Genomic DNA, 57,671 nt, shown 5'->3' with positions numbered 1-57,671 from the left:
CCGAAACAACCGAACCGAACACCACATCCCGCCGGCCCGTCGCCCGCCCCAGCACCACCCCCCACGCCGCCTCCAGCAGCGTGTTCACCGTCACCCCCAACTCCCGCGCCCGCACCCCCAGCCCACCCGACAACCCCGCCGACGCCTCCACCACCACCCGCCGCGGCAACCGCGGCACCCGCGCCGCCTCCACCCCCACCAACCGCGTCGCCCCGTCCAGCCCCGCAAGCTCCCGCCGCCACGCCCCCGCGCCGCCCGGACATCCTGACGCCCCAGCCACCCCAGAAACTCCCGGAACGGCGTCACCCGCCCCAACACCGCACCCGCATACAACGCGAACAGCTCACGCGCCACAATCGGCGTCGACCACCCGTCCAACAACAAGTGATGACTCGTCAACAGCAGACAATGCCGCTCCCGCCCCAGCCGCACCACCATCAACCGCAGCAACGGACCAGACGCCGGATCGAACCGCCGCCCGTACTCGCGCCGCCCCAACCGCTCCAACTCCACCCGGGCCGCATCCTCACCCAGCCCGCCCAGATCCACCACCGACCACGGCACACACACCTCAGCCGGCACCACCTGCACCGGCTGACCGTCCGACACCTGCGAAAACGACACCCCCAGATTCGGATGCCGCACCACCAACGCCTGCACCGCACCCCGCAACCGCTCCACATCCAACGGCCCCGCAACATCAAACACCTGCTGCACCATGTACACATCAGGACCATCCACGTCATACAACGCGTGAAACAGCATCCCCTCCTGCATGGGTGTCAGTCGAAGGACGTCGACGATGCTGCCGCGGGTCATTACCGGGTCCTCCACAGGTCTTCGAGCTGTTCGACGTCGTGCTGACTCAGGTCGTCCACCGAGAAGTCGGAGGGGCTGTGGCCGCCGGCCTCCGGCCGCAGGGCGTGCCGGACGATCCCCTGGAGGGCCACCGTCCAACGGCCGGCGAGGTCGGTGAGAGCCTCCCGGGTCCACAGTCGTCGCGCGCCGGACCAGGTGGCGGTCAGGCGGGGGCCCGCCTGGCCGTCGTGCACCACGATGTGGAGCTCGAGGCCGTGCGCGACGGGGAACCGGGGGTCGGCGGCCGTCACCATGACCGCCTCGGGTGCCATGTCCCAGCCCTGCGCGTCGCCCAACGGGGCGCCGGGAGCGGCGAAGCGGCCGAGGTAGTTGAACCCGATCTGCGGTGTGCCGAGGCGGGCGAGCACCTCGCGGCATCCCGGGGCGAGATGGCGCAGCAGGCCGAACCCGATACCTCCGTCGGGCGCGGCCGCCGCCTGCTCCTTGACCCGCTTGAGCGCGGCTCCCAGGCGCGGGGCGCCCGAGGTGACCGCCTGCCCGCCGACGCGGCCCGGATCGACCCTGACGGGGTGGATGGTGGTGAACCAGCCCAGTGTGCGGGAGAGGTCGGCGCCCTGGACGACGTCTTCGCGGCCGTGGCCCTCGACGTCCACGAGGACGCCCCCGGCCGTCTCGAGTCCGTTGTCGCGGCGCCAGGCGGTGACGGCGAGGCCGAGCGCCGTGAGCAGGGCGTCCTCGACTCCGCAGTGGAAGACGGCGGGGACCTCTGTCAGCAGGGGGCCCGTGGTGTCCTCCGGGAGGGTGCCGACGACGTCGACGGCGTCGTTCACGAAGTCGAGCCGGGAGTCGGCCGGTTCCGCGGTGAGCAGCGGGTCGGGTGCGGAGAGGACGTCGATCCAGTCGGGCAGTTCGGCCAGCCGGTCCGGCCGTGTGGCCTGCTCGGTGAGCCGTTCGGACCAGCGTCGCAGCGAGGTGCCGACGGGCGGCAGCACCGGTGTGCGGCCTTCCGCCGCCTGGGTGTGGGCCGAGATCAGGTCGTCGGTGAGGATGCGCCAGGAGACGCCGTCGACCGCCAGGTGGTGGACGACGAGCAGCAGCCGTCCGGCGGATTCCGGTCCGGCGTCGAACCAGACGACGCGGGCGATCCGCCCGGCGTACGGGTCGAGTTCCGCCGCCGCGTCCTCGACCTCGGCGCGGGCCCGCTCGGCGAGATCGGCGGTGCCGAGACCGGTGGCGTCGATGCGCCGGACCGTGTCGTCGACGGGGGCCTTGCCGGGCGGCCGGACTTCCAGACTCCAGGTTCCGTCCTGGTCCACCAGCCGGATGCGCAGGGAGTCGTGGGTGTCGGTCACCGCGCGTACGGCGGTGAGGAGTGCCTCGTAGGAGAGGCCGGCCGGGCAGGACAGCAGCAGGGACTGGGCGAACCGGCCAACGGGTGCGTCGCGTTCACGCAGCCAGCTGACGATCGGCGTGGCCGGCACCGTCCCGGTGCCGATGTCCTCGCCGTCACGGCCCGTGCCGTCGTCCGGCGCGTCGGCGGTCCGAGCGAGGCCCCCGGCCGTCCGGTGCGCGAAGACGTCCCGGACGGTGAAGGTCACTCCTTCGCCGCGGGCGCTGCTCACCAGACGGATCGCGGAGATGCTGTCACCGCCGAGAGCGAAGAAGTCGTCGTCGGCGCCGACCCCGCCCCGCCCGAGCACCCGGGCCATCAGGTCGCAGAGCAGCCGCTCGACCGGTCCGTCGGGGGCGCGTCCGGCGGTCCGGTCGGTGGCGTCGGGCAGTGCGGCCCGGTCGAGCTTGCCGTGCGCGGTGACCGGCAGAGCGGCGAGGAAGACGATGTCGTGGGGCACCAGGTACTCCGGGACGACTTCTTGCGCGAAGGCGCGCAGCGCGTCCCTGGTGGGCCGTTCTCCCTCCCCGGCCACGACGTAGGCCACCAGTCGCGGCTCCCCCGCGTCCTCGCGGCGCACTTCGGCCACGGCCTGGGTGATGGCGGGGTGCCGCAGCAGAGCCGCCTCCACCTGGCCGGGCTCCACGCGGAAGCCGCGCAGTTTGACCTGGCGGTCGGTACGTCCCCGGTATTCCAGTACTCCGTCGGTGCTCCAGCGGGCGAGGTCGCCGGTGCGGTACATCCGCTCCCCCACCGGGCCGAACGGATCGGCGACGAACCGCTCCGCCGTCAGCGCGGGCCGGCCGAGGTAGCCCCGTGCGACTCCGGCTCCGGCGAGGTACAGCTCGCCCGTGGCGCCCGGCGGCAGTGGTTGCAGCCCGCTGTCCAGGACGTAGGAGCGCATGCCGTCGAGCGGTCGGCCGATGGGTACGGCGCGGGCGTCCGGCGCGAGGTCCGACACCGGATGACTGGTGGCGAAGGTGGTGGTCTCGGTGGGTCCGTAGCCGTTGACGACCACCGTGCCGGGGCAGGCGGCCAGCACGCGCCGGACCATCGGCGCCGCGATCTCCTCGCCTCCGGCCCACACCTGGCGCACTCCGGTGAAGCAGTCGGGTCGGTACTCGGCGACGACGGCGAACAGCGCGGCGGTGAGCCACAGCGCGCTCGGCCGGTGGCGGGCGATCAGGTCGGCGTACTCCTCGGCGTCCATCTCGTGCGGCGGCGCGACGATCAGCCTGCCGCCCCGCAGGAGCGGTGCCCACACCTCGAACGTCGACGCGTCGAAGGCCGCGGGCGAGTGGACGAGGACGTCGGCGCAGACTCCGTCGCCGAAGCGGGAGTCGGTCGCGAGGGCCACGATGTCGTGGTGGGTCACCACGATGCCCTTGGGCCGACCCTGCGAGCCAGAGGTGTACATGACATAGGCGGCGGAGTGCGGGTACGGGCCAGCCGGGTGGTCCGGGCCTTCCCCGTCGTCCAGGTCGTCGAGCGGCACCAGGTCGGCCGCGGTCTCGGGGAGCCGGCCGGTGTCGGCGGAACCCGACGTCAGGACGACCGTCGGCCGGGTCTCGTCGAGCATCGAGGCGACCTGGGCGGTGGGGTAACGGCGGTCGATCGGCACGTAGGCCGCGCCCGCCTTCAGTACCGCGAGCTGCGCGACGACGAAGTCGGGTGAGCGGGGCAGTGCCACGGCGACGGTGTCACCGGTGCGGACTCCGCGCCGGGTCAGGGCGCCGGCCCACCGGTCGGATCGTGCGTCGAGTTCGGCGTAGGTCAGTTCGTGCCCCGGTCCGCTCACCGCGACGGCGCCGGGGGTGGCGGCGGCCTGCCCGGCGAAGAGGCCGGTGACGGTGGCGCCGGACGGCGGGACGGCGGCGGTCTGCCGGTCGAGCAGCCGGGAGCGCTCCTCGGCCGAGAGCAGGCCGAAGCGGTCGACGGGCCCCGCGGGGTCGGCCACGGCCTCGGAGAGCAGCCGCACGAACCGGTCGAACAGGGCACGCACCGTGTCCGGGTCGAACAGATCGGAGGCGTACTCGACGTAGCCGTCGAGTCCGGCCGGGGCCCCGTCGCCGCCCCGCCGCTCGACGAGGCTGAAGAAGAGGTCGAACTTCGCGGTCCCCGTCCGGCCCAGCTCGGTGGAGACGGTCAGGCCCGGCAGGGAGAACTCACCGGCGGGCGGGGTGTCCTGAAGGCCCAGCATCACCTGGAACAGCGGGTGGCGGGCCAGTGAGCGTTCGGGGGCCAGGACGTCCGTGAGGTACTCGAAGGGCACGTCCTGGTGGGCGTAGGCGGTCAGGGCCGTCTCCCGGACCCGCTGCACCAGTTCGGTGAACGTGGGCCTGCCCGACACGTCGGTGCGCAGGACGAGGGTGTTCACGAAGACGCCGACCACGTCGTCCAGGGCCTCGTCGAGGCGGCCCGCCACGGGGCTGCCCACGGCGATGTCGTCGCCCGCGCCGAGGCGGGACAGCAGGGCCGCGAGTCCGGCGTGCAGGACCATGAACAGGCTGGCGCCCGAGGCGCGGCCCAGGTCGACGAGCCGGCGGTGCAGGTCCGCGTCGAGACGGACCGCGAGGTGGTCGCCGGCGTAGGAGGCGACGGCCGTCCGGGGCCGGTCCGTGGGCAGCTCGGTCTGCTCGGGCAGGCCCGCCAGCTGCTTGCGCCAGTAGGCGACCTGGCTGTCCAGGAGGCCGCTTCCGGCTCCGTCCGCGGCGAGCAGGTCGTTCTGCCAGAGCGTGTAGTCGCAGTACCGCACCGGTACCGGATCGAACCGGGGGGCGCGGCCGGTGACCCGGGCGGCGTAGGCGCGTTCGAGGTCGCGTGCGACCAGCGGTGTCGACATCGCGTCGCAGGCGCAGTGGTGCAGGACGAGCGAGAGGACGTGCTCGTCGTCGCCGGTCGTGAACAGGTCGGCGCGCAGGGGCGGTTCGACGGCGAGATCGAAGACGCGGCGGGCGCAGGCGACGAGTCGTCCGTCCAGCTCCGCCTCGTTCACGGGTGTGGCCCGCAGGGTGGGCGCGGTGGGCGGCAGCACCTGCTGGAGGAGGCGGCCGTCGACGTACGGCAGGACGGTCCGCAGGCTTTCGTGGCGCGCGCTCACGTCGCCGAGTGCCGCGCTCAGGGCCGCGACGTCGAGGGGTCCGCCGATCCGCAGGACGGAGGGGACGTTGTAGGCGGCGCCGGGACCTTCCATCTGCTGGAGGAACCACATGCGGCGCTGCGCGCGGGATGCCTCGAGAACGGCCGGGCGTTCCCGCCTGACCAGGGCCGGCCGGGCCGCACCGGCGTTGTCCAGGGCGGCCACCACGGCTCGCGGTGTCGGGTCGTCGAACAGGTCGCGCAGGTCCAGTTCGGCGGAGAAGGTCGACCGAATACGGGTGAGCAGTGCGGTGGCCAGGACGGAGTGGCCGCCCAGGTCGAAGAAGTCGTCGTCGGGGCCGACCTCGGGTTCGTCGAGTACGAGCGCGAAGAGCGCGCGCATCACGTCCAGCCGCGAGGCGGGCTCACCGGCGGGCGGCCGCGGCGCTCTCGTCGCCGTGGTCAGCGCGGTCCGGTCGAGCTTGCCGTTGGCGGTCAGCGGCAGGGTGTCGGTCCGGACGATCCTGCTGGGCACCATGTACTCGGGGAGGCGGGCGCGGAGGGCCTCCCTGGTCTTCTCCGGCTCGGGGTCGGCCCCCTCCTCGGCGACCACGTAGGCGACCAGCCGCCGGTCGTCCTCCCGTTCCTCGGTGACGGCGACCGCGGCGAGCGCCACGCCGGGGCACTCGGCGAGCGCGGACTCGACCTCCCCGGGTTCGATGCGAAAGCCGCGGACCTTCACCTGGTCGTCCGAGCGTCCGACGAAGGAGAGGCTGCCCGACGGGTCGCGGCGGGCCAGGTCGCCGGTCCGGTACATGCGCTCGCCGGGGCGTCCCTGCGGGTCGGCGACGAACCGCTGCCCGGTGAGCCCCGGCCGGCCCAGGTAGCCGCGGGCCAGGCCGGGGCCGCGGACGTACATCTCGCCGATCGCTCCGACCGGTACCGGCCGGAGCCGTTCGTCCAGGAGGTGCACCGTCAGGTCGCGCAGCGGGACGCCGATCACGCTGTCCGGGCCGTGTTCGGGTTTCAGCTCGACGTGTGTCACGTGGACCGTGGTCTCGGTGATGCCGTACATGTTCACCAGCGCCGGGCCGCCGGGCGTGTGCCGGCGGCGCCAGTCGGCGAGGCGGGCGGGCTGCAGCGCCTCGCCGCCGAACACGACGAGGCGCAGCCCCAGCCGGCGGCCCGTGTCGGGGAGTTCCTGGTCGGCGGCGATGAGCTGGTAGAACGCCGAGGGCGTCTGGCTGAGCACGGTCACCTGTTCGTCGGCGAGCAGGTTCAGGAGGCGGCGGGGCGCCCGGGTCGCCTCGAACGGCACGACGACGAGTCGGCCGCCGTGCAGCAGCGCGCCCCAGATCTCCCACACGGAGAAGTCGAACGCGGCGGAGTGGAACAGGGTCCATACGTCGTCGGGGCCGATTCCGAGCCGTCCGCGGGTGGTGGCGAAGAGGCGGGCGACGTTCTCGTGGGTGGTGACCACGCCCTTCGGCCGGCCCGTCGACCCGGAGGTGTAGGTGACGTACGCGGGGCAGCCCGGGTCGAGCGGCCGATGCCGTTCCTCGGCCCGCAGCGGCTGACGGGAGTGGTCGGCGGCCTCGGCGAGGTACTCGGGGGTGTCGATGCTCAGGTACTCGTGGCCTGCGGGGACGTCCGCCGCCGAGGAGGTGACCAGCAGCCTGGGTGCCGCGTCGCGGAGCATGTACTCGATGCGGGCGGACGGGTAGTCCGGGTCGAGGGCGAGGTAGGCGGCACCGGACTTGAGCACGCCGAGCAGGGCGACGACGAGTTCGGCGGTGCGGGGCAGCGCCACCGCGACGACGTCCTCGGGCCCTGTCCCCCGTGCCATGAGCACGCGGGCGAACTGGTTGGCGCGCTCGTCGAGTTCCCGGTAGGACCAGGTGGCGCCGTCCGCCGTGAGCGCGGGCGCGTCCGGGGTGTCGGCGACCCGGGCCGCGAACAGCTCGGGCAGGGTGTCGGTGCCCGGTCCGGCGGTGTCCCGCTCCGTGACGGACACCGGGGCGGTGCGGCCGACGCGGTCCACCGGCTGGTCCGGGCCGGCGGCGACCAAGGACTCCAGCATCGCGGTGAACGCGTCGCGGTGGCCGGCCAGTCCCAGGTCGCCTCGGCCGTTGACGTCGATCTGCAGGCCGTCGCCGTCCTGGCGGTCCCAGATCATGAACAGCAGGTTGCCCACCAGGCCGGAGGACAGGTTGCGCATGGTGCCGCGGGCGTCGCCGAACCGCAGGTCGTACGGGTGCGACATGACGTTGACGACCGGCAGCAGGGACGTGGCCGCGTCCATGCCGAGATCGCGTTGGAGGTCCGCCCCGCGGTATCGCTGGTGTGCGACGGCCTCGGCCATCTGCGCGGCCACATGCTCCAGGAGCGCGGCGACGGTCAGGTCCGGTGCGATGGTCAGGCGCAGTGGCAGGACGTTGGCCAGGGTGGCGGGCGTCTGCCGGGCCAGGCGGCTCGCGCGAGCGGTGAGCGGGAAGGCGAGGAGGACCTTCTCCTCACCGGTCAGGCGCTGGACGTGGAGTGCCGCGGCTGCGGTGACCACTACCGGCCAGGGCACGCGGACGGCGCGCGCGGTCGCGCGGACGGCGTCCAGCCCTGCCTCGGACAGCCGGCTCGTCACGCTGCGGAACTCCGTGGCCGTCCCGCGGGCGCGACCGATCAGCGGGGAGGGGGCGGGCCGCCCGCCCAGCTGTGCCAGCCAGAAGTCGCGATCGTGCCGGAAGCCCTGGGAGTCGCGGTACGCGGTGTCCTCGTCGGCGAGTTCGCGCAGCGTGCCGAACCGGTTCGGTCCGGGAGCGTGCCCCTCGCGGAGTGCCGTGTACACCTCGGCCACCCTGCGCGAGACGAGGTAGGAGCCGTAGGCGTCCATGGCGATGTGGTGGTAGTTCTGATACCACAGGTGCCGTTCGGGCCCCAGACGCAGCAGCGCGAAGTCGAACAGCGGGCCGTCGGCCAGATCGGACGGGGTGGCGAGTTCCCGCCGCATCCACGCGTCGGCCTCGTCCTTCGGGTCGTCCGCCTCGGAGAGGTCGACGGTGCGCAGCGCCCAGGGCCGGCTCGCGTCGACGGTCTGTCCGACACCGCCGCCGTTCTCGTGGAACCGGCTGTGCACGGTGTCGAGATCGGCGACGACCGACCGCAACGCCTGCTCGAAGGTCCGCGTGTCGAACTCGCCCTGCACATCGACGTACTCGCCGACCTGATACACCGAATTTCCGGCACCCAGCCTTTGTTCGGCGAACCAGATCTCACGCTGTGCTGCCAGCAGGGGCAGCCTTGTGTCGGCGTTCAACAAGATCGACGACCTCCGAGATTTCCTACTGGAAGCGCGGAACCACCCCGGCACCGAATCGGCTGGCAAGCAAAAGCCGTACGGTCGGGCTTCAGAATGAATACGCGATATCGAGCCCATTCGCTTCGGCCGAACGTAACGGCGGGCGGGACACCGGACAAGCCCGGGGAACGCGCGGCGGAATGGGTCGCGGGCGACCGCGATCGGGACCGAGAGGCAGGTCATGTGCGGTACAACTGCCGCTTGCGGTGTCCCGCCGGCGGGACAGGACGACGCTCTTGCGAGTCGGCGTCCGCGTCGACAATCATTCGGGTGCCCGGTTAGGTTTTGGATCCGCCGGACATCGAACGCATCCGGGACGTCGACACTCCGCTCCTCCGTCATCGCATTGACCGACGTGCCCCGCAACCGTCCACCAGTAATTCGAGGACGCCTCCGGAGAGAATTAAGTATGACACTTGAAACCACGCAGTGGCAGCTCTCGGAAACCGAGCTCGACTTCTTCCACGAAAACGGCTACATCGGGCCGATCACGGTTTACACGCCGGAGGAGATGGACGCGCTGTGGCGCCGTGCCAGGCGCGAGATCCTCGACCGCTCGAAGGCCGCCTACCCGGTCGACGAGGCGATGTCGGGGGCGACGAACATCGCGAACTACGACCGTCACCTGGACGTCGACCTGCTCCTCCAGCACGTGTGCAACCGGAAGATCACCGAACGCGTGGCGTCCATCCTCGGGCCCAACGTCCTGTGCTGGCGCACCGAGTTCTTCCCGAAGTACCCCGGGGACGAGGGGACCGACTGGCACCAGGCGGACACGTTCGCGAACGCCAGCGGCAAGCCGCAGATCCTGTGGCCCGGTGAGACGGAGAGCGAGTTCGGCAAGGGCACCATCACGGTGTGGACGGGATTCACCGACGCCACCCGGGAGAACGGCTGCCTCCAGGTCATCCCCGGCTCGCACCGTCGTATGAACTACGACGAGACCAAGCGGATGACGTACGACACGGCGCAGATCAACGCGCACGTCAAGGACGGCGTTCCGCGTGGCTTCTTCGGGTACGACTACCGGCAGCTCCAGATCGACCCGGACTGGAAGCCGGCGGAGGAGGACGCCTTCGACCTGGTGATGGAGCGCGGCCAGTGCATCATCTTCTGGTCGACGCTGATGCACGCTTCGCGTCCCAACACCACGGCGAAGAGTCACCGGATGGGCTTCGCGACCCGCTACGTCCCGTCGAGCGTGCGGGTCTACCCGGACACCGACCGGGTGGAGGAGTACGGCGGGAGCATCCCTCTCGACAAGTGGGGCGCGGTTCTGGTCCACGGCGAGGACGACAGCGGCCACAACAAGATCCTGCGGGAGTCGCTGCACGGCACCCCGATCTCCGATTTCCTGCGCTGAACCGGACCCCGACCGCCCGAGGCCGGCCGGAGGGACCCCCCGCGGGTGCCTCCACGGCCGGTCCTGTGCTGCGCACCACGCCTGGAGGAGCACTCCCCTATGACCGTCACCCCAAGCGCCGTGACCCTTCCGATCGTCATGGGCGGTCCCGAGTTCGCCGCCGACCCGCCCGCCCACTACGCCTGGCTGCGGGAGCATGCGCCGGTGGGGCGGGTCACGCTGGATTTCGGCGCGTTCGCGCAGGACATCTGGGTGGTCTCGCGGTACGCGGACTGCAAGGCGATGCTCACCGATCCGCGTCTGCTGCGGTCTCCCTACGGTCCTCCGCCGGGCGCGGACGTCCCGGAGCACATGCGTCTGGTCAGTTCCGCCACCCTGGACATGAAGGACGGGGACGAGCACCGACGGCTGCGCACCCTGGTGGCCGCGCCCTTCACGCCGAAGCGGATCGAGCGTCTGGGCGCACAGGTCCGGGTGCTGGCCGAACAGCGGCTCGACGCCCTCCGGGAGGCCGGCGGGCAGGGCCCGGTCGATCTGCGCCAGGAGTTCGCGCTGCCGGTCACCTACACGGTCATCGCGGACCTGGTGGGCGTCGGCGTCGAGGACCGTGCCCGGTTCCAGCAGGGGGTCACGGCGCTGATGAGCGGGTTCAGCGGCTCCCAGGAGGACTGGGAGGCGCAGATCCGCGATCTTGTCGCCGTCACCCGCGACCTGGTGGCCCGCAAGCGCGCCGAGCCCGGGGACGACCTCGTCACCGGACTGATCGAGGCGGAGGAAGCCGGCGACCGGCTGGACGACACGGAGCTGGTCGCCATGGTGTTCAGCCTGGTGACGGCCGGTTACGAGACCACGTACAACCTGATCACCAACGCGGTGGCCACCCTTCTCGACCATCCGGACCAGCTGGGCCTGCTGCGTGCGGCCCCGGACGACACGGCGCTGTGGCGGTCCGCGCTGGAGGAGGTGGCGCGCTTCGTGCCGCCCATCACCGGCACGCGGCCCGCCACGGCGGTGGAGGACATCGAGTGGCACGGGCAGACCGTGCCGGCCGGGGCGTCGGTGATTCCGCTGCTCGCCGCGGCCAACCGGGACCCGGAGGTCTTCACGGAGCCCGACCGTTTCGACATCACCCGCTCCCCCAACCCGCACCTCGGCTTCGGCCACGGCGTGCACTTCTGCCTGGGCGCCAACCTGGCCCGGATGGAGGCCCGGGTGGCACTGCAGGTGCTGTTCGAGCGTCACCCCGGTCTCACGCTCGCGGTCGACCGCGGTGACCTCGCCCTGGAGGAGATGCCGTTGTGGACCCGCTACCGCGAACTGCCGGTCGTCCTCGGATGACCCGCGCGCGCAGACGTCCCACTCCCCCGCCCGTCCAGACCCCGAGGAAACGGTGAGAGGACCATGCCCGACCGCATCGCTGTCGTCACCGGAGGCACCAAGGGAATCGGGGTGGCGCTCAGTCGGCGCCTGGCCCGCCTCGGACACCACGTCGTCGCGGTGTACCGCGCCGACAAGGCCGCCGCGGACCTGCTGAGCGACGAGCTCGGAGACCGGGTCGAGACGGTCCGGCTCGACGTGGCCGACCCCGACGCGGTGGCCGCCTTCGCCGAGCGTGTGCTCGCCGCGCACGGCGCACCCCGGGTGCTCGTCAACAACGCGGGCCGCAACCTCGACGGGCCGTTCCTGGAGATGTCGGACTCCGACTGGCAGCAGGTTCTCGACGCCAATCTGTCCGGTCCGTTCTACCTGACGAAGGCGTTCGCGCCGGCCATGCTCGAACTGGAGGGCGGCGCCAGTGTCGTCAACGTGGGGGCGACGACCGCCATCCGGCCCCGGCTCGACGGCGTCAACTACTGCGCGAGCAAGGCGGGGCTGATGCATCTCACCAAGTGCCTCGCCCTGGAGCTGGCTCCGGCCGTCCGGGTCAACTCCCTGATCCCGGGGATGATCGACACGGAGGAGATGCGCACCCGGTTCCGGGTCGCCGATCCGACGGCGCGCGCCGATCTCCTCGCCGAGATCCCGCAGCGGCGGATCGGTACGCCGGAGGAGATGGCGGACGCCCTGGAGTTCCTGGTGGGCGAGGGGGCCCGTTACGTCACGGGCCAGAAACTCATCGTCGACGGCGGCCAGTTCATGTGGTAGCAGTCATCGTCCTGTTCGAGAGAGAAGAGCCCTGAATGTTCGCACGCCTCGACCGGTATGCCGATTTCCTCAAGATCAGGTATCGCTCGGACTTCCTGAAATCCGGTGAGTACTCGGTCGCCGAGATCACTCCCGATCTCAGGAAGCGCATCGAGAGTGGTCAGTTCCATCGCATCGTCTTCTCCGGGATGGGCTGCTCCGCGATCGTCTCCGATGTCATCGGGACGTTCCTCAACGCGGTGGGCGCGGGCGTGGAGGTGCTGGTCTTCAACGACTACGACTTCCCCTACCTCGTCCCCCAGTCGGTGGTCGACGACGAGGGGACCCTGTTCGTCATCAGCTCCTACAGCGGGCACTCCGAGGAGCCGGTGCGGGTCTTCCACGCGCTGGCGGGGCGCTACCACCGCACGCTGCTGCTGACCTCCGGCGGCCGCCTCGGCGAGCTGGGCCGGGAGGCGGGGGTGTCGGTGGCGCGTTGGGAGCTGAGCGAGCCGGACCGGGAGTACCCGCTCTTCCACGTCGGCCAGTACTTCGCGATCCTGCTGGACATGTTCCCGCGGCTGGGGCTGATCAAGGACGATCACCGTGCGGAGGTCGCGGCTCTCGCAGCCGACCTGGGCACGGACTTCACCCCGGCGCTGGAGGAGGCGGCGCGGACCACCGCGCGGAACTCCAAGGACGCCAACATCATCATGCTGTCGTCGCCGAAGTGGTACATGAGCCTTCTCAAGCTCGCCAAGATGCACTTCAACGAGATGGCGATGGTGCCGGCGACCCGGAACTTCTTCCACGAGTTCTGCCACAGCGAGGTCGCGACCCTGTCCGATCCGGAGCGCAGGCACAGCGTCCTGCTGTTCCGCGACAGCGAGGACGACGCGTACACGCGGCAGAAGATGGACAACCTCGTCCGGCTCCTGAGGCAGGACATCCCGCAGAACCGGAACGTGTCGGTGACCGAGATCGCCCTCGACCAGCCGACGTTCATGCGCAAGTACTTCACGGCGCTGGAGTTCGTCCAGCACACCGCGCTGCACCTGGGCAGGATGTACGACACCAGGTCGCGCGATCTGATCTCCGAGGCCGCCGGCAACCCGTGGTACCACACGAGCCGGATCCGCGCCGAGGCCGCCATGGCGAAGAGCCCGAACTGACGGACGGCGAACGAGGCCGGACGGGCACCGCGGCAAACGGTCCGCGGTGCCCGTCCGGCCTCGCGTCAGGCCCCCTCGGCCACCGGTGCTCCGGGCAGCCCGTGCTGCCGGACGGTGGCCTCGACCCCGTCCAGCAGGACTGCCAGGCCGGCGTCGAACGCTTCCGTGGCCTCCCGCTCCAGGTAGGGCTGGTCCGGGTCGGCCGGCGCCCCCGCCTCCGACTCCGCGGACAGGCGGACCACCATGGGGAAGCGCTCGGCGAAGTCGGGCACGATCTCGGTGAAGGCGGCGGAACGCGCCGACCACCAGTCCTCGTCGGTCACCCCGGTCGCGGCGGCCGCCTGCCGGGAGTCGACGACCGTCTGGGCGGCGCCGCGGATGTAGTTGATCAGGGTGCCGACGACCCGCCGCAGCACGCCGGCGCTCAGCCCTGTGGTGAAGAGGATGCGCAGCACCGTCTCCAGCATGGTGTTCTCGTTCGGGCCGAGGACCGGGCGTGCCTGCGAGACCTGGAGGGTCCAGGGGTGGCGCAGACAGAACGCCCAGTAGTCGTGCATCCAGGCCGCCAGGGCGGACCGCCAGCCGGCTCCGAGGTCGTAGTCGGTGGGGAGTTCGGCGAGGGACCGGTCGTACATGAGGTCGACCAGTTCGTCCTTGCTGGGCACATACGTGTAGAGGGCCATTCCGGTGCGCCCCACACGCCTGCCGACCTCGCGCATGGAGACGGCGGAGATCCCGGAGGCGTCGGCGACGGCGATGCCGGCGTCGACGATCCCGTCCACGGTCAGTCCGGGCCGTGGGCCCGGGCCGGTGCGAGGGGCGGCGGCGCCGGGGGTGCGCCACAACAGGGCCAAGGAACGACGGAAATCTCCCTGCCCGGCGAAAACCATCACCACATCCCCTTGACTTGTACGGAACCGAACGGCGATGACCTTACCGTACGGCTTCCCGGCGGTCCGACCTCGTGCGGGCCGATGAATTCCACAGCGGCCCCGCGGCGATCTTTACTGCATGGACGCTTTACGGCGTTCCGCGACAGCGGATCCGGATTCTTTGCGGGCCATTCGACGTAGCACCACGGGGGCCAGCAGAAATCCGATGGCCGTCCATGCGCCCAGTACGCAGAACGTCTCGACGTACCGCCAGGAATCGCCGATCTCCACCGCGGCGAACGCGTCCGGCAGCAATGCGGCGCGCATGCCGAGTCCCAGCCAGTAGACGGGGAAGACCTGCGCGATCCATTGGAGCCATTCCGGTGCCTCGGTCATCGGGAAGAAGATGCCCGAGATCCCGAAGAGGGCGAGAAGGGGGAACATGACCACGCTGATGTTGCGGGGGCTGGTGAGCACGGATCCCAGGACGGCGCCGATCGGCATCGTGGCGAGCATCCCGAGCGCGAGGACCCAGACCAGCGTGAACCAGGAGCCGAAGCTGTCCAGGCTCACCCCGTCGAACAGCAGCACGCCGGGCACCAGCAGCAGGGCGGTCGTGATCAGGGTCGTCGCGGCCGAGTGGACGATCTTGCTGATCAGATAGGCGATCATGCCGTTCGGAGCGGCCTTGGCCCGCAGGAGGGTGCCGTCCTCGCGTTCCATCAGCAGGTTGAAGGCCACGGCCTGGAACCCGTTGAAGGCGAGGATCATCCCCAGCAGTCCGGCGAGGGTGGTCGAGCCGAGCGAGAAGCCCGTGCCGCCGATGTCCGAACCGCGCCTGAGGAGGGCGACGACCAGCAGGACGACCGGGATGAACAGCATGCCGACGACGTCCTGGGCGTTGGCGAGCGACTGGCGGGTCTCGATCCGGCCCGCCGTCAGTCCGCTGCGTACCGCGGTGGCGGTGGCGGTCACGCTCATGAGGACACCTCCGCGATCGGCTGCGTTCCCGTCCGGGGTCCGCCGAGCACGGCGATCCCGGCGTCGTCCCGGCCCGTCTCGGCGGCGTGCACCATGGCCAGGTAGGTGTCCTGCAGGGTGGCGCGGCGGACCTCCAGCTTGTCGATCGCGGCGCCGTGCCGCTCGAACAGGTCGCGGACGAAGCGGGTCGGCGTCCGCGTCGACGTCGTGAACGGTTCGTTCTCCTGGACCCAGCGCACCTCGGCGCTGTTCTCCACCTGCCGGATCAGCTCCTGCGGCGTGGCGTCGGCCACGATCCGCCCCTTGGCCAGGATCACGATGCGGTCCGCCAGCTTCTCGGCCTCGTCGAGGTCGTGGGTGGTCAGCAGGATCGTGGTGCCCTCCGTCCCGGCGAGCCGGCGCACCAGCCCGTGGAAGTCCTGGCGTGCCTCGGGGTCGAAGCCCACGGTCGGTTCGTCGAGGAACAGCACCTCGGGCCGGCCGACGATGCCGATGGCCACGTCCAGTCGGCGCCGCTGACCGCCGGACAGCTGCCCGACGAGGCGGCCTGCCTGGTCGGTGAGCCCGACGACGTCGAGGAGTTCGTCCACGTCGCGCGGACGCGCGTACCGCTCGGTGGAGTACGGCGCGTACAAGGAGCCGTAGTGGGCCAGGAAGGCCCGCACCGGCCACTTCGCGTGGTCCCGCCAGGACTGGAGCACCACGCCCAGCCGGGCCCGCCATGCCTCGTCGCCCAGGGCGGGATCGGTCCCGAGGACGCGCACGTCGCCGGCCGAGCGCATGCGGAAGCCCTCGAGGATCTCGATGGTCGTCGACTTCCCGGCGCCGTTGGGGCCGAGCAGCGCGACCACCTCGCCCCGGGCGACCTCGAAGTTCACCCCGTGGAGCACGGTCGTGGAGCCGTAGGTCATGCGCAGATCCGAGATCTCGATGGCGGGTCGGTCCGCCCGGTCCGTCTGCTCCGCACTCACGTCGCTCCCCCTTTCCTCTATCTCATTACAGCGTAAAACGTTAGCACGCGAAGCTCCCCGGCACCGACGGCACGCCGCGGTCCGGGGAGCGGGAGGAGAGGGGTCGGCCGCTTCAGCGGGCCATGCGGTCGGGGAAGCGTTCGAGCAGGTACGCGTGGATCTCGTTGACGGAGTTCAGCAGCGGCAGTTCGTCGAACCGCGGGTCCAGGCGTATGCCGTGGCGGTCCTCCAGACATGCCTGGAGGGTGACCATGGTGAAGGAGTCCATGACGAACTCCCCGTCGTCACCGATGTCGGCGGACAGTGCCAACGAACGGCTCTGGGAGAGGATCTCCCTGATCTCTTCCTTGCTGATCACTGGGTTGCTCCTCCGGGGTCGGGGCACAGGGCGGACCGGATGGCACTCCGGTCGCGGGAGAGCTTGCCGGTCTTGTTGCGGGGCAGGGCGGGGGCCGCGAGGAAGCGTTTGGGGATCTTGACCGCGCTCAGCCGCTCCCGGCACCAGGCGATGAGTTCGCCCGGCTCGGGCGCCGTCTCGCCCCCGACGTACGCCTCGATCACCTCGTGGTGCAGCACGACCGCCTCACGGACGGCGGGGTGCTGCCGCAGCACCGTCTCCACCTCGGCGAGGTCGACCTTCAGGCCGCCGATGGTGACGAGGGAGTCGGCGCGGCCGAGGATGCTCAGTTCGCCGCTGGTGTCGTCCGCGGTGAAACGGTCGAAGGTGCGCAGCCAGCCGTCCGCGTACCGGTCCGGCTGGTCGTCGAGCAGGTACGGGGACCGGTCGAGGCGCACGTGCAGTTCCTGGTCGACGACCTTCGCCTCGACTCCCGGCACCAACGCGCCCAGCGCCGGCGGCCTCGGTCCGTGCAGGCCGGCCGCGAGCAGTCCGGTCTCGGTGACGCCGTACACCTGGCCGAGCGGTACTCCGTAGCGGCGGTGGAACTCCTCGTACACGTCGACGGGCAGCCGTTCGCCGCCGGTGACCGCCAGCCGCAGCGCGGGCAGCGGGGGCGCCTGCGCGGTCCTGGTCAGCAGTTCGAAGTGGGCCGGCACTCCGTAGATCGCGACGGCCCCGGTCCGCCGTGCCGTCTCCAGCACGTCGGACGGGGTGGGCGCGGGCGGCAGCACCACCGTCGCGCCCGCCTGAAGCGCGTACAGCACCCCGGTGACCAGGCCCATCGTGTGGACGAGGGAGTTGAGCACCAGTACGCGGTCGCCGGCGCCCGGCAGTTCCGCCAACGCGGCGTGCCGGCCGAGTTCGGCGAGCAGCGACTGGGGGGTGCGGCCGATCACCTTGGGCCGGCCGGTCGAGCCGGAACTGAACTGGACGAGGCAGGCGTCCGACGTCGCGGGCACCCCGGTCGGCCGGGAACGGACACGGAAGGGGACCTCGTCCGCCAGCCCGGTCGCCGGCCCGGTGTACGCGTCGGAGTCGATGGTGTACTGCGGTCGCAGAAGATCGACGAGCGGTTGGTACTCGGCGCCGGACGACCGGAAATCCACCAGTATCACCTGCGCGCCCCGGCTCCACAGAGCCAGCAGCACGCGCAGACAGGTGAGGCTCGGACGCATCCGCAGCAGGACCGTGCTGCCGGGGCCCATCCCGTGGTCGGCGAACGCACGGCCGAGTCCGGCCACCGCGGAGCGCAGTTCGGAACGGGATTCCTCGGTACGCGAAATAACCCAGGGATACCGGTCCGCACCGGCCTCCAGCAATGATGTGCCCCACCAGGACGCCTTTTCCATGCCTCTCCCTCACCGGCTGGAAGTATCGGGAAGCCAGCATGGCCATTATGGACGGCCGGGTAAAAAGCAGTGTCCCGCCGGCGGGACAACAACGGCTGCCCGCGCCCCGCTTCCGACATTGACTCCCGGAAGCGCCGTGTTAGGTTCGGGCCGTGCCCGGATCGTGAGATCACCGGCTGTCGCACAACAACCGTCTGTATTTCTCCCGCCGGAGTTCTGAAATCAGGTGGCTCTACGCAACCGGAGGCTGAAGATTGTCTGGTCGTGAGCCCGACGGTGCGATTCTTTCCCTGTCGGCCGCACAGCGTGAGATCTGGTTCGCCGAGCAGCGCCTGGAATCCACGAACAGTGTGTACCGGGTCGGGGAATACGTGCGGATCAATGGCCCGCTCGATCCCGAACTGTTCGAACGCGCGGTGCGTCGGACGGTCGGCGAGGTCGACGCCCTGCACGTCCGGTTCGTCGAATCCGGCGACGACGCCCAGCAGATCGTACGGCGGGCGGCCGACTGGCCGCTGCCGCACATCGACGTCGGCGGGCAGGCCGATCCCTCGGCCGCGGCGACGGCGTGGATGGAGCAGGACATCCGCCGGCCGATGGACCTCGCCCGCGGCCCACTGTTCCGGCACGCGCTGATCGACCTCGGCGCCGACTGCCGCATCTGGTACCACAGTTACCACCACATCGTCATGGACGCCTTCGGCGCCCAGCTCATCGCCCGGCGCGTGGCGGACGTCTACACCGCTTTCGCCGAGGGGCGGCCCTGCGGCGATTCGCCCTTCGGTTCGCTACGCGGACTGCTCGACAGCGACTCCGACTACCGCGCCTCCGGTCGGTTCTCCGAGGACCGGAGATTCTGGTCCGGTCTGTTCACCGACCGGCCGCAGACCCCGCGGCTCGTCACCCCCTCGCGGACGACACCCACGCGGCTGCTGCGCAGCACCGCCTGGCTCGACCAGTCCCGCCTGGAGCGCATGCGGGAGGTCGCGCGCCGGGCCAGGGTGCCGTGGTCCCAGCCGGCGATCGCGGCGGCCACGGCCTACGTGCACCGGATGACCGGCGCCCGCGACGTGGTGGTGGGACTGCCCGTCGCGGCGCGCACCGACGTCGTACTGCGCCGCACGCCGGGCATGACGTCGAACGTCCTGCCGCTGCGCGTGTCGGTCCGGCCGGAGCTGAGCATCGCCGAACTGGTCGAGCAGGTGAGCGACCGGGTCCGTGACGTCGTGTCCCACCAGCGGTACCGCGGGGAGGACGTGCACCGGGACATCGAGTTGCCGGACCGGGTCGCGGCCCGCTACGCACCGCTGGTCAACGTCATGTCGTTCGACTACGACCTGCGGTTCGCCGGCCGTCCGGCCACCGTGCACAACCTCTCCTCCGGTCTCGTGGGCGACCTGACGATCGCCGTGTGGGACCGGCGGGACGGCTCCGGCCTCCAGGTCGACCTGACCGCGCACCCCGAGGTCTGCGACCAGGAGACGCTCACGGCGCACCGGGACCGGTTCCTGACCCTGCTGAACGCGGTCACCGAGACCGACCCGCACTCCCCCGTGGGCCGGATCAACCTCCTGACCGCTGCCGAACGCCGCCGGCTGCTGCTGCCGCCCGTCGCGGCACCCGCGCGCGGCGCCACCCTGCCGGAGCTGTTCCAGGTCCGGGCCGCGGCCGCCCCCGACGCACCGGCCCTCTCCCTCGGTGGTATCCGGCTGTCCTACGGCGAGCTGAACCGGCGGGCGAACCGCCTCGCACATCTGCTGATCGCCCGCGGGGCCGGACCGGAACGGATCGTCGCGCTGGCCCTGCCACGCTCCGTGGAGCTGATCGTCGCGCTGCTGGCCGTCACCAAGACGGGAGCGGCCTATCTGCCGCTCGACCCCGCCTACCCGGAGTCCCGGCTGGCGTACATGCTGGCGGACGCCGAGCCGGTCCTGGTCGTCACCGATCCCGGCACCGCACCGTCGCTGTCGGCCGGCATCCGGACAATCGTGCCGGACGAGCCCGCCACGGCCGCCCTGCTCGCCACCCGGCCGGACGCGGACCCCGCCGACGGCAACCGGTTGCGCCCACTGCGGCCGGAGCACCCCGCGTACGTCATCTACACCTCGGGCTCCACCGGCCGCCCCAAGGGCGTACTCGTCACCCATCGCAACGTCGTCCGATTGTTCGACGCGACGCGGGAACGGTTCGCCTTCGACGGCCGGGACGTGTGGACGCTGTTCCACTCGGCCGCCTTCGACTTCTCCACCTGGGAGATCTGGGGCGCGCTGCTGCACGGGGCGCGTCTGGTCGTCGTGCCGTACGAGGTCAGCCGCACGCCGGGGCAGTTGCTGCGGCTGCTGGTCGACGAGCGTGTCACGGTCCTCAGTCAGACGCCGTCCGCCTTCTACCAGTTGATGCAGGCGGATCGCGAGGATCCCGCGCCGGGCGAGGGGCTGGTGCTGCGCACGGTCGTCTTCGGCGGCGAGGCACTGCGCCCGGACCGGCTGCGGCCCTGGTACGAACGCCATGCGGACCGCGCGCCGACGCTGGTCAACATGTACGGCATCACCGAGACCACCGTGCACGTCACCCGGCACGAACTGGACAGCGCGCAGGCGGCCACGGAGACAAGCGTCGTCGGCACCGGGCTGCCCGACCTTCGCACCTACGTCCTGGATCCGGGCCTGCAACCCGTTCCGCCGGGTGCCGCGGGCGAACTGTACGTCGCCGGCGCCGGACTGGCCCGGGGCTACCTGCGCCGCCCGGGGCTGACCGCGCAGAGGTTCGTCGCCGACCCCTACGGGCCGCCCGGCACCCTCATGTACCGCACCGGGGACGTGGCCCGCTGGAACACGGACGGACTGCTCGAGTACCAGGGCCGGTCCGACGACCAGGTGAAGGTCCGCGGCTTCCGCATCGAGCCCGGCGAGGTGGAGGCCGCTCTGGCGGAGCACGAGGGTGTCGCCCAGGTGGCGGTGCTGGTCCGCCGGGACCGGCGCGACGACGACCGGCTCGTGGCCTACGTGGTGCCCGCCCCGGGGACCGGGGCACGACCGGACGACCTGCGCGCCTTCGCCCGCGGCCGGCTGCCCGAGCACATGGTGCCCGCGTCGGTGGTCCTGATCGGCCGGCTCCCCCTGACGCCGAACGGCAAACTCGACCGGGCGGCGCTGCCCGCGCCGGAACACGCCCCCGCGCAGGGGCCGAGGAAACCGGCCCGGACACCGCGCGAACAGGTCGTGTGCGAGCTGTTCGCCGAGATCCTCGGTGTGGCCGAGGTCGGTGCCGACGACAACTTCTTCGATCTGGGCGGTCACTCGGTGCTGGCGACCCGGCTGACCGGACGGCTGCGGGCGGCCTACGGGCTGGAACTGGGGCTGCGCGCCCTGTTCGAGTCGGCGACTCCGGCCGAGATCGCCCGGCGCCTGGACGACGCGGCGCCCGCCCGTCCGGCGCTGGTCCGGGCCGCGCGCCCGGCCACGCTGCCCTTGTCGTTCGCGCAGCGGCGGCTGTGGTTCCTGCACCAGCTCGACGGGCCGAACGCCACCTACAACACGCCGTTCGTGCTGCGGCTGTCGGGGCAGGTGGACCGCGCCGCGCTGCGGGCGGCGCTGGGGGACGTCGTCGCCCGGCACGAGAGTCTGCGCACCGTCGTCCGCGAACGGGACGGCGCCGCCCGCCAGGTGGTGCTGGCCGAGGTCGTGACGCCGTTCGTCGAACGGGAGGCCGGCCGGGCGGACCTGACGGCGCGGGTGGCCGAGGCGTCCCGCCGCCGGTTCGACCTCGCCGTCGAGCCGCCGGTCCGGGCCGAGCTGCTCACGCTCTCGTCGCACGAGCACGTCCTGTTGCTCGTGCTGCATCACATCGCCGCCGACGGCTGGTCCATCGGCCCCCTCTCCCGGGACCTGGCCACCGCCTACGGCGCCCGCAGCCGGGGCGAGCCGCCCGAGCTGCCCGAACTCCCGGTGCAGTACGCCGACTACACCCTGTGGCAGCGGGACCTGCTCGGAGACCCCGAGGACGCGGACAGCCTGTTCGCCGCCCAGGTCGACTACTGGAAGGGGCAGTTGGCGGGCCTGCCGGAGTGCGTCGACCTGCCCACCGACCGACCGCGGCCCGCCGTCGCCTCCCACCGCGGCGACTACGTGGCCGCCTCGATCGGCGCGGACCTGCACCGCAGGCTGCTGGAGACGGCCCGGGCCGGCAACGCGAGCCTGTTCATGGTGCTGATGGCGGGACTGGCCGCCCTGCTGTCCCGGCTCGGCGTCGGCCCGGACGTCCCGGTCGGCAGCCCGATCGCGGGCCGGACCGACCCGGCGCTCGACGATCTGGTGGGCCTGTTCGTCAACACCCAGGTCATCCGCACCGACACGTCGGGCAACCCGTCGTTCACCGAGCTGGTGGCCAGGGTGCGGGAGGCGGCGCTGGCCGCCCACGCCCACCAGGACGTGCCGTTCGAGCACCTCGTCGAGGTGCTCAGTCCCACGCGTTCCCTGGCCCACCACCCGCTGTTCCAGGTCGTGCTGGCGCTGCAGAACGCCGGCGCCCCCGACTTCACGCTGCCGGGCCTGCGGGTGTCGTCGGAGCTGGGCCGCACCGGCACCGCCAAGTTCGACCTCTTCCTCAGTCTCACCGAGGAGTACGACGCCGAGGGCCGGCCGGCCGGTGTCCACGGGCTCGTCGAGTACGCCGGCGACCTGTTCGAACCGGGAACCGTCCGGACCCTGTGGGAGCGCTGGGTGCGTCTGCTCGACGCCGCCGTCACCGCACCCGACGTCCCGGTGGGGCGGGCCTCGCTGCTGACGCCGGCGGAGCGGGAACGGATTCTCCGCCAGGGCACCGGACCGAGCCGTCCGGCCCCCGACCGAGGTCTGCCGGCCCTGTTCGAGGCACTCGCCGACGCCGAACCGGACGCGGTGGCGGTCGTCTCCGGGGGCACCACCCTGACCCGCTCCGCCCTCAACGCCCGCGCGAACCGGCTCGCCCACACCTTGCGGGCTCGCGGAGTGGGGCGGGGCGACACGGTCGCGCTGCGGCTCGACCGGTCCGTCGACGCGGTGGTCGCGATCCTCGCGGTACTCAAGGCCGGCGCCACCTACGTGCCCCTGGACTCCCGGCTCCCCCGGGCGCGACGGGAACTCGTACTGCGCGAGTCCCGGTCCGTCCTGGTGGTCACCGCGGCGGGCGCCGCCGCGCCGGACGGTGTGCCCCACCTCGACGTGGACGACCCGGTCACGGCGACCGGCCCGGCCACGAACCCCGGTGTGCCCGCCGAGCCGGCCGACGCCGCCTACATCATGTACACCTCCGGTTCCACCGGCCGGCCCAAGGGCATCGCCGTCACCCACGCGAACATCGTCGGACTCGCCTCGGACCCCTGCTGGTCGGACGCCGCCCACGAGCGGGTACTGCTCCACTCCCCCCTGGCCTTCGACGCGTCCACGTACGAGCTGTGGGTGCCCCTGCTGAGGGGCGGCCGGATCGTCGTCGCACCCGCTGGCGACCTGGACGTGCCCGCGCTGGCGGAGCTGATCGGCGGTTCCGGGGTGACCGGTCTGTGGCTGACCGCCGCGTTGTTCGACTTGATGGCGGAACACGAGCCGGACTGCTTCGCCGCGGTGCGGCAGGTCTGGGCGGGCGGTGAGGCGCTGTCGCCCTCCGCGGTCGGCAGGGTCCTCGCCGCCTGCCCCGACACGGTGGTGGTCAACGGCTACGGCCCCACGGAGACGACCACGTTCGCCACTTGCCGGCCGACGCGCGCCCCGTTCTCGGACGCCGCGGGCATACCGATCGGCCGCCCCATGGCGGGCAACCTGGTCCGCGTCCTGGACACCGATCTGCATCCGGTGCCCGAGGCCGTCGTCGGCGAGCTGTACATCGCCGGATCGGGTGTGGCTCGCGGCTACGTCGGGCAGCCCGCGCTGACCGCGGAGCGGTTCGTCGCCGATCCGTTCGGGCCGCCGGGCACCCGGATGTACCGCACCGGCGACCTGGTGCGGTGGACCGGCGGGGGCGACCTGGAGTTCACCGGACGCTCCGACGACCAGGTCAAGCTCCGCGGCTTCCGGATCGAACCGGCCGAGATCGAAGCGGTACTCACCGGCCATCCGGACGTGGTGCGCGCGGCGGTCCTCGCCCGCCCGGACCACACCGGCGGCCCGCGTCTGGTGGCCTACGTGGTCACGGGCACCGACACGGCCGCCGTGCGGGCCCACGCCGCCGAACGGTTGCCCGACTACATGGTGCCCTCGGCCTTCGTCGCGCTGCCGGAACTCCCCCTGACGCCCAACGGGAAGGTGGACCGGGCCGCCCTGCCCGAGCCCGCGGCGCCAGTCACGGGCCGCCGGGAGCCCCGCACCCCTCGCGAGAAGCTGCTGTGCGACCTGTTCTCCCAGGCCCTCGGACTCGCCGCGGTCGGCCCCGACGACGACTTCTTCGCCCTCGGCGGGGACAGCATCCTGTCGATCCGGCTGGTCTCCCAGGCTCGCGCCGCGGGCCTGGACGCAGGCGTACGGGACGTCTTCGAGCACCGTACGGCCGCGCGGCTGGCCGAGGTCGTCGGCGACCTGTCCGCGCCGCGCCCGCCCGAGGAGAGCGGACACGGTGACGGAGTCGTCCAGCCCTCCCCCATCATGTGCTGGCTGGAGGACCGGGGCGGTCCCATCGAGCGGTTCTCCCAGTCACTGCTGCTGCGGACCCCGGACGGGTTGGGCCGGGACGCCCTTGTCGCCGCCGTCGCCACGCTGACCCGCCACCACGACGCACTGCGCGGGCGCCTGGCACCCGCCACACCGGGTGAGCGCCGATCACTGGAGATCCGCCCGGCGGGCACGGTCTCCGCGTCGGAGTCGGTGCACGTCGTCGACGTGACCGGACACTCCGCCGGCCAACTGCGGACGTGCGTCGAGCGAGAGGCCGAGGCGGCGACGGCGTGGCTGTCGCCGCGGGAGGGACGGCTCGCCCGGTACGTGTGGTTCGACGCCGGTCCCGGCCGCCCCGGTCGGCTGTTGATCCTGGTGCATCACCTCGCCGTCGACGGGGTGTCGTGGCGGATCCTGGTCCCCGACCTGCTGGCCGCGCTCACCGGAGGCCGGTTGCACCCGGTCGGCACATCGGTGCGCGGCTGGTCGCGTCTGCTGCGCTCGCGGGCCCTGCTGCCCGAGGTGGTCGCCGAACTGCCCTGGTGGAAGCGGACGCTGAGCGGCGCCGACCCGCTGATGACCGCCCGGTCCCTGGACCCCGCGCGTGATGTTTTTGGCACCGCCGAGCAGTTGACCACGACACTGCCCCCGGACGTCACCGAGCCTCTGCTCACCAGTGTGCCGACCGCGTTCCACGCCGGGGTCCAGGATGTCCTGCTGACCGCGCTGGCACTGGCGCTCGGGCACTTCCGCCGCGAGCGCGGACACGGAGAGGACGGCGGCGTCCTCATCGACGTGGAGGGCCACGGCCGGGACGAGGACGGCAGCGGTGCCGACCTCTCCCGCACCGTGGGCTGGTTCACCTGCCTGTACCCGGCCCGGCTCGATCCCGGCGCCCACGCCTGGGAGGACGTGACGTCCGGCGGGGCCGGCGTCGACGCCGCCTGCAAGCGGGTCAAGGAGCAGATGCGCGCCGTACCCGGGCACGGCAGGGGCTACGGCCTGTTGCGCTATCTGAACACCGACACGGCGGCGGAACTGGCAGGACTGCCCCTCCCCCAGATCGGTTTCAACTACGTGGGCCGCTTCCCCGCACCCGGCGCCCCGCTCGTCCCGGAACACCCGCGGTGGCAGGTGGCGGACGAGATCGGCCTGGTCGGCGGAAGCGACCCCGGACTGCCGCTCGCACACGGCCTGGAGGTCAACGCGGCCGTCCGGGACCACGCCGACGGCCCCCGCCTGACAGCCACCTGGACCTGGGCTCCCGGCATGTGGCCCGAGGCCGACGTACGTGCCGTCGCGGACCACTGGTTCCAGGCACTGCGCGGACTGGCACGCCACGGCTCGGGACAGGGGAGCGGCGGTTTCACCCCCTCCGACTTCCCGCTCGTCGGACTGGACCAGCACGACGTCGAACAGCTCGAAGACCTGTGGAGGAGTCGGTAATGAACCGCGCGAACCTGGTCGACATCCTCCCTTTGTCGCCCATGCAGGAGGGGATGCTGTTTCACGCGTTGTATGACGTGGATGGTCCTGATGTGTACATGGTGCAGCAGGTGTTTGATGTTGCGGGGCCGTTGGATGTGGAGCGGTTGCGGGGTGCGGTGCAGGCGTTGGTGGTGCGGCATCCGAATCTGGGGGTGTCGTTTTCGCAGGTGTCGGACGGTCAGCCGGTGCAGGTGGTGCCGGCTGAGGTGTGTGTGCCGTGGTCGGTGGTGGATCTGGGCGGGCTGGGTGAGGATGCGGCCCGGGTGGAGTTGGAGCGGTTGGGGCGGCGCGAGTACGGGCGGCGGTTCGATCCGGCGTCTGGTCCGTTGCTGCGGTTGATGGTGGTGCGGCTGGGGCGGGAGCGGCATTGTCTGCTGCTGACGAGTCATCACTTGTTGTTGGACGGGTGGTCGACGCCGATTGTGGCGCGTGAGCTGTTCGCGTTGTATGCGGGTGCGGTGCTGGGGCGGGTGACGCCGTTCCGGGAGTTTCTGGGGTGGCTGGGGCGTCAGGATGTCCGGGCGGCGCGGGGGGCGTGGCGGCGGGAGCTTGCGGGGCTGGACGGGGCGACGCGGTTGGTGGGGGTGGAGGCGGCGCGGGTGCCGCGGTTGCCGCGGCGGGTGGTGGTGGAGGCGTCGGCGGGGTTGTCGGGTGGGCTGGGGGTGCGGGCGCGGGAGTTGGGGGTGACGGTGAACACGCTGCTGGAGGCGGCGTGGGGGGTGGTGCTGGGGCGGGCGACGGGCCGGCGGGATGTGGTGTTCGGTTCGGTTGTTTCGGGGCGCAGTCCGCAGGTGCCGGGTGTGGAGTCGATGGTCGGGCTGTTCATCAATATTGTTCCGGTGCGGGTGCGGTTGGTGCCGTCGCAGTCGCTGGCGGAGTTGGTGGGCGGGTTGCAGGCGAGCCGGTCGGCGTTGGATCCGTTCCAGCATCTGGGGCTGTCGGAGATCCAGCGGGTGGCGGGTGTCCCGGATCTGTTCGATTCGATGATGGTGTTCGAGAATTATCCGTGGGACGGTCCGGCGCGGGATGTCGCGGCGGGACTCGGCAGCGGTGTGGTGGTGAGGCCGTTGCTGGAGCGGGGCAGGGATGCCACGCATTATCCGCTGACGCTGGTGGTGGCGCCGGGTGAGCGGTTGTATCTGCGTCTGGACTACCGCGACGATCTCATCGGTCAGGACACGGCTCGCGCGTTGCTGGAGCGTCTCCAGCGGGTCCTGGGGGAGATCGCCGAGCGTCCTCAGGCTCTGACGGGCCGCGTGGACGTGACGAGTGCGGCGGAGCGTGGTCTGCTGCTGGAGGAGCGCAACCGGACCGGGCGGGCCGGTGATCTGGTGCTGCTGCCGGATCAGTTCGAGGCGCAGGCGGCGGCCACGCCGGGGGAGCCGGCGGTGTGTTTCGGGTCCCAGGTGTTGTCGTACCGGGAGCTGAACGTGCGGGCGAACCGTCTCGCGCACGCGTTGATCGCCCGCGGGGTGGGTCCGGAGAGCACGGTCGCTCTGGCCCTGCCGCGTTCACCCGCGCAGGTCGTCGCGATCCTCGCGGTCCTCAAAGCCGGTGCCGCGCACCTGCCCCTGGACCCCGGCCATCCCGCCGCGCGTATCCGGTTCATGCTCGACGACGCCCGCCCCGCCCTCTGCCTCACCAGCCAGGACATCGCAGAGCACCTGCCTCGGGCGGAGGCAACCCCTCTCCTGGCCCTGGACGATGCGGAGACGGCGGCACTGATCGACGCGTGCCCGGCCGGTGATCCGACTCCCGAGGAGCGGACGGGGGTGCTGGGGCTGCTGAGTCCGGCGTATGTGATCTACACGTCCGGGTCGACGGGCCGGCCCAAGGCGGTGCAGATGACAGGGCTGGGCGTGGTGAACATGCTGCGCTGGCACCACGACCAGTTCGGCGGGGGCCCGGGGACCCGGACCGCGCAGTTCACCGCGATCAGTTTCGACGTGTCGGTCCAGGAAGTCCTGTCCACCCTCCTGACGGGCAAGACCCTCATGGTCCCCGACGAGGACACCCGCCGCGACATGGAAGCCTTCACCGCCTGGCTCGCCGAGCACCGCGTCAACGAACTCTTCGCCCCCCACACCGTGCTCGAAGCCGTCACCGACGCCGCCCTCGACACCCACCAGCCACTGCCCGACCTGCGGCACATCGCCCAGGCCGGAGAAGCCCTCACCCCCAGCACCCGCACCCGCAGCTTCTACCGGAACACCCCCCGCACCCTCCACAACCACTACGGCCCCACCGAAGCACAAGTCCTCACCGCCCACACCCTGCCCACCGACCCCGACACCTGGCCCCTCACCCCACCCCTGGGCCGGCCCGTCGACAACGTCCGCGTCTACCTCCTGGACGACACCCTCCAACCCGTACCCCCGGGCACCCCCGGCGAGCTCTACACCAACACCCCCGGACTCGCCCGCGGCTACCTCAACCAGCCCGCCCTCACCGCCCACCGCTTCACCGCCGACCCCTACGGCCCCCCCGGCCGGCGCATGTACCGCACCGGCGACCTCGCCCGCTGGAACACCCACGGCCACCTCGAATACCTCGGCCGCACCGACCACCAACTCAAAATACGCGGCCACCGCATCGAACCCGCAGAAATCGAAACCGCCCTCACCCAGCACCCCCACATCACCCAGGCCACCGTCCAACTCCACCACACCCCCACCGGCGACCCCCGCCTCATCGCCTACACCGTCCCCACCCCCACACCCCACCCGACCCCCACACCCTGCGCACCCACCTGAGCACCCAACTCCCCGACCACATGATCCCCACCACCTACATCCACCTCACCGCCCTCCCCCTCACCCCCAACGGCAAACTCGACCACACCGCCCTGCCCACCCCCGACCTCACCACCACCACCGGCCGCACCCCCGCACCCCCAGGAACACATCCTCTGCGACCTCTTCGCCCACACCCTCGGCCTGCCCCACACCCACCCCGACGACAACTTCTTCGACCTCGGCGGCCACTCCCTCCTCGCCACCCGCCTCACCGCACGCATCCGCACCACCCTGGACACCGAAACCACCCTGCGCACCCTCTTCGAACACCCCACCCCCGCCCAACTCGCCACCCACCTCACCACCCACACCAACACCACCACACGCCCCCCACTCACCCCCAACCCCGACCCGAACACCTCCCCTCTCCCACGCCCAACGACGCCTCTGGTTCCTCCACAAACTCCAAGGACCCACCCCCACCTACAACATCCCCCTCGCCCTCACCTTCCACGGACCCCTCAACCACACCGCACTCCACCAAGCCCTCAACGACCTCACCACCCGCCACGAAACCCTCCGCACCACCTACCCCGAAACCAACGGCCACCCCACCCAACACATCCTCACCCCCCAACAAGCCACCCCACCCCTGCCCACCACCCACACCACCCCCAAAACCTCCCCCACCACCTCACCCACCAAGCCCGCCAACCCTTCCACCTCCACACCCAAACCCCCTCCGCGCCCACCTCTACACCCACACCCCCACCCACCACACCCTCCTCCTCACCCTCCACCACATCGCCGGCGACGGCTGGTCCCTACGCCCCCTCGCCACCGACCTCACCCACGCCTACACCCACCGCACCCACCACACCCCACCCACCTGGCAACCCCTCACCATCCAATACGCCGACTACACCCTCTGGCAGAACAACCTCCTCGGCACCCACCACCACACCCACAGCCTCCTCACCCAACAAATCACCTACTGGCGCACGGCGTTGGAGAACCTGCCCGAGCAAGTCACCCTGCCCGCGGACCGGCCGCGTCCGGCGACCGCGTCGTACCAGGGCGACTACCTGGAAGTCGAGCTGGACGCCGAACTGCACCGCGGTCTCGCCGCGCTGGCACGGCGCACCGGCACCACGGTCTTCATGGTGCTCCAGGCGGGGCTCGCGGCCCTGATGACCCGGATGGGATGCGGCACGGACATCCCGATCGGCAGTCCGATCGCGGGGCGGACCGACCAGGCCACCGACGACCTCATCGGCTTCTTCGTCAACACCCTGGTCCTGCGCACCGACACCTCCGGCAACCCGACGTTCATGGAGTTGCTGGGCCGGGTGCGGGAGACGGCGCTGAACGCGTACGCCCACCAGGACGTGCCTTTCGAGTACCTCGTCGAGGTGCTGAACCCGGCCCGCTCCCTGGCGCACCACCCGTTGTTCCAGGTGATGCTCGCGCTGCAGAACGCGCCCACGGCCGCGTTCGACCTCGACGGCCTGGAGGTCACCGTCTCCCAGGCCCGCACCGGCACCGCCAAGTTCGACCTGTTCTTCAGCCTGGTGGAGCGCAAGACGGACGACGGGGAACCCGACGGCATCCACGGCGCGGTGGAGTACGCGAGCGACCTGTACGAACCGCAGACCGTCCGCACGGTGTTCGACCGCTGGCTGCGTCTGCTGACCGCCCTGGCCCAGGCGCCGAACCGGCCGATCGCGGACGTCGACGTGCTGACGGCCACCGAACGCGATCTGGTGCTGCGTTCGTGGAACGACACATCGGTGCCCGTGGGTCCGACACTGCTGCCCCGGCTGCTGGAGGAGCGGGCGGCCGCCACGCCCGAGGCGGTCGCGCTGGTCGCCGACGGCACCACGCTGACCTACCGGGAGCTGGACGCACGCGCCAACCGGCTGGCCGCGGAGATCCTGGCGTCCGGCGGCGGCCCCGGCACGGTCGTGGCTCTGGCGCTGCCGCGGACGGTGGAGCTGCCCGTCGCGTTGCTGGCGGTGCTCAAGAGCGGTGCGGCCTACCTGCCGCTGGACACCGAGTACCCGGCGTCGCGGCTGGACTTCATGCTGCGGGACGCCCGGCCCGCCGTACTGCTCACCACGCAGGCCTCCGGCAAGCTGGTGCCCGACGGTGACGGCCTGCCGCGGATCACGCTGGACGACCCGGCGACCCTGGCCGCCCTGCGGGACCGGCCGGACGTGCCGCCGCGCGTTCCCACAGCGCCTGAGCAGCCGGCGTACGTCATCTACACCTCCGGGTCCACGGGCGAGCCCAAGGGTGTCGTCGTGCCGCACCTGGCCTTGGTGAACTTCCTGCACGCCATGGGCCGCGTCGTGCCGCTCACCGCCGAGGACAGGCTGCTGGCCGTCACCACGGTCTCCTTCGACATCGCGGCGCTGGAGCTGTACCTGCCGTTGATCAGCGGTGCGCGGGTGGTGCTCGCGCCGCGGGAAGCGGTGCCGCAGCCCTCGGCGCTGCTGGATCTGGTGTCCGCGCAGGGCATCACCGTCATGCAGGCGACGCCGTCGCTGTGGCAGGCGCTGGTCTCGCACGACCCCGCACCGCTGCGGGGGCTGCGCATCCTCACCGGCGGCGAGGCCCTGCCGGAACGGCTCGCTTCGGACCTGGCGGGGCTGGGCGACGTACTCAACCTGTACGGGCCGACCGAGACGACGATCTGGTCGACGGCGAGCAGGGAGACCGGCGAGCGGGTGCCGCGGATCGGCACACCGATCGACAACACCCGGGCGTACGTGCTCGACGAGCGGCTGCGACCGGTGCCGCCCGGCGTGGTGGGCGACCTGTACCTCGCCGGGACGGGGCTGGCCCTCGGCTATCTGCGTCGGCCGGGGCTCACGGCCACGCGGTTCGTGGCCTGTCGACACGGGGGGCCGGGCGAGCGGATGTACCGCACGGGCGATCTGGCCCGCCGGACCCCCGACGGCGATCTGGAGTTCCTGGGGCGTGCCGACGACCAGGTGAAGTTGCGGGGCTTCCGGATCGAGCCGGGCGAGATCGAGCGGGTCATCGGCTCGCGGCCCGGCGTCCGGCAGGTGGCCGTGACCGTGCGCGAGGACCGTCCGGGCGATCGGCGTCTGGTCGCCTACGTGGTCGCCGGCGCCGCCCGGGAGTCGCGTGAGCAGGGCGTGGAGCAGCACCAGGTGGAGGACTGGCGGCAGCTGTACGAGTCGGTGTACGCGGGGGCCGCCCCGGCTCCGTTCGGCGAGGACTTCGCCAGCTGGAACAGCAGCTACACCGACGAGCCCATCCCGCTCGCCCAGATGCGGGAGTGGCGGGCGCGCACGGTGCGGCGGATCCTCGACCTCGCGCCCCGCCGGGTGCTGGAACTCGGCGTGGGCACGGGCCTGTTGCTCTCGGGAGTCGCACCGCACTGCGCGGAGTACTGGGGCACGGACTTCTCCGAGCACGTCATCGGGGAACTGAGCCGCCACGTGGCGCAGGACCGGGCCCTGCGCGAGCGGGTCACGCTGCGGACGCAGGCCGCGCACGATCTCGGTGGGCTGCCCGTGGGGCACTTCGACACGATCGTGCTGAACTCGGTCGTCCAGTACTTCCCCAGCGCCGACTACCTCGTCGAGGTCCTCGCCAACGCGGCCCGGTTGCTGGCGCCCGGTGGCACGCTGTTCGTCGGCGACGTGCGCAACGTGCGGCTGCTGCGTGCGCTGAAGGCGGGCGTGCACGCCCATCGGATGTCCGGTCCACTCGACCTCGCCGCGCTGCGTCGAGCGGTCGAGCACGACCTGATGTCGGAGAAGGAACTCCTCGTCGACCCGGACTTCTTCACCGCGCTCGCCGACCGGATCCCGGGCATCGGCGCGGTGGGCGTGTCGCTCAAGGACGGTTCCTACGACAACGAGCTGAGCCGGTACCGCTACGACGTGACCCTGCACCACGAGGACGCCCGGACGACCGACGTGCGGGAGGCGCCCGCGGTGCCCTGGGAGGGCCTCGGCGACCTGGCGGCCGTGCGCGCCCGGCTCACCGACGGCCGGCCCGAGCTGCTGCGGCTGAGCGGGGTGCCGAACGACCGGGTGGCGAGCGAGCTGGCCCTGATCGAGGCGCTCCGCACCGGCGAGCAGCCGGTGGCGCCGGCGCCGGGCGTGGCTCTCGCGGACCTGCACGAGCTGGGGGCGGAGCTGGGCTACCGCACGGCGGCGACGTGGTCGGCGGACCCGCGGCTGGCGGACTTCGTCCTGGCCCGTGCCGACGCCCCGCTCACCGGTACCTGTCCGCCGGTGGCGACACCCGGCCCGCGTGCCTCGCTGTCCGGCCTCACCAGCGACCCCATGGCTCCGCGCACCAGCGGCACGCTGCTCGCGGCACTGCGCCGGCACGCCGAGCAGACCCTGCCGGACTACATGGTGCCCAACGCGTTCGTACCGGTCAGCGCGTTGCCGCTGACCGCCAACGGCAAGCTGAACCGCGCCGCGCTGCCGGCGCCGATGCCGGACACGGGCGGCACCGGCCGGGACCCGCGCACGCCGCAGGAGCAGATCGTGTGCGATCTGTTCGCGCAGGTGCTGGGGGTCCCCCGGGTCGGCGCCGACGACAACTTCTTCTCGCTGGGCGGGCATTCGCTGCTGGCCACCCGGCTGAGCGCCTCGGTGCGGGCCACCTTCGGGGTGGAGCTGGCCCTGCGGACGCTGTTCGAGAACCCGACACCCGCGGCGGTCGCGGTACACCTCGACACCGCGGCGCCGAGCCGGTTGCGGCTCGAACGCCGGCCTCGGCCGGAGCGGGTGCCGCTGTCCTTCGCCCAGCGCAGGCTGTGGTTCATCCACAAGATGGAGGGCCCCAGCGCGACGTACAACATCCCGCTCGCGCTGCGCCTGACCGGTGCGCTGGACCGGGTCGCGCTGCGGGCGGCCCTCGCGGACGTCACGGGGCGGCACGAGAGCCTGCGCACGGTGTTCCCGGAGAGCGACGGCGTGCCGGAACAGCGGGTGCTGGATGCCGCGGAGGCGACACCGGTGGTGGAGGTGGTCGACACCGACCACCGCGGTCTGTCCGCACGGCTGGACGCCGCGGCCCGGCGCGGGTTCGACCTGTCCGGCGAACCACCGCTGCGGGTGCACCTGTTCGCGCTGTCGGCCGAGGAGCACGTGCTGCTGGTCGTCGTGCACCACATCGCCGGGGACGGCTGGTCGCTCAATCCGCTGGCCCGCGACCTGGCCCGCGCGTACGAGGTGCGGTGCCGCGGCGAGGCACCGACCTGGGCGCCGTTGCCGGCCCAGTACATCGACTACACGCTGTGGCAGAACGACCTGCTGGGCGACCGGGGAGACAGGAACAGCGTCTTCGCCACACAACTGGACTACTGGGTCCGTCGGTTGAGGGCCCTGCCGGACGAACTGCGGCTGCCCACCGACCGTCCGCGGCCCGACGTGGCCTCCTACCGCGGCGACTACGTGCCGGTCTCGATCGACGCGGAACTGCACCAGCGGATCACGGACCTGGCCCGGGAGGCGGGGGCCACCGTGTTCATGGTGCTCCAAGCGGGCCTGGCCGCGCTGCTCGCCCGCCTGAGCGGCAGCACGGACATCCCGATCGGCAGCCCCATCGCCGGCCGCACCGACCAGGAACTCGACGACCTGGTGGGCTTCTTCGTCAACACGCTGGTGCTGCGCACCGACACCTCGGGCCGCCCCAGCTTCCAGGAGCTGATCGCCCGGGTGCGCGACACGGCACTGAGCGCGTACGCCCATCAGGACGTGCCGTTCGAGTACCTGGTGGAGAAGCTGAACCCGCCGCGGTCGCTGGGCCGGCACCCGCTGTTCCAGACGATGCTCGCCCTGCAGAACGCGCCGGCCGGTTCGTTCCAGCTGCCCGGACTGCGCGTGGACATCGCTCCGGGGCGTACGGGGACGTCGAAGTTCGACCTGTTCTTCAGCCTCTCGGAGCGGCTCGGCGACACGGGCCGTGCGGAGGGCATCACCGGTGTCGTCGAGTACTCGGGCGACCTGTACGACGCCTCGACGGTGACCGCTCTCTTCGAGCGCTGGACGCGGCTGCTGTCGGTCCTCGTGGCGGCGCCGCACCGCCCGGCGGACGCGGCCGATCTCCTCAGCCCCGCCGAGGGCCTGCTGCTGGAGCAGCACAACGACACCGCCCAGCCTCCGGTGGACAGGAGCCTGCCGGAGCTGTTCGCCGCCCGGGTCGCCGCACATCCCGACGCACCGGCGCTGGTGCACGGGGACCGGGAGCACACCTACCGAGCGCTGTCCGACGCCGCCGACGGCGTCGCGGCCGCGCTGGGCCGCCGAGGTGTGCGCCGGGCGAGCACGGTCGCGCTGCTCATGCCCCACTCCCCCGGTCTGGTCGCCGCGGTCCTCGGCGTGCTCGAGTCGGGGGCCGCGTACGTGCCGCTCGATCCCAGGTACCCTGCGGCGCGGACGCGGACGGTGATGGCCGAGACGGGGGCCCGGGTGCTGATCGCCGACCGGGCCCCGGACCCCCGGTCGCTGCCCGAGGGCACCTCCGTCCTGCTCGTCGGAGCCGGTCTCGGCGAGGTGCGCGCCGCCGGTCCGCAGGACATGGAGCCGGACGAGGACGGCGACGGCGCGGTGGCCGGGCTCGGGGCCGGGGTGTGCCCGGACGACCTGGCGTACATCATGTACACCTCCGGTTCCACGGGACGCCCCAAGGGCATCGGCGTCACGCACCGGAACGTGGCCGAGCTGGCGGCCGATCCACGCTGGCGCACGGAGGCCCAGCAGCGGGTGCTGCTGCACTCCTCGCCGGCGTTCGACGCGTCGACGTACGAACTGTGGGTGCCGCTGCTGACCGGTGGCACCGTCGTGCTGGGCCCGGGCGGCGATCTCGACCTGCACGCCCTCGCCGACACCGTCGTCCGGCAGCGGGTCACCGGCCTGTGGCTGACCAGTTCGCTGTTCTCCCTGGTCGCGGAGAGCATGCCGGAGGTGCTGGACGGAGTACGGCAGGTCTGGACGGGCGGGGAGGCGGTCTCGCCGCAGGCGGTGCGGCGTGTTCTGACGGCCTGCCCCGGTCTGGTCGTCGTCAACGGGTACGGGCCCACGGAGACGACGACCTTCGCCGCCAGCCGGCCGGTCGCCGCCCTGTCCGAGGACGCCGCATCCGTGCCGATCGGACGGCCGATGGCCAACACCAGGCTGTACGTGCTCGATTCCGGGCTGCGCCCGGTGCCGCCCGGCGTCGTCGGTGAGCTGTACATCGCCGGTACGGGCGTCGCCCGGGGCTATCAGGACCGGCCCGGGCCGACGACGCAGCGGTTCGTGGCCGACCCGTGGGGCGAACCCGGGACGCGCATGTACCGGACCGGGGACCTGGTGCGCCGCAGCGCGGACGGCGAACTGGACTACGTCGGGCGCGGCGACGACCAGGTCAAGCTGCGCGGCTTCCGCATCGAACCGGGCGAGGTGGAGAGCGTCCTGCTGCGCCACCCCGCTGTCGGGCGGACGGCGGTGCTGGTCCGGGAGGACCGGCCGACGGACCCGCGGCTGGTGGCCTACGTGGTCGCCGACCCCGACTCCGTCCACCGTGACGAGAGCGCCGAGCACGCCGAGGTCGACGCGTGGCAGGGGATCTACGAGTCTTTGTACGCCGCTCCGACGGCTGCCTTCGGGGAGGACTTCTCCGGCTGGAACAGCAGCTACGACTCGACGCCCATCGCCCTGGAGGAGATGCGCGAGTGGCGCCGGGAGACGGTCGCACGCATCCGGGGGCTGCGGCCCCGCCGGGTGCTGGAGATCGGCGCCGGCACCGGACTGCTGCTGTCGCAGCTGGCCGGCGAAGCGCAGGAGTACTGGGCGACGGACTTCTCATCGGCCGTGGTGGAGACGCTGCGCGGGCATGTGTCGGGCGACGCGGAACTGCGGGAGAAGGTGCGGCTGCGGAACCTGGCGGCACACGACACCGGGGATCTGCCGCAGGGGTACTTCGACACCGTCGTGCTCAACTCGATCGTGCAGTACTTCCCGAGCGCCGACTATCTGATGCGGGTGATCGAGACGTCGCTGCGGCTGCTGGCGCCGGGCGGCGCCCTGTTCATCGGCGACGTGCGCAACGCGCATCTGCACCGCATGCTCACCACCGCGGCACTGGCCCGCAAGGTGCACGACCGGCACGACCGGGCCAGCCTGCGACGGGCCGTCGAGCGCGCCCTGGTGCTGGAGAAGGAACTGCTGGTGGCGCCGGAGCTGTTCACGGTGCTGGGTGAACACGTCGACGGCGTCGCGGGAGCCCGGGTCGTGGTCAAGCGCGGCACGTTCCACAACGAACTGACGCGGTACCGCTACGACGTGACGGTCTTCAAGAAGGGCGGCACACCGGTCGACCCGGCGCACGACGTGCCCGTCCTCGCGTGGGACGACGCGGCGGGCGCCTCCCAGTTGGAGCGTGCGCCGGGCGGGGCCGGGGGCCCCGTGCGCGTCACCGGGGTGCCCAACGCACGCCTCGCCGAGGACGCCGCCGTGGCAGCGGCGATCCGGGAGCAGGACACCGACGTGCCGGCGGACGGACCGTCGATCGCGGCGCTGTACGAGTGGGGCGACCGGTTCGGTCTGACGGCGCACGTGACCTGGTCGGCCGACCCGGGCCGGCTGGACGTGGTCTTCACCGAGCGGGGCGCTCCGCATCCCGTGGTGGACCTGTACCGGCCGCGGACCCTGCCGGACGCCGGTGCACCGCTCACCCGTTGGGTGCGGGCTCCGCTGACCGCGCGGGCGGCGGGCGCACTGGCGGACAGCGTGCTCGACCACGCCCGCCGTCACCTGCCCGAGTACATGGTCCCGAGCGCCGTGGTGCCGCTCGGCGAACTGCCGTTGACGGGCAACGGCAAGCTGGACCGGGCGGCGCTGCCCGCGCCCGATCTCGACCTGGACGTGGACGCCCGTGCTCCCCGGCTGCCGCAGGAGGAGCTGATGTGCAAGCTGTTCGCGGACGTGCTCGGACTGCCCCAGGTCCATGTCGACGACGACTTCTTCCGGTTGGGCGGGCACTCCCTGCTGGCGGCACGGCTCAAGGCCGGCATCCGTGCGGTGTTCGGCGTGGAACTGGGCCTGCGCGCCCTGTTCGAGACGCCGACCCCGGCGGGCATGACCCGGCGCCTGCGGTCCGGTGACGCGGGCGACGGTTTCGACGTGATGCTGCCGCTGCGCCCGAACGGCGGGCGCGAGGCGCTGTTCTGCGTGCACCCGGGCGGGGGCATCGGCTGGTCGTACGCCGGTCTGCTGAGGCATCTCGAGGCCGACCGGCCGGTGTACGGCATCCAGGCCCGGGGCCTGGGGGCGCCGGAGCCCCGGCCGGACACCATGGAGGAGATGGCGGCCGACTACGCGGACGAGATCCAGCGGGTGCAGCCCAGCGGCCCCTACCATCTCCTCGGTTGGTCGTTCGGCGGGCTGGCCGCCTACGCGGTGGCCGTCGAGCTGCGGCGCCGCGGAGAGGCGGTGGGGGTGCTCGCCGTGATCGACGCGTGCCCCGGCTGGAAGGGGCTCACCCACGACGACGTGCCCCCGCTGGACGAGGCGGAGTGGCACGAGCACCTCTCCTATCTCGTCGGCCTCGTCGACGCGGCGTCCGACCTCGGCGACGACGGGGAGCGGCTGACCTTCGAGCGGACCACGGAGATCCTGCGCCGACGGGGCAGTGCGTTGGCCACCCTGAAGAAGGAGCAGTTGCGGGCCGTCATGGAGATCTCGGCCAACAACACGCATCTGCTGGTCGACTACGTCCCCGAGCCCCTCACAGGTGACCTCCTCCTCCTGACGGCCACCGACCAGCAGGACCCGGAGGTGACCCACCGGGCCTGGACCGCCTTCGTGCGGGGCCGTATCGAGCGGCACGCGCTGCCGGGAGACCACGGCACCCTGCTGAACCGGGACGCCTCACTGGCCGCGATCGGCGGGCTGATCGCTGAGAGGCTGGCGGCCCACGACGACGATCGGCACTGATCGGCGTCGCCCCGTATCGTCTCCTTATGGCGTAAAGTATTGTTCTCGATAGGCTCCGGCACACGGTCGGCCTGGCGGTATGCTCGCGAAGCAACGCCGTTCCCCCTCCCGCCCCGATCGCGCGAAGGATTACATGAACAGCTTGCCGATCTGGTTCCTGCGTGTCAGCCACACACAGCAGCTCACCCCTCACATGACACGTATCACTCTCACCGGCGACGACCTGCGCGGCTTTTCCCTCAAGGAAGCCGATCAGCAGGTCAAGCTCTACTTCCCGCGCCCCGGACAGTCACGTCCGCTGCTGCCGGAAGCCGACGGGTCGACCGATCTGACGGCCTGGTACCAGGCGTACAGCGCCCTGCCCGAGGACGAGCGCCCGTGGATGCGCAGCTACACCATCCGCGCCCACGACCCGGCCTCCGACTCCGTCAGCTTCGACTTCGTGCTGCACCGGCACGCCGGTCCCGCCACCCGCTGGGCGATGAACGCCGAGAAGGGCGACTGCCTGGCGGTCTTCGGGCCGACCGACTACTTCGCGCGGCCCAAGCCCTTGTCCGCGTCCGTCGAGGAGGCGGACTGGGTGCTGCTGGCCGGGGACGACGCCGCCGTCCCCGGCATGGCGACGATCATCGAGGCCCTGCCGCCGGGCAAGCGGGCCCTCGCCTTCGTCGAGGTCCGCGACGGCGCCGACGAACAGCCGTTCCGCACCGAGGGGCGGCTGAGCACGACGTGGCTCCACCGGGGCGCGGACGAGCCGGGGCACAGCGACGCGCTGGCCGACGCGGTGCAGGCCGCGGATCTGCCCGAGGGCGGCGGCTTCGCCTGGATCGCCGGGGAGGCAGGCATCGTGCGGCGCCTCAGGAGGCAGCTGGTGGCCCGCGGCATGCCCAAGAGCAGGATCGACTTCTCGGGCTACTGGCGTCTCAAACTCACCCAGGACGACGCCCCCACCGCGGAGGACCTCGCCGAGGCACAGGAACGGCTGGCCGAGGCCCAGGCCGAGGCCGAGGGCCGCGTTTCCTGACCCTCACGCTCCCGGCCGGGAGCGCCGCCCGCCGGCGCTCCCGGCCTCCCCCGCCCCGGGCGGGTTCCGGGGCACGGAACAGATTTCGGCCAATCCACCACCGCGCGTGCAATTGATCGAATACCGTTGATACGCTCGGATCAAGCACGCAGCGATTTGGTAACGGGCGGAAGACTTAGCCAGTTGGCACCACACTCGGGTGTCCGGCTCAGGTTCCCATCGTTGTCTCGCCAATAGCTCGACGGGGGTGTTTCCTTTGGCGTACTTCACCGCAGGCGACCTGACTCACCCGAGATCCGCCGACCGTTAGGCGCACATTTCCCAGCGACGGGCGTCGATCCCCTTACACACGCCCGGCATGCAGCTGTCATCCCCGAAAGAACCTCGGACCGCTTCGGAGCGCGGTTACAGCGCCCGATCGTTCCGACGTTCGGCCGTGGTCAGTACGCCGCCCCATCCCAGGCGCCCTGACCACGCCCTTGCCTGAATCACCTCAACCACGCGGCTTCTGCACCACCAGAGGCAAGAACAACGCCGGAAGAGAGGTTCGTATGCAACACTCCGTGGACCGCGCTCAGCTGGGCCGCTCACGCACCAGCGCGCCCCTTCGGAGGGACGGGACCGGTACGGGGCGGAACGGGAAGGACATCCTCACGACGCGAGTCGGGCTCCGTATCCCAGCCGCCCTCACGTTCGAACGATGGCAACACGCCGGGTCGCAGATCTCACGCATCGTCGACTCCTCGTCCTGGTGCCTCGGCGACTGGCTGGTCTACGGCCAGGAGGAGTTCACCGACCGCTACCTGCGCGCGATCGAGGCCTGCGGACTCGACTACCAGACGCTGCGCAACTACGCCTGGGTCGCCCGCAAGTTCGAGCTGAGCCGTAGGCGCGAGACGCTGAGCTTCCAGCACCACGCCGAGGTCAGCTCCCTGCCGCCCTGCGAGCAGGACAAGTGGCTGGACCTGGCGGACGAGTTCAACTGGTCGCGCAACGAACTGCGCCGGAACATACGCTCGCACCGCCAGCGCGGCGGCAAGGAGGAACCGCCGAAGGACTCCCTGCCGAAGTTCAGCGTCCCCGCCGAACGCGTCCAGCGGTGGCGCAAGGCCGCGGAACTGTCCGGCGACAAGTTCGAGCAGTGGGTCCTGCGCGCACTCGACGAGGCGGCGTTGGCCAAGCTGCCCGGCCAGCCCTAGCGGCCGGGCACCGCGTGGGACGAGGGGTGGGCGGCTCACCGCCCGCCCCGCCCGACAGCGGTGCGGCTACTTCCACGCCCGCAGCACACCGTGCGGCGTCCACGTCCTGCCGGGAAGCCGTTCGACACGCTGGAAGCCGACGTCCCGCAGCCACTCCTCGTACTGCCCCCAGTGGTAGAGCGTGCTGTTCGCCGCCGGCAACGTGGCGAAGTAGACGTTGTCCAGCGCGGCGTACAGCGGTCCGTCCCCGCTGTCGTCGGAGAACGCGTTGAAGATCAGCACCTGTCCCCCGGAGGGCAGGCAGTCGTACGCCTTCTTCAGCAGCGCCGCGTTCTCCTCGGGCGACCAGATGACCAACTGGTTGGCGAACAGCACGCAGTCGTGGCCGTCCGGGAAGTCGTCGGCGAAGATGTCGCCCGGCTTCACGGAGATCCGGTCGGCCAGGCCCCGCTCGGTGATCCTGCGACCGGCGATGTCGAGGGCTCCGGGCATGTCCACGACGGTGAAGGAGGTTCCCGGGTTCACCTCGGCCAGCGCTATCGCGTTGACTCCGTCGCCGCCTCCGACGTCGAGCACCCGGGACACCCCGGCCAGCTCGGCACGGTCCACGAGGACCGGGTTGGAAAGGCGTGACCACGAACGCATGCACTGGTAGAACAGGGCCTCCAACTCGGGCTGCGCGGCGAGCCGGTGGTAGAGGTCGTCGCCCTCCCCCGGGATGCTCCGCAGTCCGACGTTCGTGTTCTGCCGCAGCGACTCGACCAGGTCGGCGGAGGCCGGGAGGGTGATGCGGTCCTCGAACCGGACGATGTCCTCGACGATGCTCCAGGTGCCGTCGCCGATCATCTCCCCGATCAGCTCGGCGTTGCTGTAGCGCCCCCTGCTGCGCACGGTCAGACCGAGCGAGGTCGTGCCCAGCAGGAGGGTCTGCACCGCCCTCGGCTGCAGCTTCGTCCCGACGGCGACCTGCTGGGCGGTCAGCGGCCCCTCGTCGTGCAGCCGGGCGAACAGGCCCAGCTCGCAGCCCGCTTGGAGCAGGCGGAAGGCGGAGGCGCCGAAGAGGATCCGGGTCAGAGCGTCATGGTCGACGGGGCCGGCCTTGGACATGATGCGCTCCCTCATGGGGTGAGTTTTCGAAGAGGACGGGGTGAAAGGGAGGAGAGATCCGCAGGCGACCCCGGAGGCGACCCGGCGGGCGGACCGGCCCCCTGCTCACAGGCACGATCGCGCGGACCACAACTCCGGGAAGAACCGGTGGCCGCTGATGCGCTCCAGCCATGCCACCCCGTCGGTGCCGCCCGTGCCGGGCTTGCCGCCGAGCACACGCTGGACCACCGTCAGATGGGTGTAGCGCCAGCGCGCGAAGGACTCGGCCACGTCGGTCAGCGCCTCGCCCAGCAGGAACAGCGAGTGGTGCGCGGCTCTCTTCTCGTACACCTCGCGCCAGGCCTGCTCCACACTGGCGTCGGGCTCGTACGAGGCATCCACGGGGCGTGAGAGGACGGTGTCCGCCACGGGCAGACCGCGCCGCCGCAGCAGGAGCAGCACGGCGTCGTACAGACTCGGCTCGTGCAACTGCCGCACCACCACCTCGTGGCTCGACGCGTTGAGGTGCGGTTGGACCATCTGCGGGTTCTTGTTGCCGAGGAGGAATTCGAGGCGGCGGTAGGAAGCAGACTGAAAACCGGACGCCGCGCCCAGGGAGTCACGGAACTCGGCGAATTCCATCGGAGTCATGGCACTGAAGAAGTCCCACGACGAGAGCGCGACCTGCTGCACCCGGACGGCCCGGCGCAAAGTCCACAGCGCCTCGTCCACGGCATCCTCGGACAGTCGGTTCCGAGCCGCGGTGAATTCGGTACGGAGGAGTTCGAAGAGCAACTCCATGACCTGGCTCATAATGATGAAACCCGGTTCGGTGGCCGCTGAGGTCCGGGGGTGCTGGAGCGCGAGGAGGGCGTCCATCTCCGCGTACCCGGCGTACGCCGTCGGGGGCGGTGTGCCGGTGCCCCCTCCGTAGGGACACCGCGGCTCCGGCGCTTCGGGCGGGCCGTCGGGCGAGCGGGCGGCGGTCACTCGGTCCCCTTCCCGGGCGACGGGGGCGCGGTGGGGACGACCACGTCGGCCGCTCCCGGGCCGCCCCCGGGGCCGTGCAGGGCCAGCGCCTTGTGGTAGAGCGTGGTCAGCAGCGGGCCGATCCCGTTGGACTCGGAGCGGTACCGCTCGCCGAAGCGGCGGTGGTACTGGGCGAACCAGTCCGCGCGTTCACCGAGGAAGAGGATGTCGTGCACGGCCATCGCCCGCACCGCCACCAGGGGGACGGGTGACCGGCTCACCCGGAACGCGGGGTTGCGGACCGCGGGTTCCTCGCACGCGGGGTGGAACTGGCCGATCATCAGGCCGCGTTCGACGCTGTCGGTCTTGACCTGCGCATGTGCCTCGTCGAGCAGTCCGAGGGCTTCGGGCGGCAGGTCGGGAAGCGCGATGATCAGTGCGCGCAGCGACGGGTTGGGGGTCCTCCACTCAAACCGTTCGAACTCCTCGAGACCGCACCGGATGACCTCTTTGATCAGTGGGAGGCCGGCCGCGGGCCCCAGCAGCCGCACCACCGTCTCGACCGCGCCGGCCCGTCGGGCGGGTGCCACGAACGGGCACACCGCGCCGGAGCGGCCGAGCTGCTCGTGCGGTTGGGTGACATAGGAATTCAGCCATTCGTCGACGCTGTCGAGGGCCTTCTCGACGTCGATCGCCAACGCATCGATTGACATTGCTGTCGATCCCCTCCGACGGCATCACGGAAAAAGGGTGCAGGTATTGTTCGGGCACTCTTCCCGCCCGGAATTATTGGCCTGTGAAACCATATCGGCAGCCATAAAGGCGCATCAAGGAACGGGCTCCCGGACCGGTTTCCGGAATGCTATTCGTGTCCCGCCGGCGGGACGAAACGAGCCGACGGGCACGGCCGTACGTGATGGAATGAAGGTGCCGCCCGCCCTGCCTCGCACAGCACCGCGTCACAGCGTCACACCGCGTCACATCACCTCGGAGGACCCGTGCTCTTCCCGGTCAACCCCTGGATCCGCGGCTTCCGGCACGCGCCGGCCGCGCCCGTGCAACTGCTGTGCTTCCCGCACGCCGGCGGGACCGCGGCCTTCTTCCGGCCCATGGCGACCGCTCTCGCTGCCGAGGCCGACATCCTCGCCGTCCAGTACCCGGGTCGACAAGACCGCTTCCAGGAACGGCTGGTGGACAGCGTCGCGGAACTCGCCGACGGCATAGCCGACGCGGTGGTGCCGATCCTGGACCGGCCGACGTCCTTCTTCGGCCACAGCATGGGGGCCGCCCTGGCCTACGAGGTGACGCTCCGGCTGCGGGAGCGCGGGCACTCGTTGCGGGCCCTGTTCGTCTCCGGGCAGAACGTCCCCTCGGCGAACCGTGACAACGGCATCCACGCGCTGCCGGACGACAGGCTGGTCGCCGAACTGCTGCGGCTCGGCGCGACGGACCCGGCGATCCTCGCCGACCCCGAGCTGCTGGACGTCCTGCTGCCCACCATCCGGGCCGACTACCGGGCCATCGAGACCTACCGGCGCGAGGCCGACACTCCGCTGAACTGTCCCCTGGTCGTCCTCACGGGGAGCGAGGACCCGTACGTCAAGCCGCACGAGGCGGCCGAGTGGGCGCGTCTCGCCGAAGGCGACTTCTCCTTCCACGAGCTGCCCGGCGACCACTTCTATCTCGAGTCCCAGCGCGAGCGGGTGTGTGCCGTCCTGCGCGGGCGGCTCGCACCGCGCCCCTGACGCCGTGCGAGCCGGGCCGGCTCCGCGTCAGGCGCCGACGTAGGCCGCGAGGTGCTTGCCGGTGAGGGTGGAGCGGTCGGCGACGAGGTCGGCGGGGGTGCCTTCGAAGACGATCCGGCCACCGTCGTGGCCGGCGCCGGGGCCGAGGTCGACGATCCAGTCGGCGTGCGCCATGACGGCCTGGTGGTGCTCGATGACGATGACCGATTTCCCCGAGTCCACCAGCCGGTCGAGCAGGCCGAGCAGGTGCTCGACGTCGGCGAGGTGCAGACCGGTCGTCGGCTCGTCCAGGACGAAGACGGACCGGTCGCCGCTCGCGTCGCCCATGTGGACGGCCAGCTTCAGTCGCTGGCGTTCCCCGCCGGAGAGCGTGGTGAGCGGCTGGCCCAGGCTGAGATAGCCGAGGCCCACGTCGGCGAGCCGGCCGAGGACGCGGTGGGCGGCCGGGGTGCGTGCCTGGCCGGCGGAGAAGAACTCCAGAGCCTGCGACACCGGCATCGCCAGCACCTCGCTGATGTCCCGGCCGCCGAGGCGGTGTTCCAGCACGGATGCCTGGAACCGCTTGCCCCCGCACTGTTCGCAGGTGGTGGCGACGCCCGCCATCATCGCCAGGTCGGTGTAGACGACGCCGACGCCCTTGCAGGCCGTGCAGGCACCCTCGGAGTTGGCACTGAACAGGGCCGGCTTGACGCCGTTGGCCTTGGCGAACGCCTTGCGGATCGGATCGAGCAGCCCCGTGTAGGTCGCCGGGTTGCTGCGCCGCGAACCCCGGATGGGCGACTGGTCGACGGAGACCACGCCCGCTCCGGCCGGGATCGACCCGTGCATCAGCGAGCTCTTCCCGGACCCGGCGACACCGGTGACGACCGTCAGTACGCCGAGCGGAATGTCGGCGTCGACGTCGCGCAGGTTGTGCGCCCGGGCACCGCGGATCTCCAGTACCCCGGTCGGCCTGCGCACCGTCTCCTTGAGCTTCACCCGGTCGTCGAGGTGACGGCCGGTCAGGGTGGAGCTGGCGCGCAGCCCCTCGACGGTGCCCTCGAAGCAGACGGTGCCGCCCGCCGTACCCGCGCCGGGGCCGAGGTCGACCACGTGGTCGGCGATCTCGATCGCCTCCGGCTTGTGCTCCACGACGAGCACCGTGTTGCCCTTGTCCCGCAGCCGCAGCAGCAGCTCGTTCATCCGCTGGATGTCGTGCGGGTGCAGGCCCGCGGTCGGCTCGTCGAAGACGTAGGTGACGTCGGTGAGCGAGGAGCCGAGGTGGCGGATCATCTTGGTGCGCTGGGCCTCGCCGCCGGACAGCGTGCCCGAGGGGCGGTCGAGCGAGAGGTAGCCGAGGCCGATCTCCACGAAGGAGTCGAGCGTCCGCCGCAGGGTGGCCAGCAGGGGCGCGGCCGTGGGCTCGTCGAGTCCGCGCACCCAGTCGGCGAGGTCGCTGATCTGCATGGCGCAGGCGTCGGCGATGCTGATGCCGCCGATCTTCGACGCGCGGGCCGCTTCGCCCAGCCGGGTTCCCTCGCACTCCGGGCAGGTCGTGAAGGTCACCGCCCGCTCGACGAACGCCCGTACGTGCGGCTGGAGGCCGTCCTTGTCCTTGGACAGGATCGACTTCTGCACCTTGGGGATCAGGCCCTCGTAGGTGACGTTGATGCCGTCGATCTTCACCTTGGTCGGCTCGCGGCGCAGGAAGTCGTCCCGTTCGGCCCCGGTGAACTCGCGCACCGGCTTGTCCGGGTCGAAGAAGCCCGACCCGGCGAAGACCCGCACGGGCCAGCTGCCCGCCTTGTAGCCGGGGACGGTGAGCGCGCCCTCGTTCAGCGACTTGGTGTCGTCGAAGAGCTGGGTCAGGTCGATGTCGACGACGCTGCCGGTGCCCTCGCAGCGCGGGCAGGCTCCGGTGGGCTGGTTGAAGCTGTAGTGGAACGAGGGCCCGGCGCTCGGTACGCCGAGGCGGCTGAAGACGATGCGCAGCATCGCGTTGGCGTCGGTGGCGGTGCCCACCGTGGAGCGCGAGTTGGCCCCCATCCGTTCCTGGTCGACGATGATCGCCGTGGTCAGTCCGTCCAGCAGATCGACCTCGGGCCGCGCCAGCGCCGGCATGAACGTCTGCACGAACGCGCTGTACGTCTCGTTGATCATCCGCTGGGACTCCGCGGCGATCGTGTCGAACACCAGCGAGCTCTTGCCCGAGCCGGAGACACCGGTGAGCACCGTCAGCCGGCGTTTGGGGAGGTCGACGCTGACGTCCTTGAGGTTGTTCACCCGCGCCCCCTGCACGCGGATCAGGTCGTGGGTGTCGGCGACGTGCGGGGCACGTGAGTGTGCGTCCGTCCTCGTGGCCATGCTCATGGTGTCTCCCTCTGTGACGCGGAACGCCTGCGCGGTCCCAGTCGGCATTGCCCGACCCGATCTAACCAGCTTGCTGGAGGGAGCGGTTCGGCCCGCAAGACGCGCGGGGCGACGGGGCATGGGCGGCGGCCCGGGGCCAAGAGGCCGGGCGATCCGTGCCCGAGTGCGCGGACAGCGGGTCAGCGCGCCCTTCCTCGCGGCTTCAGAGGCAGGTTCGGCAGCTCCGGCGCGGGCAGCGGCGCACCGTCGTATCCGTGCACCTCGCCGAAACGGGTCCCCGTCGTCCAGTCCTCGCGGGCGCGTGCGACGTCCTCGTGCGACCGGCCGACGAAGTTCCACCACATGACGATCTCCTCCGTGAAGGGCGGACCGCCGAGCAGGAGCAGCCGGGCGGCTCCGGGCGCCTCGTTGCGCAGGGTGAGGGTGCGCCGGCCGGGCGCGGTGTACGCCAGTTCGGCGGGCCGTACGGCCGTGTCGTCGACGCGGACGTCGCCGCTGTCGACGAGGACGCCGTGCTCGAAGCCGGGGTCGACGTCGAGGGTTACGGCGGCCCCCGCGGCCAGGGTCACCTCGGCGCCCAGCAGGGGCGTGAAGGTGCCGACCGGGGAGGTGTCACCGGCGAGCGAGCCGAGGAAGACGCGCACCTCGGCGCCGTCCAGTTCCACCGGGACGGGCACGTGGTGCCGGAAGTCCGGGGCGGTGTCGCGGTGCTCCTCGGGCAGCGCCACCCAGAGCTGGACGCCGTGCAGGACCGTCGTGTCCGGTGTGGACACCTCGGAGTGGCTGATGCCTCGGCCGCCCGTCATGAGGTTCACTTCGCCCGGCCTGACGAGCGCGTGGCTGCCCAGACTGTCCCGGTGCTCGATCAGCCCGCTGAACAGCCAGCTGACCGTCTGCAGACCGGTGTGCGGATGCGGGGCGACGTTCATGCCTCCCGACCCGGAGACCTCGTCGGGGCCGTAGTGGTCGGCGAAGCACCAGGCTCCGATCAGGGTCCGGGCCCGCTGCGGCAGGGTACGGCGCACCGTCATCGCGCGCGGACCGCCGAGCGGGACGTCCCGCGCGGTCAGGATCTCCACGTCGGCGGCGGGCACGCCGTTCTCCAGGGCTCCGCACCTCAGTTCGGCGGGGTGCGCTTCCGTGTTGCTCACCGCTTCGTCCTCTCGCTGCCACTCCACTCACCATGAAGTCCCACTTTCAACTTCTAGGGTCGATGATAGGACGCGGCCGCAGGAGCAGGCCCGGGGCCGCGCCGAACGGCACCGTCCCGGCGGGCGTGGGAACGAGTGGCCGCCGGCGGGTCCGGGTGACAGGCGTAGCGTCGGGGCGCATGGAACCACTGCCTCATCCGTACTCCCCGCCCGGCGCCTCCCGCGGCCGGGCGCGTGACCTGGGGATCGTCGTCGGATCCGGCGCGACCGGGCCTCTCGACGCGATCACGGACGTGCCGGGCGTCCGCGTCGGGCACACCACGGTCCGCCGGCCGCCCGACGTGCACAGCGGGGTCACCGCCGTCGTGCCCGACCTCGTCGGTCCTCGCACTCCCCTGCCGGCCGGGGTGTTCACCGGCAACGGCTACGGCAAGCTCGTCGGGACCACTCAGCTCGCCGAACTCGGCACGCTGGAGACCCCTGTGCTGCTCACCTCCACCCTGTCGGCGTTCCGGGTCGCCGACGCCCTCGTCGGCTGGGTGCTCGAGCGGCCGGGATGCGAGGAGGTGCGGAGCCTCAACCCCGTGGTGGGCGAGTGCAACGACGGTTTCCTGTCCGACATCCGGGCCCGGCCGGTCCACGAGGAGCACGTGCGGGCCGCCCTCGACGCGGCCTCGGGCGGGCCGGTGGCCGAGGGATGCGTCGGTGCGGGGACCGGCACCGTCGCGCTCGGTTTCAAGGCCGGTGTCGGCACCGCCTCACGCGTCTGGGACCTGGGCGACCGGCGCTTCACGGTGGGCGCCCTGGTGCAGGCGAACTTCGGCGGCACGCTGCGGGTGCTCGGCCGGACCCTGACCCCGCGGTCCCTGGGCGCAGGGGCCGGTGGTCCGGGCGCCGGGGCGGACGCCGGGTCCTGCGTGATCGTGATGGCCACGGACGCGCCGCTCGACGCCCGGCAGCTCACCCGGGTGGCTCGGCGCGCGGTGTTCGCGCTGGCCCGCACGGGTGCGGCGTACAGCCACGGCAGCGGCGACTACGCGGTCGCCTTCGGCACCCGGCCCGATGCCGGTCGCCCGGTGGCGGACGCCGAGCTGAGTCCGCTGTTCGAGGCCGTCCTGGACGGCGTCGAGGAAGCGGTGCTCAACTCCCTGCTCGCGGCGACCACGACGACCGGTGTCGGCGGCCGTACGGTGCCCGCCCTGCCCGCGGACGCCCTGGTCGCCGCCTTGGCCCGCCCCGCGGCCCCGGGGTTCGGCGACCGCTGAGCGAACGGGCGGGGGCGGCCCGACGAGGTCGGACCGCCCCCGCCGAGCGCGTCGCGCCGGTGTACCGGTGTGCCTGGTGTGCCGGTCAGTGGCCCGCGACGGTGCCCGACAGTTCGTTGGTCCCCTTCGGCAGGGTCACCGACGTGAGCTTCTTGCCGGAGTCCAGATCGATGGCGTGCACGGCCTTCCTGCCCGGCTCGGAGACGTAGGCGGTGTGGTCACGGACGAAGAGGGTGGGCCGGGCCTGCTGCCAGTCCAGCGGTTCCCGCCACTCCCCCACGGCGGGGATCTTCTTCCGCACCGTGCCCTTGTCCGGGTCGATGACGTGGATGGCGCCGTCGGTGCCGAGGACGAGTGCCTCGCCGTGCGGGCCGCGCGCGAGGGAGCGAAAGGAGTAGCTGGTGCCGAGGTCCACCAGACGCAGCTCGGCGGTCCCGGTGTCGATGAGGGACACCCGGGTCGGGCGCTCCAACTCGGCGTCCGGGTCGGTCTTGTAGTCGCCCAGCAGCACGGCGGACTCGTCGCTGCCCGCCTGGTTGCCGGTGCGGCCGTAGTCGTCGGGGGCGTCCACCTTGGTGAACCTGCCGTCCTTGTAGATCAGGACGCCGTCCTCGCAGCCGACGGCGACCGCCTCGCCCTTCGCGGCGGCCTCTCCGTGCACGCCCGGGCAGTTCTCGTTGCGTGCGATCTCCTTGCCGTCCTTGTCGAGGACCAGGGCGCCGGTGCGCTTCTCCTCGTCTCCGAGGGTGGTGAGGAGACGGCCGTCGCTCAGTTCGATGGCGACACCGTGGTGGGCCTCGGCGGTGGTGTAGGTGCGTCCTTCCGGCTTCTTGCCGCCGCCGAGGCCGGCGGGTTCGAAGACGTTGACCTCGCCGGTGCCGTCCGTGAAGAGCACCGTCTTCCCGGCGTGGCGGACGACGTGGCCCGGCTTCGCGCCCCGGTACTCGATGTCGGTGAGCGTCTGCCCGGTGGCGTTCAGGATGCGGAAGCCGCTGTCGGTGGAGACGACCACGTGGTCCTCGTCGCCCGCGGGGTTGACGCGGTTGAAGCCGGGCAGGTCGATGGTGGTGGTCAGTTCGAGGCTCCTGCCGTCCAGGACGTACAGGCCGCCGTCGAAGGTGGCGACCAGGGGGTCGTTCACCGGGGCCGCGGGTGAGGCGGCCCCGGCGTCCTGGGACTTGGCGTCGGACGGGGACGTGCCGTCGCCTCCGCACGCGGTCAGGGCCGTGGCCACCGCGAGGGCGAGTGCCGTCCCCGTGAGGGCCCTGTCGCGTATGGACTTGTTCACCTGTGTGTTCCCTTCGAGAGGCCGACGGTCAGTCCGTCGGTCATGGCGGTGGTGTTGGCGCGCATCATCCGCAGGTAGGTGGCGGCGCCCTCGTTCTTCGCGGTCAGCGACTCGGAGTACAGCTCGACGACCCGCACCCCGGCGCCGAGTTCGGCGCGCAGGACCTCGGCGAGCCGCTTGGGCTGCGAGGAGTCGGCGAACACGGTCCGGACGCCGGCCTCGCGCATGGCCCGGGTGAGTGAGCGCAGGTCGGAGGAGCTGGGGGAGGCCAGCGTCGTGCCGCTGGGGATCACGGCGCCGACGACGCGGAAGCCGAAACGGTCGGCGAGGTAGCCGAAGACGTGGTGGTTGGTCACCAGGTTGCGCCGTTCCTCGGGCACTCGGCCGAAGGACTGCTCCATGAAGGCGGTGAGTTCGGTCAGTTGCTGCTGGTAGCGGTCGGCGTTGGCGCGGATCGCGTCGTCGTCCACGCCTCTCACGTGCTCGGTGACGCGGTCGGCGATGAGGCCGACGGCCGTGCGCACCCGGTCGGGGTCGGTCCAGAAGTGCGGGTCGGGCTGTCCCGGCTCCCTGTCGGGGCCGCCGTCGTCGCCGGTGCGGAAGGTGAGCGGGTCGACGGCCCGGCCGACCTCGAAGGTGGCCACCCCGGCCTGGCGGGCGGCGTCCACGTGCCGCAGCACGTTCTCCTCCAGGCCGAGACCGTTGAAGACCACGAGGTCCGCGCGTTCCAGTTGGGCGGCCTGTACCGCCGACAGTCCGAAGGAGTGCGGGTCCGCGTTCGGTTTCATCAGGACCGTGACGTCAGCCTGGTCGCCGACGACCTGACGGGTGATGTCGCCCAGGATGTTGGTGGTGACGACGACGCGGGGCTGTTCGGGCGTGCTCGTGCAGGCGGTGGCGGTGGTGGCCGTGACGAGGGCGAGCAGGCCCATCAGCAGGCGGCGCAGCCGTGCCACCCGGGTCCGCGCGCGTCCTGTGCCCCTCATCGGCCGGTCTCCGCCATCAGACCCGGTTCGATGTCCAGGTCGAAGGAGCGTGCGACGCGCAGGTCGTCGTTGTAGTCGATCTCGTACACGCGTCTGCCGGCGCGGTCGTTGACGTAGGCGCGGCTGCGGTCCACCTCGACGGCCGGCCCGCTCGCGTCGGTCGGGCCTTCCCCGGCCCCGGTGAGAAGGGTCTTGGTCCGGGAGGCGTGGCGGCCGGTCGCGATGTCGTAGCCGTGCAGGGCGCCGTCGCTCTCCAGGACGAGCAACGGGGCTCCCTCCCCCGCCGTGTTGGCCGCCAGGACCGGCCCGGTCTCCACCCGTGTCCAGGTGCGGTCGGTCACGTCCAGCACCCACACGGCCCGCTCGCCGGCGGGTGCCGTCAGCGTGTCGCTGCCGGCCCGGTGCCGGAAGGCCGCCGCCCGTTCCTTCTCGGGCACGTCCCGTCCGTACGGGATCCTGTCGGCGGTGAACGTCCCGTTCTCGGCGCGGACGAGCAGGGCGCCGTCGGCGCAGCCGAGGACGACTCCCCGGCGGGTTACGGCGTCGCCCCGCGGCCGCACACACGTCGCGTCCGGCGTGGCGACGCGCCCGCCCTCACGGTCGTACACGGTGACCTGCGCGGAGTCGTCGTCCCCGGTGAGCGCGACCAGGTGTTCCGCGTAGGGCACGACGGCGCCGGCGTGCGTCCCGCCGAGCGTCCTGAGGGGCCTGGTCCCGCCCTGCGCCAGTTCCGTCCGGTCGTACAGTCCGGTTCGGCCGTCCCGGCCGGTCACCGCGGTCACCGCGGCGTCGCTGCGGATCTCGGCGCCGTGGTCGGCCGGGAGGGCGCCGACGTCCCGTATCGCCGCGCGGTAGTAGTGCACGTGGTCGCCGTGGTCCACCGTCCAGGAGCCGCCGTCGACCACGCGCGCGTCGCGGGCGGTGTGGTAGAAGCCGAAGCGGCCGTCCGTGGTCAGCCGGGTGGCGTCGGGCACCGGTGCGGTCTCCTGCACCTCGCCGGTGACGAGGTCGAGCACCCGGCTCGCACCGGTGTCGGGGTCGCCGAGGAGGAGCCGGGACTGTTCCTCGGCCGCTTCCCGCGCTCCTTCGACGTAGCCGTGCGGGGCGGCGGACGACTCGGTGGCCGTGGGCTCGGGCCCCGCGCCGGGCTGCCCGGAACAGCCCGCTGCCAGCAGTGTGGCGGTGAGGACGAGGGCGGCGGGGGCCCAGGGGGTCGCTCTGCCGCGGACGGTGGGGTCCATCGGGTCGGATCTCCTTCAGTCGGCTGTCGGGACGGGCGCGGCCCGGCGCGCACGGAGGTGGCGCAGGCCGGACGTCGCGTGGGAGAGGAAGAACAGGGCCACCGCGACGGCCGAGACGGTCGCGCCGGCGGCGGTGCTCAGGTGCCAGGACAGGAGCAGCCCGCCGAACGTGGCGGTGACGCCGAGGAGTGCCGCGAGGGCCATGACGCCCCGGACACCGCGTGCCCAGGGCAGGGCCGCCGCCGGCGGTGCGATGAGCAGGCCGAGGACGAGCAGCGTGCCGACGATGTGGAACGAGGCCACGATCGCGAGGCCCAGCAGGACGAGCAGCACCGCGTGCGCGAGACGTGGGCGCAGGCCGAGGGTGTGGGCCTTGCGCGGGTCGAACGCGAGGGCGAGGAAGGCACGGTGGCCGAGGACGGACACGAGCAGGGCCACCAGCAGCGCCACGCCCAGCATGAGCAGGTCCTGCTCGCGGACCGCGAGGACGTCGCCGAAGAGGAACCCGGTCAGGTCGACGGCGAAGGACTGCGATCGCGACACGACGATCACGCCGAGCGAGAGCATGCCGACGAACAGCAGCCCGATGCCGGTGTCCTGGGAGAGCTTCGGGGTCCGCCCGAGCACGGTGACACCGGCCGCCATGGCGGCCGCGCTCGCCACCGCTCCCAGCAGCAGGTTGCCGCCGAACAGCGCGGCCAGCGCGACCCCCGGCAGCAGGCCGTGGGACATGGCGTCACCGAGGAAGGCCATGCCCCTGAGCACGACCCAGGTGCCGGCCAGTGCGCAGATCGCGGACACCAGGATGCCGCCCCACAGGGCTCGTTGCACGAACGTCACTTCGAAGGGGGCCGTCAACCAATCCATGCGAGGACACTACAATGAAAATCATGTTCAACAAATCCCGTGTCTCCTCCCCCGCTTCGACAGGGCGGGGTGCCCATGTCCGTCTGACGGGGCTGTGCGCCGGCTACCCGGGGCGTCCGGTGCTCCGCCAACTGACCGCCGACATACCGGCGTTGGCCGTCACCGCTCTGGTCGGACCGAACGGCAGCGGGAAGTCGACGCTGCTCGGGGTCCTGGCCGGTGTGATCCGCCCGACATCGGGAGACCTCCGTCGGGACGGCGAGCGTCCACCGGCCTTCGTGCCGCAGCGCGGCGCCGTCGCGGACGCCCTCCCCCTGACCGTCCGGCAGGCCGTGGAGATGGGGCGCTGGGGCGAGCGCGGACCGTGGCGCGGACTGAACCGCCGGGACCGGCTGATCGTGGACTCGGCCCTGGACCGACTCGGCATCGGCGACCTCGCCGGGCGCCAGCTCGGCGAGCTGTCGGGCGGGCAGCGGCAGCGCGCCCTCATCGCCCAGGGGCTCGCCCAGCGGTCCGACCTGCTCCTGCTGGACGAGCCGACCACGGGTCTGGACCCGCAGGCCGGGGGGCGCATCACCGCGATCCTGACCGAGCTGGTGGCCGACGGGGTGACGGTCGTCCACGCCACGCACGACCTGGCGGCGGCACGGTCGGCCGAGGCCTGTCTCCTGCTGCGCGAGGGCACCCTGGCCGGGCACGGGCGCCCCGACCGGGTGCTCACCACGTCGGCGCTGGCCGAGGTCTGGGCCGTTGCCGGACACGCGGGCACTTGATAGGCAGGTGCTGTCCCGGCGGGCACCGGCCCGCCCGAGCGCGTCGTCACCCGACGGCTGGACCCGACACACCGGAGAAGACCCCATGAAGATCCACCTGACCAGCGTCTTCGTCGACGACCAGGAGCACGCCCTGCGCTTCTACACCGAGACGCTGGGCTTCGTGAGGAAGCACGACGTGCCGGTGGGCACGGACCGGTGGCTGACCGTGGTCTCCCCGGAGGCTCCCGACGGGACCGAGCTGCTGCTCGAACCCTCCGGCCACCCCGCGGTGCGGCCGTACCGGACGGCGCTGGCCGAGGACGGCATCCCGGCCGCTTCCTTCGCGGTGGACGACGTGCGGGCCGAGTTCGACCGGCTGCGCGGGCTCGGGGTGCACTTCACCCAGGAGCCGCTGGAGATGGGCCCGATCACCACGGCCGTCCTGGACGACACCTGCGGCAACCTGATCCAGATCATGCAGGGCCAGTAGGACGACGCCCCGCCGCCCCTACGGCGCGGTCGCGTCGGTGAGGCGGTCGGCCAGGGTCTGCGCGAACTCCTCCGCCCGCGCCAGCTTGGTCCGCAGCTCGGCGACACGCTGCCGGGCGGCCCGCTCGAAGGCGCGCACCCGCTCCAGGAGCCGCTCGCGTTCGTCGGCGGGCAGCTCCCCGGCGCCGCGGTCGAGGCGGTCGGTGGCCTCCAGGAGATCGCGCATCTCGTCGAGGGTGAACCCGAGCGGCTTCATGCGGCGGATGACCATGAGGCGGGCCACGTCGGCCTCCGTGTACAGCCGGAAGCCGCCCTGGGAGCGGGCGGAGGGCACGACCAGGCCCGTCTCCTCGTAGTGCCGGATCGTGCGCAGCGACAACTCGGTCCTGGACGCCACCTCGCCGATCTGCATGTGCCCGCTGCTCACGCGCGCCTTCCTCGTCGTTCGTTCCGCCGCCGCCCGAGCGGCTTGGATCCCTACCGTAACGTTAGGGTAGAGTTGCCCGGGTGCCGGGGCCACTGTGCCGCGCGGCACTCCCCGTGGTGCGGGAGACCCGACATGTCGCGGGAGACCCGGTCCGCAATGCCATGCCGGGGCCGAGGAAGCCCCCGGTGGTTCCCGACGTCGCAGGAGAGAGCGAGCGCATGCCCATGATGCCCCGCGCCGCCGTCTGCCCGCCGTGACGCTTCGCCGCTGAGCCGCGGCCGCTCCCGTCGGCTCGGTACGCCGCCTCCTCGTCCTCGCCTCCGGCGCCGGTCCGCCGCCTGCGGCCATCCCCGGGACCGGCCACGGCCCCCGCGTTCCTCCGCACGCCCTTTTTGCCGCCGGGCGTGCCCGACCACGACAGGTACCTCACTCTTGTCTGCTCCCGCGCTCTCCCCCACCGCGCGCCTGCGCGGCCTCAAGCCCGACTGGATCTCCGACCCGAAGGTGTGGCGCACCGAGGTCCTCGCCGGCCTCGTCGTCGCCCTGGCCCTGGTCCCGGAGGCGATCTCCTTCTCGATCATCGCCGGGGTCGACCCGGAGATCGGCCTGTTCGCGGCGTTCACCATGGCCGTCACCATCTCGATCGTCGGCGGCCGCCGCGCGATGATCTCGGCGGCGACCGGCGCCGTCGCCCTGGTGATCGCCCCGTTGAACCGCGAGCACGGCCTCGGCTACCTCGTCGCGGCGGTCATCCTCGCCGGAGTCTTCCAGGTGGTCCTCGGCGCGCTCGGGGTGGCCCGGCTGATGCGGTTCGTGCCGCGCTCGGTGATGGTCGGCTTCGTCAACGCGCTCGCCATCCTCATCTTCATGGCGCAGGTGCCCGAGATCACCGACGTGCCCTGGCCCGTCTACCCGCTCGTCGCGGGCGGGCTCCTGCTGATGGTGCTCTTCCCCAAGGTGACCAGGGTGATCCCGGCGCCGCTGGTCTCCATCGTCGTGCTGACCGTCATCACCGTCGCCGCGGGCATCGCCGTACCGACCGTCGGTGACAAGGGGGAGCTGCCGCACGCGCTGCCGGTGCCGGGCCTGCCCGACGTGCCGTTCACCTGGGACACGCTGACGACCGTCGCCCCGTACGCGCTCGCCATGGCCCTGGTCGGGCTCATGGAGTCGCTGATGACGGCGAAGCTGGTGGACGACATCACGGACACCCACTCCGACAAGACCCGTGAGTCGATCGGTCAGGGCATCGCCAACATCGTCACCGGCTTCTTCGGCGGCATGGGCGGTTGCGCCATGATCGGCCAGACGATGATCAACGTGAAGGTGTCCGGGGCGCGTACCCGGCTGTCCACGTTCCTGGCGGGCTCGTTCCTGATGGTGCTGTGCATCGTCTTCGGACCGATCGTGTCCGACATTCCCATGGCGGCCCTGGTGGCGGTGATGGTGATGGTGTCGTTCACGACGTTCGACTGGCATTCCGTCGCGCCGCGCACCCTGAGGCGGATGCCCGCCGGCGAGATCCTCGTCATGGTGGCCACGGTCGCCGTCGTGGTCGCCACCAGCAACCTGGCCATCGGCGTCGTGGTCGGCTCCGTCACCGCGATGGTGATCTTCGCGAGGCGGGTGGCCCACCTGGCCGACGTCACCGCGGTCACCGACCCCGACGGGGGCCAGGTCGTCTACTCCGTCACGGGCGAGCTGTTCTTCGCCTCCAGCAACGACCTGGTCACCCGCTTCGACTACGCCGGTGACCCGGACAAGGTCGTCATCGACCTGTCCGCCACCCACATCTGGGACGCCTCGTCCGTCGCGGCCCTGGACGCCATCGAGACCAAGTACGCCCAGCGCGGCAAGCAGGTCGAGATCGTCGGTCTCGACGAGCACAGCAGCCTCATGCGCGAACGGCTCGGCGGCGCCCTCGCCGGCAATCACTGACCGTCCCGGCGAGCGTCACGCGCGGGGCGGCCGGAACTGGGGGCCGTAGTTGCCGGGGGCGCCCGGGATGCCGGTCTCCATGAGGTCCAGGGCCGGGCCCTCCAGAGCGCGCATCGCCCGGACGGCGGAACCCAGTGTCCGGGCGTCGCCGTCGGCCCATGCCTGCTCCAGGGTGCTCAGCACCTTGGCGTAGGCGGTGTCGGA

Annotated in this window: 31 protein-coding genes and 4 pseudogenes (2 of these 35 only partly in view); 16 read left to right on the top strand and 19 right to left on the bottom strand. The window is 71.7% G+C overall.

Going from position 1 to position 57,671, the window contains the following annotated elements:
• From BJ961_RS36135 to BJ961_RS16630, 3 genes and pseudogenes are all read right to left on the bottom strand, one after another.
• Positions 1-88: pseudogene (locus BJ961_RS36135) on the bottom strand (non-ribosomal peptide synthetase); its annotated part reaches 2,585 nt to the left of the window's first position; the annotation flags it as partial.
• A 2-nt stretch (positions 89-90) separates the two neighbouring features.
• Positions 91-819, bottom strand: coding sequence for a condensation domain-containing protein (locus BJ961_RS16635; RefSeq protein ID WP_271413617.1), 729 nt, complete (start codon positions 817-819; stop codon positions 91-93).
• The gene (locus BJ961_RS16630) at positions 819-8,597 is read right to left on the bottom strand and encodes a non-ribosomal peptide synthetase (protein WP_271413616.1); all 7,779 of its coding nucleotides are present in this window, start codon (positions 8,595-8,597) and stop codon (positions 819-821) included. Before BJ961_RS16630 ends, BJ961_RS16635 begins: the two co-directional genes overlap by 1 nt.
• Before the next feature lie 451 nt (positions 8,598-9,048).
• Between BJ961_RS16630 and BJ961_RS16625 the strand changes: the two genes are divergently transcribed.
• The 4 genes from BJ961_RS16625 to BJ961_RS16610 all read left to right on the top strand — a co-directional run bounded on the left by BJ961_RS16625 (position 9,049) and on the right by BJ961_RS16610 (position 13,298).
• A complete protein-coding gene (locus BJ961_RS16625) occupies positions 9,049-10,002 on the top strand; it encodes a chlorinating enzyme (RefSeq protein WP_271413615.1) in 954 nt (317 codons plus the stop codon).
• A 99-nt stretch (positions 10,003-10,101) separates the two neighbouring features.
• Entirely contained in the window at positions 10,102-11,340 is a 1,239-nt protein-coding gene (locus BJ961_RS16620) for a cytochrome P450 family protein (protein ID WP_271413614.1), read from the top strand.
• A gap of 63 nt (positions 11,341-11,403) precedes the next feature.
• A complete protein-coding gene (locus BJ961_RS16615; protein WP_271413613.1) occupies positions 11,404-12,147 on the top strand; it encodes an SDR family NAD(P)-dependent oxidoreductase in 744 nt (247 codons plus the stop codon).
• Positions 12,148-12,182: 35 nt separating this feature from the next.
• Entirely contained in the window at positions 12,183-13,298 is a 1,116-nt protein-coding gene (locus tag BJ961_RS16610; RefSeq protein WP_271413612.1) for an SIS domain-containing protein, read from the top strand.
• 65 nt (positions 13,299-13,363) lie between these two features.
• On the opposite strand, the gene BJ961_RS16605 is transcribed toward BJ961_RS16610, so the two are convergent.
• The 5 genes from BJ961_RS16605 to BJ961_RS16585 form a co-directional block, all read right to left on the bottom strand.
• The gene (locus tag BJ961_RS16605) at positions 13,364-14,191 is read right to left on the bottom strand and encodes a TetR/AcrR family transcriptional regulator (RefSeq protein WP_271413611.1); all 828 of its coding nucleotides are present in this window, start codon (positions 14,189-14,191) and stop codon (positions 13,364-13,366) included.
• A gap of 111 nt (positions 14,192-14,302) precedes the next feature.
• On the bottom strand, positions 14,303-15,151 hold the full coding sequence (locus BJ961_RS16600; protein WP_271413610.1) for an ABC transporter permease: 849 nt from the start codon (positions 15,149-15,151) through the stop codon (positions 14,303-14,305).
• Positions 15,148-16,062 carry an ABC transporter ATP-binding protein gene (locus BJ961_RS16595; protein WP_271417065.1) on the bottom strand — a complete coding sequence of 305 codons (915 nt, stop codon included), beginning with the start codon at positions 16,060-16,062 and terminating at the stop codon, positions 15,148-15,150. The genes BJ961_RS16600 and BJ961_RS16595 overlap by 4 nt, the downstream gene beginning before the upstream one ends.
• A gap of 172 nt (positions 16,063-16,234) precedes the next feature.
• Positions 16,235-16,480 (bottom strand): hypothetical protein, encoded by a 246-nt coding sequence (locus BJ961_RS16590; protein WP_271413609.1) that lies wholly within the window; start codon positions 16,478-16,480, stop codon positions 16,235-16,237.
• Positions 16,477-17,871, bottom strand: a complete 1,395-nt coding sequence (locus BJ961_RS16585) for a class I adenylate-forming enzyme family protein (protein WP_271413608.1) — start codon at positions 17,869-17,871, stop codon at positions 16,477-16,479. The genes BJ961_RS16590 and BJ961_RS16585 overlap by 4 nt, the downstream gene beginning before the upstream one ends.
• 254 nt (positions 17,872-18,125) lie before the next feature.
• On the opposite strand from BJ961_RS16585, the gene BJ961_RS16580 reads away from it, so the two are divergent.
• The 7 genes and pseudogenes from BJ961_RS16580 to BJ961_RS16560 all read left to right on the top strand — a co-directional run bounded on the left by BJ961_RS16580 (position 18,126) and on the right by BJ961_RS16560 (position 40,911).
• Positions 18,126-25,940 carry a non-ribosomal peptide synthetase gene (locus BJ961_RS16580; protein ID WP_271413607.1) on the top strand — a complete coding sequence of 2,605 codons (7,815 nt, stop codon included), beginning with the start codon at positions 18,126-18,128 and terminating at the stop codon, positions 25,938-25,940.
• Positions 25,940-28,735: a non-ribosomal peptide synthetase gene (locus BJ961_RS16575; RefSeq protein ID WP_271413606.1), complete on the top strand. Its 2,796-nt coding sequence runs from the start codon at positions 25,940-25,942 to the stop codon at positions 28,733-28,735. The genes BJ961_RS16580 and BJ961_RS16575 overlap by 1 nt, the downstream gene beginning before the upstream one ends.
• A gap of 150 nt (positions 28,736-28,885) precedes the next feature.
• Positions 28,886-29,065, top strand: a pseudogene (locus BJ961_RS36130) (phosphopantetheine-binding protein); the annotation flags it as partial.
• 82 nt (positions 29,066-29,147) lie between these two features.
• Positions 29,148-29,345 (top strand): annotated as a pseudogene (locus BJ961_RS36125) (condensation domain-containing protein); the annotation flags it as partial.
• Positions 29,346-29,454: 109 nt separating this feature from the next.
• Positions 29,455-38,688, top strand: a pseudogene (locus BJ961_RS16570) (amino acid adenylation domain-containing protein); the annotation flags it as partial.
• A 133-nt stretch (positions 38,689-38,821) separates the two neighbouring features.
• Positions 38,822-39,712 carry a siderophore-interacting protein gene (locus tag BJ961_RS16565; RefSeq protein ID WP_271413604.1) on the top strand — a complete coding sequence of 297 codons (891 nt, stop codon included), beginning with the start codon at positions 38,822-38,824 and terminating at the stop codon, positions 39,710-39,712.
• Positions 39,713-40,275: 563 nt separating this feature from the next.
• The gene (locus BJ961_RS16560; protein ID WP_271413603.1) at positions 40,276-40,911 is read left to right on the top strand and encodes an LmbU family transcriptional regulator; all 636 of its coding nucleotides are present in this window, start codon (positions 40,276-40,278) and stop codon (positions 40,909-40,911) included.
• Between the two features lie 66 nt (positions 40,912-40,977).
• Here BJ961_RS16560 and BJ961_RS16555 read toward each other — a convergent pair whose 3' ends face one another.
• From BJ961_RS16555 to BJ961_RS16545, 3 genes are all read right to left on the bottom strand, one after another.
• Positions 40,978-42,033: a methyltransferase gene (locus BJ961_RS16555; protein WP_271413602.1), complete on the bottom strand. Its 1,056-nt coding sequence runs from the start codon at positions 42,031-42,033 to the stop codon at positions 40,978-40,980.
• Between the two features lie 90 nt (positions 42,034-42,123).
• Positions 42,124-42,987, bottom strand: coding sequence for a tryptophan 2,3-dioxygenase (locus BJ961_RS16550; RefSeq protein ID WP_271413601.1), 864 nt, complete (start codon positions 42,985-42,987; stop codon positions 42,124-42,126).
• Complete coding sequence (locus BJ961_RS16545) at positions 42,984-43,679, bottom strand: DUF6875 domain-containing protein (protein ID WP_271413600.1); 696 nt, start codon at positions 43,677-43,679, stop codon at positions 42,984-42,986. The genes BJ961_RS16550 and BJ961_RS16545 overlap by 4 nt, the downstream gene beginning before the upstream one ends.
• 285 nt (positions 43,680-43,964) lie before the next feature.
• On the opposite strand from BJ961_RS16545, the gene BJ961_RS16540 reads away from it, so the two are divergent.
• A complete protein-coding gene (locus BJ961_RS16540; RefSeq protein ID WP_271413599.1) occupies positions 43,965-44,711 on the top strand; it encodes a thioesterase II family protein in 747 nt (248 codons plus the stop codon).
• A 27-nt stretch (positions 44,712-44,738) separates the two neighbouring features.
• Here BJ961_RS16540 and BJ961_RS16535 read toward each other — a convergent pair whose 3' ends face one another.
• Both BJ961_RS16535 and BJ961_RS16530 read right to left on the bottom strand, forming a co-directional pair.
• A complete protein-coding gene (locus tag BJ961_RS16535) occupies positions 44,739-47,060 on the bottom strand; it encodes an excinuclease ABC subunit UvrA (protein WP_271413598.1) in 2,322 nt (773 codons plus the stop codon).
• A gap of 179 nt (positions 47,061-47,239) precedes the next feature.
• Positions 47,240-48,211 carry a pirin family protein gene (locus tag BJ961_RS16530; RefSeq protein WP_271413597.1) on the bottom strand — a complete coding sequence of 324 codons (972 nt, stop codon included), beginning with the start codon at positions 48,209-48,211 and terminating at the stop codon, positions 47,240-47,242.
• 179 nt (positions 48,212-48,390) lie between these two features.
• Here BJ961_RS16530 and BJ961_RS16525 point away from each other — a divergent pair, with 179 nt between their 5' ends.
• On the top strand, positions 48,391-49,476 hold the full coding sequence (locus BJ961_RS16525) for a P1 family peptidase (RefSeq protein WP_271413596.1): 1,086 nt from the start codon (positions 48,391-48,393) through the stop codon (positions 49,474-49,476).
• A gap of 85 nt (positions 49,477-49,561) precedes the next feature.
• On the opposite strand, the gene aztD is transcribed toward BJ961_RS16525, so the two are convergent.
• From aztD to aztB, 4 genes are read right to left on the bottom strand one after another with little or no spacing between them, the layout of a single operon-like run.
• Positions 49,562-50,764, bottom strand: coding sequence for a zinc metallochaperone AztD (gene aztD / locus BJ961_RS16520; RefSeq protein ID WP_271413595.1), 1,203 nt, complete (start codon positions 50,762-50,764; stop codon positions 49,562-49,564).
• On the bottom strand, positions 50,761-51,750 hold the full coding sequence (gene aztC, locus BJ961_RS16515) for a zinc ABC transporter substrate-binding protein AztC (RefSeq protein ID WP_271413594.1): 990 nt from the start codon (positions 51,748-51,750) through the stop codon (positions 50,761-50,763). The genes aztD and aztC overlap by 4 nt, the downstream gene beginning before the upstream one ends.
• Positions 51,747-52,991 (bottom strand): hypothetical protein, encoded by a 1,245-nt coding sequence (locus tag BJ961_RS16510; protein WP_271413593.1) that lies wholly within the window; start codon positions 52,989-52,991, stop codon positions 51,747-51,749. The genes aztC and BJ961_RS16510 overlap by 4 nt, the downstream gene beginning before the upstream one ends.
• 15 nt (positions 52,992-53,006) lie before the next feature.
• Positions 53,007-53,858 (bottom strand): zinc ABC transporter permease AztB, encoded by an 852-nt coding sequence (gene aztB, locus BJ961_RS16505; RefSeq protein ID WP_271413592.1) that lies wholly within the window; start codon positions 53,856-53,858, stop codon positions 53,007-53,009.
• A 14-nt stretch (positions 53,859-53,872) separates the two neighbouring features.
• Here aztB and aztA point away from each other — a divergent pair, with 14 nt between their 5' ends.
• Entirely contained in the window at positions 53,873-54,631 is a 759-nt protein-coding gene (gene aztA, locus BJ961_RS16500) for a zinc ABC transporter ATP-binding protein AztA (RefSeq protein WP_271413591.1), read from the top strand.
• Positions 54,632-54,716: 85 nt separating this feature from the next.
• A complete protein-coding gene (locus BJ961_RS16495; protein WP_271413590.1) occupies positions 54,717-55,103 on the top strand; it encodes a VOC family protein in 387 nt (128 codons plus the stop codon).
• Between the two features lie 18 nt (positions 55,104-55,121).
• Here the strand turns inward: BJ961_RS16495 and BJ961_RS16490 are convergent, their stop codons facing one another.
• Positions 55,122-55,529: a MerR family transcriptional regulator gene (locus BJ961_RS16490; protein WP_271413589.1), complete on the bottom strand. Its 408-nt coding sequence runs from the start codon at positions 55,527-55,529 to the stop codon at positions 55,122-55,124.
• A gap of 432 nt (positions 55,530-55,961) precedes the next feature.
• Here BJ961_RS16490 and BJ961_RS16485 point away from each other — a divergent pair, with 432 nt between their 5' ends.
• Positions 55,962-57,467 (top strand): SulP family inorganic anion transporter, encoded by a 1,506-nt coding sequence (locus BJ961_RS16485; RefSeq protein WP_271413588.1) that lies wholly within the window; start codon positions 55,962-55,964, stop codon positions 57,465-57,467.
• Between the two features lie 15 nt (positions 57,468-57,482).
• On the opposite strand, the gene BJ961_RS16480 is transcribed toward BJ961_RS16485, so the two are convergent.
• Positions 57,483-57,671 carry the 3' portion of a ferritin-like domain-containing protein gene (locus BJ961_RS16480; protein WP_271413587.1) on the bottom strand. It continues 885 nt past the right edge of the window, so 189 of the gene's 1,074 nt are visible here — the last part of the coding sequence; its start codon lies beyond the right edge, outside the window; its stop codon occupies positions 57,483-57,485.

The organism is Streptomyces lienomycini (assembly GCF_027947595.1).
GTDB classification, from domain to species: Bacteria; Actinomycetota; Actinomycetes; order Streptomycetales; family Streptomycetaceae; genus Streptomyces; species Streptomyces lienomycini.
Note: the sequence above shows the minus strand (reverse complement) of the source record. Positions and strands in the feature narration are given on the sequence as shown.

Bases quoted from the DNA above. Each gene is read 5' to 3' on its own strand.
- BJ961_RS16635 (WP_271413617.1), bottom strand. From the start codon at position 819: ATGACCCGCGGCAGCATCGTCGACGTCCTTCGACTGACACCCATGCAG.
- BJ961_RS16625 (WP_271413615.1), top strand. From the start codon at position 9,049: ATGACACTTGAAACCACGCAGTGGCAGCTCTCGGAAACCGAGCTCGAC.
- BJ961_RS16620 (WP_271413614.1), top strand. From the start codon at position 10,102: ATGACCGTCACCCCAAGCGCCGTGACCCTTCCGATCGTCATGGGCGGT.
- BJ961_RS16615 (WP_271413613.1), top strand. From the start codon at position 11,404: ATGCCCGACCGCATCGCTGTCGTCACCGGAGGCACCAAGGGAATCGGG.
- BJ961_RS16610 (WP_271413612.1), top strand. From the start codon at position 12,183: ATGTTCGCACGCCTCGACCGGTATGCCGATTTCCTCAAGATCAGGTAT.
- BJ961_RS16600 (WP_271413610.1), bottom strand. From the start codon at position 15,151: ATGAGCGTGACCGCCACCGCCACCGCGGTACGCAGCGGACTGACGGCG.
- BJ961_RS16595 (WP_271417065.1), bottom strand. From the start codon at position 16,062: ATGACCTACGGCTCCACGACCGTGCTCCACGGGGTGAACTTCGAGGTC.
- BJ961_RS16585 (WP_271413608.1), bottom strand. From the start codon at position 17,871: ATGGAAAAGGCGTCCTGGTGGGGCACATCATTGCTGGAGGCCGGTGCG.
- BJ961_RS16575 (WP_271413606.1), top strand. From the start codon at position 25,940: ATGAACCGCGCGAACCTGGTCGACATCCTCCCTTTGTCGCCCATGCAG.
- BJ961_RS16565 (WP_271413604.1), top strand. From the start codon at position 38,822: ATGAACAGCTTGCCGATCTGGTTCCTGCGTGTCAGCCACACACAGCAG.
- BJ961_RS16555 (WP_271413602.1), bottom strand. From the start codon at position 42,033: ATGAGGGAGCGCATCATGTCCAAGGCCGGCCCCGTCGACCATGACGCT.
- BJ961_RS16545 (WP_271413600.1), bottom strand. From the start codon at position 43,679: ATGTCAATCGATGCGTTGGCGATCGACGTCGAGAAGGCCCTCGACAGC.
- BJ961_RS16535 (WP_271413598.1), bottom strand. From the start codon at position 47,060: ATGAGCATGGCCACGAGGACGGACGCACACTCACGTGCCCCGCACGTC.
- BJ961_RS16525 (WP_271413596.1), top strand. From the start codon at position 48,391: ATGGAACCACTGCCTCATCCGTACTCCCCGCCCGGCGCCTCCCGCGGC.
- aztC (WP_271413594.1), bottom strand. From the start codon at position 51,750: ATGAGGGGCACAGGACGCGCGCGGACCCGGGTGGCACGGCTGCGCCGC.
- BJ961_RS16510 (WP_271413593.1), bottom strand. From the start codon at position 52,991: ATGGACCCCACCGTCCGCGGCAGAGCGACCCCCTGGGCCCCCGCCGCC.
- aztB (WP_271413592.1), bottom strand. From the start codon at position 53,858: ATGGATTGGTTGACGGCCCCCTTCGAAGTGACGTTCGTGCAACGAGCC.
- aztA (WP_271413591.1), top strand. From the start codon at position 53,873: ATGAAAATCATGTTCAACAAATCCCGTGTCTCCTCCCCCGCTTCGACA.
- BJ961_RS16495 (WP_271413590.1), top strand. From the start codon at position 54,717: ATGAAGATCCACCTGACCAGCGTCTTCGTCGACGACCAGGAGCACGCC.